This window comes from Brevundimonas sp. CEF1 (assembly GCF_051353055.1).
Taxonomy (GTDB): Bacteria; Pseudomonadota; Alphaproteobacteria; order Caulobacterales; family Caulobacteraceae; genus Brevundimonas.
Map to the genome: position 1 here is coordinate 129722 of NZ_CP195593.1, position 55008 is coordinate 184729.

At 68.3% G+C, this 55008-nt stretch carries 54 protein-coding genes, 2 tRNA genes, 1 pseudogene and 1 riboswitch (2 of these 58 only partly in view); of the genes and pseudogenes, 37 read left to right on the forward strand and 20 right to left on the reverse strand.

Annotated features, from left to right (window positions below; all coding sequences use genetic code 11):
• Positions 1-511: the 3' portion of a TIGR02186 family protein gene (locus ACR9FL_RS00635; RefSeq protein WP_436356724.1), read on the forward strand. It extends 314 nt beyond the left edge of the window; 511 of the gene's 825 nt are visible here — the last part of the coding sequence; its start codon lies beyond the left edge, outside the window; the stop codon is at positions 509-511.
• A gap of 245 nt (positions 512-756) precedes the next feature.
• On the opposite strand, the gene ACR9FL_RS00640 is transcribed toward ACR9FL_RS00635, so the two are convergent.
• The 3 genes from ACR9FL_RS00640 to ACR9FL_RS00650 all read right to left on the reverse strand — a co-directional run bounded on the left by ACR9FL_RS00640 (position 757) and on the right by ACR9FL_RS00650 (position 5567).
• Positions 757-2928: a 3-hydroxyacyl-CoA dehydrogenase NAD-binding domain-containing protein gene (locus ACR9FL_RS00640; protein ID WP_436356725.1), complete on the reverse strand. Its 2172-nt coding sequence runs from the start codon at positions 2926-2928 to the stop codon at positions 757-759.
• A gap of 16 nt (positions 2929-2944) precedes the next feature.
• Entirely contained in the window at positions 2945-4150 is a 1206-nt protein-coding gene (locus tag ACR9FL_RS00645) for an acetyl-CoA C-acetyltransferase (protein WP_436356726.1), read from the reverse strand.
• A gap of 190 nt (positions 4151-4340) precedes the next feature.
• Positions 4341-5567 (reverse strand): PQQ-dependent sugar dehydrogenase, encoded by a 1227-nt coding sequence (locus ACR9FL_RS00650; RefSeq protein ID WP_436356727.1) that lies wholly within the window; start codon positions 5565-5567, stop codon positions 4341-4343.
• 195 nt (positions 5568-5762) lie between these two features.
• On the opposite strand from ACR9FL_RS00650, the gene ACR9FL_RS00655 reads away from it, so the two are divergent.
• Together ACR9FL_RS00655 and ACR9FL_RS00660 are read left to right on the forward strand one after the other, a co-directional pair.
• Positions 5763-5839, forward strand: a tRNA-Met gene (locus ACR9FL_RS00655).
• 137 nt (positions 5840-5976) lie between these two features.
• Complete coding sequence (locus tag ACR9FL_RS00660; RefSeq protein ID WP_296178435.1) at positions 5977-6282, forward strand: hypothetical protein; 306 nt, start codon at positions 5977-5979, stop codon at positions 6280-6282.
• 43 nt (positions 6283-6325) lie between these two features.
• Here ACR9FL_RS00660 and ACR9FL_RS00665 read toward each other — a convergent pair whose 3' ends face one another.
• Together ACR9FL_RS00665 and ACR9FL_RS00670 are read right to left on the reverse strand one after the other, a co-directional pair.
• On the reverse strand, positions 6326-6547 hold the full coding sequence (locus ACR9FL_RS00665; RefSeq protein WP_436356728.1) for a hypothetical protein: 222 nt from the start codon (positions 6545-6547) through the stop codon (positions 6326-6328).
• Positions 6548-6632: 85 nt separating this feature from the next.
• Positions 6633-7235: a manganese efflux pump MntP gene (locus tag ACR9FL_RS00670; protein ID WP_436356729.1), complete on the reverse strand. Its 603-nt coding sequence runs from the start codon at positions 7233-7235 to the stop codon at positions 6633-6635.
• 80 nt (positions 7236-7315) lie between these two features.
• A riboswitch (yybP-ykoY riboswitch) is annotated at positions 7316-7413 on the reverse strand.
• Between the two features lie 114 nt (positions 7414-7527).
• Between ACR9FL_RS00670 and rlmN the strand changes: the two genes are divergently transcribed.
• The 3 genes from rlmN (at position 7528) to ACR9FL_RS00685 (ending at position 10123) form a co-directional block, all read left to right on the forward strand.
• Positions 7528-8706, forward strand: a complete 1179-nt coding sequence (rlmN, locus tag ACR9FL_RS00675; protein ID WP_436356730.1) for a 23S rRNA (adenine(2503)-C(2))-methyltransferase RlmN — start codon at positions 7528-7530, stop codon at positions 8704-8706.
• 135 nt (positions 8707-8841) lie between these two features.
• Positions 8842-9285 (forward strand): DUF350 domain-containing protein, encoded by a 444-nt coding sequence (locus ACR9FL_RS00680; RefSeq protein WP_436356731.1) that lies wholly within the window; start codon positions 8842-8844, stop codon positions 9283-9285.
• 10 nt (positions 9286-9295) lie between these two features.
• Positions 9296-10123, forward strand: a complete 828-nt coding sequence (locus ACR9FL_RS00685) for a S1 family peptidase (RefSeq protein WP_436356732.1) — start codon at positions 9296-9298, stop codon at positions 10121-10123.
• 255 nt (positions 10124-10378) lie between these two features.
• Here ACR9FL_RS00685 and ACR9FL_RS00690 read toward each other — a convergent pair whose 3' ends face one another.
• Positions 10379-13234: a M16 family metallopeptidase gene (locus ACR9FL_RS00690; protein WP_436356733.1), complete on the reverse strand. Its 2856-nt coding sequence runs from the start codon at positions 13232-13234 to the stop codon at positions 10379-10381.
• Between the two features lie 281 nt (positions 13235-13515).
• Positions 13516-14391: an isoaspartyl peptidase/L-asparaginase family protein gene (locus ACR9FL_RS00695; RefSeq protein ID WP_297932876.1), complete on the reverse strand. Its 876-nt coding sequence runs from the start codon at positions 14389-14391 to the stop codon at positions 13516-13518.
• 109 nt (positions 14392-14500) lie between these two features.
• On the opposite strand from ACR9FL_RS00695, the gene ACR9FL_RS00700 reads away from it, so the two are divergent.
• Complete coding sequence (locus ACR9FL_RS00700; protein WP_436356734.1) at positions 14501-15502, forward strand: NADPH:quinone oxidoreductase family protein; 1002 nt, start codon at positions 14501-14503, stop codon at positions 15500-15502.
• The gene (locus ACR9FL_RS00705; RefSeq protein ID WP_296173292.1) at positions 15499-16245 is read left to right on the forward strand and encodes a 2OG-Fe(II) oxygenase; all 747 of its coding nucleotides are present in this window, start codon (positions 15499-15501) and stop codon (positions 16243-16245) included. The genes ACR9FL_RS00700 and ACR9FL_RS00705 overlap by 4 nt, the downstream gene beginning before the upstream one ends.
• A gap of 124 nt (positions 16246-16369) precedes the next feature.
• On the opposite strand, the gene ACR9FL_RS00710 is transcribed toward ACR9FL_RS00705, so the two are convergent.
• Positions 16370-16777: a YkvA family protein gene (locus ACR9FL_RS00710; protein ID WP_296173294.1), complete on the reverse strand. Its 408-nt coding sequence runs from the start codon at positions 16775-16777 to the stop codon at positions 16370-16372.
• A gap of 55 nt (positions 16778-16832) precedes the next feature.
• Between ACR9FL_RS00710 and ACR9FL_RS00715 the strand changes: the two genes are divergently transcribed.
• The 8 genes from ACR9FL_RS00715 to ACR9FL_RS00750 all read left to right on the forward strand — a co-directional run bounded on the left by ACR9FL_RS00715 (position 16833) and on the right by ACR9FL_RS00750 (position 24856).
• A complete protein-coding gene (locus ACR9FL_RS00715) occupies positions 16833-17615 on the forward strand; it encodes an SDR family oxidoreductase (protein ID WP_296173297.1) in 783 nt (260 codons plus the stop codon).
• Positions 17616-17890: 275 nt separating this feature from the next.
• Positions 17891-17965: transfer RNA gene (locus tag ACR9FL_RS00720), tRNA-Gly, on the forward strand.
• A 227-nt stretch (positions 17966-18192) separates the two neighbouring features.
• Positions 18193-20289 carry a TonB-dependent receptor plug domain-containing protein gene (locus ACR9FL_RS00725; RefSeq protein WP_436356735.1) on the forward strand — a complete coding sequence of 699 codons (2097 nt, stop codon included), beginning with the start codon at positions 18193-18195 and terminating at the stop codon, positions 20287-20289.
• Between the two features lie 48 nt (positions 20290-20337).
• A complete protein-coding gene (locus tag ACR9FL_RS00730; protein WP_436356736.1) occupies positions 20338-20502 on the forward strand; it encodes a hypothetical protein in 165 nt (54 codons plus the stop codon).
• A 188-nt stretch (positions 20503-20690) separates the two neighbouring features.
• Positions 20691-22112, forward strand: coding sequence for a dihydrolipoyl dehydrogenase (gene lpdA / locus ACR9FL_RS00735; RefSeq protein WP_436356737.1), 1422 nt, complete (start codon positions 20691-20693; stop codon positions 22110-22112).
• Positions 22113-22248: 136 nt separating this feature from the next.
• Positions 22249-23435, forward strand: a protein-coding gene (locus ACR9FL_RS00740) for an IS3 family transposase (RefSeq protein ID WP_138141362.1) whose coding sequence is annotated in 2 segments (ribosomal slippage) — positions 22249-22510 and positions 22510-23435 — 1188 coding nt in all. Because the reading frame shifts where the segments join, the coding sequence is not laid out codon by codon here.
• A 103-nt stretch (positions 23436-23538) separates the two neighbouring features.
• Positions 23539-23922 carry a hypothetical protein gene (locus tag ACR9FL_RS00745; protein WP_436356738.1) on the forward strand — a complete coding sequence of 128 codons (384 nt, stop codon included), beginning with the start codon at positions 23539-23541 and terminating at the stop codon, positions 23920-23922.
• 142 nt (positions 23923-24064) lie between these two features.
• Positions 24065-24856, forward strand: coding sequence for an SDR family oxidoreductase (locus tag ACR9FL_RS00750; RefSeq protein WP_296176259.1), 792 nt, complete (start codon positions 24065-24067; stop codon positions 24854-24856).
• Here ACR9FL_RS00750 and ACR9FL_RS00755 read toward each other — a convergent pair.
• The 4 genes from ACR9FL_RS00755 to fsa form a co-directional block, all read right to left on the reverse strand.
• Complete coding sequence (locus ACR9FL_RS00755; RefSeq protein ID WP_436356739.1) at positions 24853-25734, reverse strand: aspartyl protease family protein; 882 nt, start codon at positions 25732-25734, stop codon at positions 24853-24855. The two genes, ACR9FL_RS00750 and ACR9FL_RS00755, sit on opposite strands and share 4 nt — an antisense overlap.
• Positions 25735-25857: 123 nt before the next feature.
• Complete coding sequence (locus ACR9FL_RS00760) at positions 25858-26793, reverse strand: tyrosine recombinase XerC (protein ID WP_436356740.1); 936 nt, start codon at positions 26791-26793, stop codon at positions 25858-25860.
• The gene (locus ACR9FL_RS00765) at positions 26775-27476 is read right to left on the reverse strand and encodes a DUF484 family protein (RefSeq protein WP_296176253.1); all 702 of its coding nucleotides are present in this window, start codon (positions 27474-27476) and stop codon (positions 26775-26777) included. The genes ACR9FL_RS00760 and ACR9FL_RS00765 overlap by 19 nt, the downstream gene beginning before the upstream one ends.
• Positions 27477-27500: 24 nt before the next feature.
• Positions 27501-28154, reverse strand: a complete 654-nt coding sequence (gene fsa, locus ACR9FL_RS00770) for a fructose-6-phosphate aldolase (protein ID WP_105563152.1) — start codon at positions 28152-28154, stop codon at positions 27501-27503.
• 61 nt (positions 28155-28215) lie between these two features.
• On the opposite strand from fsa, the pseudogene ACR9FL_RS00775 reads away from it, so the two are divergent.
• Positions 28216-28338, forward strand: a pseudogene (locus tag ACR9FL_RS00775) (hypothetical protein); the annotation flags it as partial.
• Positions 28317-30497 carry a primosomal protein N' gene (locus ACR9FL_RS00780; RefSeq protein ID WP_436356741.1) on the forward strand — a complete coding sequence of 727 codons (2181 nt, stop codon included), beginning with the start codon at positions 28317-28319 and terminating at the stop codon, positions 30495-30497. The pseudogene ACR9FL_RS00775 and the gene ACR9FL_RS00780, both read left to right, overlap by 22 nt.
• Positions 30498-30682: 185 nt before the next feature.
• Here ACR9FL_RS00780 and ACR9FL_RS00785 read toward each other — a convergent pair whose 3' ends face one another.
• Together ACR9FL_RS00785 and ACR9FL_RS00790 are read right to left on the reverse strand one after the other, a co-directional pair.
• Positions 30683-31492 (reverse strand): glutaminyl-peptide cyclotransferase, encoded by an 810-nt coding sequence (locus tag ACR9FL_RS00785; RefSeq protein WP_436356742.1) that lies wholly within the window; start codon positions 31490-31492, stop codon positions 30683-30685.
• Positions 31492-32319 (reverse strand): TerC family protein, encoded by an 828-nt coding sequence (locus tag ACR9FL_RS00790; RefSeq protein WP_297932917.1) that lies wholly within the window; start codon positions 32317-32319, stop codon positions 31492-31494. The genes ACR9FL_RS00785 and ACR9FL_RS00790 overlap by 1 nt, the downstream gene beginning before the upstream one ends.
• 322 nt (positions 32320-32641) lie before the next feature.
• On the opposite strand from ACR9FL_RS00790, the gene ACR9FL_RS00795 reads away from it, so the two are divergent.
• The 5 genes from ACR9FL_RS00795 (at position 32642) to ACR9FL_RS00815 (ending at position 37552) form a co-directional block, all read left to right on the forward strand.
• Positions 32642-33196 carry a F0F1 ATP synthase subunit delta gene (locus ACR9FL_RS00795; RefSeq protein ID WP_436356743.1) on the forward strand — a complete coding sequence of 185 codons (555 nt, stop codon included), beginning with the start codon at positions 32642-32644 and terminating at the stop codon, positions 33194-33196.
• 68 nt (positions 33197-33264) lie between these two features.
• Positions 33265-34797 carry a F0F1 ATP synthase subunit alpha gene (atpA, locus tag ACR9FL_RS00800; protein ID WP_436356744.1) on the forward strand — a complete coding sequence of 511 codons (1533 nt, stop codon included), beginning with the start codon at positions 33265-33267 and terminating at the stop codon, positions 34795-34797.
• 30 nt (positions 34798-34827) lie between these two features.
• Positions 34828-35706, forward strand: a complete 879-nt coding sequence (locus ACR9FL_RS00805; protein WP_312781212.1) for a F0F1 ATP synthase subunit gamma — start codon at positions 34828-34830, stop codon at positions 35704-35706.
• A 37-nt stretch (positions 35707-35743) separates the two neighbouring features.
• Positions 35744-37279 carry a F0F1 ATP synthase subunit beta gene (gene atpD / locus ACR9FL_RS00810; protein WP_354088850.1) on the forward strand — a complete coding sequence of 512 codons (1536 nt, stop codon included), beginning with the start codon at positions 35744-35746 and terminating at the stop codon, positions 37277-37279.
• A 3-nt stretch (positions 37280-37282) separates the two neighbouring features.
• Positions 37283-37552 carry an ATP synthase F1 subunit epsilon gene (locus tag ACR9FL_RS00815; protein ID WP_296178635.1) on the forward strand — a complete coding sequence of 90 codons (270 nt, stop codon included), beginning with the start codon at positions 37283-37285 and terminating at the stop codon, positions 37550-37552.
• A gap of 276 nt (positions 37553-37828) precedes the next feature.
• On the opposite strand, the gene ACR9FL_RS00820 is transcribed toward ACR9FL_RS00815, so the two are convergent.
• The gene (locus tag ACR9FL_RS00820) at positions 37829-38311 is read right to left on the reverse strand and encodes an RNA pyrophosphohydrolase (RefSeq protein ID WP_296172433.1); all 483 of its coding nucleotides are present in this window, start codon (positions 38309-38311) and stop codon (positions 37829-37831) included.
• Between the two features lie 76 nt (positions 38312-38387).
• Between ACR9FL_RS00820 and ACR9FL_RS00825 the strand changes: the two genes are divergently transcribed.
• Positions 38388-38792 (forward strand): Tat pathway signal protein, encoded by a 405-nt coding sequence (locus ACR9FL_RS00825; RefSeq protein ID WP_436356745.1) that lies wholly within the window; start codon positions 38388-38390, stop codon positions 38790-38792.
• Between the two features lie 191 nt (positions 38793-38983).
• Here ACR9FL_RS00825 and ACR9FL_RS00830 read toward each other — a convergent pair whose 3' ends face one another.
• A complete protein-coding gene (locus tag ACR9FL_RS00830) occupies positions 38984-39958 on the reverse strand; it encodes an ABC transporter ATP-binding protein (RefSeq protein WP_296172437.1) in 975 nt (324 codons plus the stop codon).
• Positions 39959-40144: 186 nt separating this feature from the next.
• Here ACR9FL_RS00830 and ACR9FL_RS00835 point away from each other — a divergent pair, with 186 nt between their 5' ends.
• The 11 genes from ACR9FL_RS00835 (at position 40145) to ACR9FL_RS00885 (ending at position 48181) form a co-directional block, all read left to right on the forward strand.
• A complete protein-coding gene (locus ACR9FL_RS00835; RefSeq protein WP_436356746.1) occupies positions 40145-40438 on the forward strand; it encodes a hypothetical protein in 294 nt (97 codons plus the stop codon).
• A 57-nt stretch (positions 40439-40495) separates the two neighbouring features.
• A complete protein-coding gene (locus ACR9FL_RS00840; protein ID WP_436356747.1) occupies positions 40496-40732 on the forward strand; it encodes a zinc-finger domain-containing protein in 237 nt (78 codons plus the stop codon).
• A gap of 3 nt (positions 40733-40735) precedes the next feature.
• A complete protein-coding gene (locus ACR9FL_RS00845) occupies positions 40736-41176 on the forward strand; it encodes a VOC family protein (RefSeq protein WP_436356748.1) in 441 nt (146 codons plus the stop codon).
• Between the two features lies 1 nt (position 41177).
• Positions 41178-41795, forward strand: coding sequence for a DUF6655 family protein (locus ACR9FL_RS00850; RefSeq protein WP_436356749.1), 618 nt, complete (start codon positions 41178-41180; stop codon positions 41793-41795).
• Positions 41796-41984: 189 nt separating this feature from the next.
• Positions 41985-42572, forward strand: coding sequence for a nicotinate-nucleotide adenylyltransferase (locus tag ACR9FL_RS00855; protein ID WP_436358103.1), 588 nt, complete (start codon positions 41985-41987; stop codon positions 42570-42572).
• A gap of 116 nt (positions 42573-42688) precedes the next feature.
• On the forward strand, positions 42689-43117 hold the full coding sequence (gene rsfS / locus ACR9FL_RS00860) for a ribosome silencing factor (protein ID WP_296172452.1): 429 nt from the start codon (positions 42689-42691) through the stop codon (positions 43115-43117).
• A gap of 21 nt (positions 43118-43138) precedes the next feature.
• Entirely contained in the window at positions 43139-43603 is a 465-nt protein-coding gene (rlmH, locus tag ACR9FL_RS00865; protein ID WP_296172454.1) for a 23S rRNA (pseudouridine(1915)-N(3))-methyltransferase RlmH, read from the forward strand.
• A complete protein-coding gene (locus ACR9FL_RS00870) occupies positions 43603-44697 on the forward strand; it encodes a murein hydrolase activator EnvC family protein (protein ID WP_436356750.1) in 1095 nt (364 codons plus the stop codon). Before rlmH ends, ACR9FL_RS00870 begins: the two co-directional genes overlap by 1 nt.
• 135 nt (positions 44698-44832) lie before the next feature.
• A complete protein-coding gene (locus ACR9FL_RS00875; RefSeq protein ID WP_296172458.1) occupies positions 44833-46218 on the forward strand; it encodes a S41 family peptidase in 1386 nt (461 codons plus the stop codon).
• Between the two features lie 97 nt (positions 46219-46315).
• Positions 46316-47569, forward strand: coding sequence for a divergent polysaccharide deacetylase family protein (locus tag ACR9FL_RS00880; protein WP_436356751.1), 1254 nt, complete (start codon positions 46316-46318; stop codon positions 47567-47569).
• A 99-nt stretch (positions 47570-47668) separates the two neighbouring features.
• A complete protein-coding gene (locus tag ACR9FL_RS00885) occupies positions 47669-48181 on the forward strand; it encodes a hypothetical protein (protein ID WP_436356752.1) in 513 nt (170 codons plus the stop codon).
• 52 nt (positions 48182-48233) lie between these two features.
• Here ACR9FL_RS00885 and ACR9FL_RS00890 read toward each other — a convergent pair whose 3' ends face one another.
• A complete protein-coding gene (locus tag ACR9FL_RS00890) occupies positions 48234-49574 on the reverse strand; it encodes a metal-dependent hydrolase family protein (protein WP_296172461.1) in 1341 nt (446 codons plus the stop codon).
• A gap of 73 nt (positions 49575-49647) precedes the next feature.
• Positions 49648-51129, reverse strand: coding sequence for a globin-coupled sensor protein (locus ACR9FL_RS00895; RefSeq protein ID WP_296172464.1), 1482 nt, complete (start codon positions 51127-51129; stop codon positions 49648-49650).
• Positions 51130-51353: 224 nt separating this feature from the next.
• On the opposite strand from ACR9FL_RS00895, the gene ahcY reads away from it, so the two are divergent.
• Positions 51354-52745 carry an adenosylhomocysteinase gene (gene ahcY / locus ACR9FL_RS00900; RefSeq protein ID WP_296172466.1) on the forward strand — a complete coding sequence of 464 codons (1392 nt, stop codon included), beginning with the start codon at positions 51354-51356 and terminating at the stop codon, positions 52743-52745.
• Between the two features lie 82 nt (positions 52746-52827).
• Here the strand turns inward: ahcY and ACR9FL_RS00905 are convergent, their stop codons facing one another.
• Both ACR9FL_RS00905 and ACR9FL_RS00910 read right to left on the reverse strand, forming a co-directional pair.
• Complete coding sequence (locus tag ACR9FL_RS00905) at positions 52828-53400, reverse strand: cob(I)yrinic acid a,c-diamide adenosyltransferase (protein WP_296172468.1); 573 nt, start codon at positions 53398-53400, stop codon at positions 52828-52830.
• Positions 53401-53423: 23 nt separating this feature from the next.
• Entirely contained in the window at positions 53424-53627 is a 204-nt protein-coding gene (locus ACR9FL_RS00910) for a twin transmembrane helix small protein (RefSeq protein WP_105563129.1), read from the reverse strand.
• Positions 53628-53765: 138 nt separating this feature from the next.
• Between ACR9FL_RS00910 and ACR9FL_RS00915 the strand changes: the two genes are divergently transcribed.
• On the forward strand, positions 53766-55008 hold the 5' portion of the coding sequence (locus ACR9FL_RS00915) for a TonB-dependent receptor domain-containing protein (protein ID WP_436356753.1). The gene runs 950 nt beyond the window's last position; the window shows 1243 of its 2193 coding nt (coding positions 1-1243); the start codon lies at positions 53766-53768; the stop codon falls past the right edge of the window.

Here is a 55008-nt window from a genome sequence, read left to right on the forward strand (position 1 = left end):
CGGCTTCTACATGACCGCCTCGACCCGGCCGCTGAGCGACATCGCCGACTTCGGCCAGCTGCGCCGCCTCGGCGTCGGCGTCGATCACCTGCGCATCGACGCCCCGCAGGAAAGCCGCACCGTCACTCGTTATGGCGTGCGCGACGTGGTGATCAGCCGTCTCGGCGAGAACTACCTCGACTGGCGCCGCGCCGTGATCCGGCTGAAGGAGGCGGCGGCCCTCTACAACACCGATCCTGACGGGGTTCAGTTCGTCGACAAGGGCCTGTTCCGCGCCGAGGTCGAGTTGCCGACCGTGGCCCCGACCGGCAAATACTATGCCGAGGTCTGGCTGTTTCAGGAAGGGGCGCCGGTCTCGGTGTCCAACCTGACCCTGACGGTCGAGAAGGTCGGGCTGGAGCGCGACATCTATGAGTTCGCCCACCGGCGGCCGTGGTCCTACGGCGTGCTGTGCGTCATCCTGGCGGCGCTGACGGGCTATGCGGCGTCGCGGGTGTTCAGGAGCAGGTAGAACTCGCTCACCGGCTTGCTGTTCGAGCGCGGTCCTATCTGCCGTCATCCCGGCCGCAGCGTAGCGGAGAGCCGGGACCCAGGCGGCGGCTTCATGTGCGGCGACGCTTCTCGCATTTCCAACGTCTGGGTCCCGGATAAGCGCTTCGCGCTTTCCGGGATGACGGCAAGGAGGGAGCGTGGCACCCAAAGAAAAGGGCGGCCCGCGAAGGCCGCCCTTTCCATTTCAGTGCGAAGTCAGGCCGATCAGGCCGCCTTCTTCTCCGGGGCGAAGCGGCCGTAGAAGGTCTCGCCCTTGGCGGCCATCTCGCGCAGCAGGTCCGGCACCTTGAAGCGATCGCCGTAGGTCGCGGTCAGCCGGTCGGCGGTCTCGACGAAGGCTTTCAGGCCGGTCTGGTCGATCAGGGTGATCGGGCCGCCCGACCAGGGGGCGAAGCCCCAGCCCAGGATGGCGCCCAGGTCGGCTTCGCGCGGGTCGTCGATGACGCCCTCGGCCCAGCAGCGGGCGACCTCGACGGCCTGGCGATAGAGCAGGCGCGTCTTCAGCTCGTCGACCAGTTCCGGGGTCGAGTCGTCGAACTTGACCGGGGCCAGTTCCGACAGGCCCGCCCACAGGGTCTTGGGCTTGGCAGCGTAGTCGTAGAAGCCCTTGCCGTTCTTGCGACCGTAACGACCGCCCTCGACCATCTTGGCGACGATGTCGGCGCCTTCCGACGGGACATAGGCGTCGCCCAGGTCGATCGCCGTCTGCTTGGCGATCTTGTAGGATAGGTCCAGGGCCACGTCGTCGTGCATCTCCAGCGGGCCGCGCGGCATGCCGGTCATGCGACCGACGTTGTCGATCAGGGCCGGGGCATAGCCCTCCTCCAGCATGGCCATGCCCTCCATCAGGAAGGTGGAGAAGCAGCGCGAGGTGTAGAAGCCGCGGCTGTCGTTGACGACGATCGGGGTCTTCTTGATCTTCAGGACGTAGTCGATGGCCTTGGCGATGGCGGCGGGGCCGGTCTTCTCGCCGAGGATGATCTCGACCAGCATCATCTTGTCGACGGGCGAGAAGAAGTGGATGCCGATGAAGTCCTCGGGGCGGACCGAAGCTTCGGCCAGGCCGGTGATCGGCAGGGTCGAGGTGTTGGAGCCGAAGATCGCGCCTTCGACCAGTTGCGCCTCGGCGCGCTTGGTCACGTCGGCCTTGATCTCGCGGTTTTCGAACACGGCCTCGATGACCAGGTCCGAACCCTTGATGTGATCATAGTCAGTGGTGGCGGTGACCAGGGCCAGGGTGGCGTCGAACTTCTCCTGGGTCATCTGGCCGCGCGACAGACGCTTCTTCAGCAGTTCCTCGACGTGGGCCTTGCCCTTGTCGGCGGCTTCCTGGGTTTGGTCGATCAGCACGGTCTCGATGCCGGCCATGACCTGCACATAGGCCACGCCCGCGCCCATCATGCCGGCGCCCAGAACCGTGACCTTCTTGGCGTCGGACTTGGGCACGCCCGCCGGGCGCACGGCGCCCTTGTCCAGTTCCTGCTTGGACAGGAAGAGGCTGCGGATCATGGCCTGGGCCTGCGGCGTCATCAGGGTCTTGATGAAGTAGCGGGTCTCGATGCGCAGGGCGGCGTCCATCGGCACCTGAACGCCCTCATAGACGGCCTTCATCAGGTTGGTGGCGGCGGGATAGTTGCCGTAGGTCTGCTTGCGGATCATCGCATTGCCGACCAGGAAGTTCTGGATGCCGGCGGGGTGATAGGGGCCGCCGCCGGGCAGTTTGAACGACTTGTCGTCCCACGGCTGGACGGCCTTGCCGCCGTTCTTGATCCAGGTCTTGGCGGCCTCGACCGACTGACCCTTTTCAACGATCTCGTGGACGATGCCGGCGCCCTTGGCGTCATTGGGGCGGAAGGACTTGCCCTCGGTCATGGCCATCATGGCCGGCTGGACGCCGATCAGGCGCGTCAGGCGCTGGGTGCCGCCGCCGCCGGGGAAGAGGCCGACCTTGATCTCGGGCAGGCCTAGCTGGATCTTGTTGTCGTTCTCGACCACGCGATAGTGGCAGGCCAGCGTCAGTTCCAGACCGCCGCCGAGCGCCAGGCCGTTGATGGCCGCGGCCACCGGCTTGCCGCAGGTTTCCAGGGCACGCAGGGCGCCGTTCATCTTCCAGCCCGCGTCATAGGCGTCCTGCAGGCTGGCGCCGCCGATCATGCCGCCGGCGATGTCGCCGAGGTCCGCGCCGGCGCAGAAGCCCGAGGCTTTGCCCGAGGTGATGACCGCGCCCTTGATGGCGTCGTCGGTCTTGATGCGTTCCACCAGCTGCGGAATCTCGGCCATAACGGACGAGGTCAGGGTGTTCATCGAGCGTCCGGGGACGTCGAAGGTGATCAGGGCGACGCCGTCGGCGTCCACGTCGATCTTGAAGTTTTCCATGGTCAGTTGCTCCCGATCAGACGCGTTCGATGACGGTGGCGGTGCCCATGCCGCCGCCGATGCACAGGGTGATGAGGGCGGTTTCCTTGTCCGAGCGTTCCAGCTCGTCCAGCACCACGCCGGTGATCATGGCGCCGGTGGCGCCCAGCGGGTGGCCCATGGCGATGGCGCCGCCGCAGACGTTGATCTTGTCGTGCGGAATGTCGAGCGCCTGCATGTAGCGCAGGACCACAGCGGCGAAGGCCTCGTTCAGCTCATAGAGGTCGATGTCGGTCGACTTCATGCCCAGACGGCCCAGCAGCTTGTGAGTCACGAACTCGGGGCCGGTCAGCATGATCGACGGCTCCGAGCCGATCGAGGCGGCGCCGCGGATCTTGGCGCGGGGCTTCAGACCCAGGGCCTTGCCGGCTTCCAGCGAACCGATCAGGACGCCGGCCGAACCATCGACGATGCCCGAGGAGTTGCCCGGGGTGTGGACGTGGTTGACGCGCTCGACCTCGGGGTAGCGCTGGTTGATGACGCTGTCGAAGGCCATCTCGCCCATCATGGCGAAGGAGGGGTTCAGGGCGCCGAGCGTCTGCATGTCCGTGGTCGGACGAATGGTTTCGTCGCGGTCGAGGCGGACCAGACCCAGCTGGTCCAGCACCGGGATGACCGACTTGTTGAAGCGGCCCTCGGCCCAGCTCTGGGCCGAACGCTTGTGGCTCTCGACCGAATAGGCGTCCACGTCGGCGCGGCTGAAGCCCCACTTGGTGGCGATCATGTCGGCCGAGACGCCCTGCGGCACGAAATAGGTCGAGAAGGCCGAGGAGGGGTCCACCGGCCAGGCGCCGCCGTCCGAGCCCATCGGCACGCGGCTCATGGCCTCGACGCCGCCGCCGACGGCGAAGTCGGCCTCGCCGGACTTCACCTTGGCGGCGGCCATGTTCACGGCTTCCAGGCCCGAGGCGCAGAAGCGGTTGATCTGGACGCCCGCCGTGGCCTGGGACCAGCCGGCGTTCAGCACGGCGGTGCGGGCGATGTCGGCGCCCTGCTCGCCCACCGGCGAGACGCAGCCCAGGATGACGTCGTCGACCTTGGAGGTGTCCAGGCCGTTGCGGTCGCGGATCGCCTCCAGCACCTGCGTCGCCAGCGACAGGGCGGTGATCTCGTGAAGGGAACCGTCCTTCTTGCCCTTGCCGCGCGGGGTGCGCACGGCGTCGTAGATGTAGGCGTCGGCCATGAATGTCTCTTTCTTTGGGTCCCTACCGCTCGGCGCGCGGCGCCTCGCTGCTTGAGGGACGTGCGTGGGCGGGACGGGTCTGGAATTGAAACTTGGTGCGTAGAAACCCGACGTTTACGTCAACGTCAAGTAACAAGGCGCGTGAGGGCGTTGGCGGACGGAGGAAGCGTCTCCGTCCGCCGCAGGTTCCCTATTCGCTGGCCAACCGCACCAGCTTGCCGTCTTCCTCGTCGGTGATGACCCAGACGGCGCCGTCGGCGGCCACGGCCACGTCGCGGATGCGTTCATTCAGGCCGGTCAGCAGGCGCTCCTCGCCGACGACGCGGTTGTTCTGCAGCACCAGTCGGGCCAGCTGCTTGCCGCCCAGGCCGGTGACCAGCAGGTTCCCCTGCCAGCCGGGGAACATGGCGCCGCTGTAGAAGGTCATGCCGCCCGGCGCGATGACCGGGTCCCAGTAATAGACCGGCTGCTCCGTGCCTTCCCTGGCCGTGACGGCCTCAGGAATGGCCTGACCGTTGTACTCAATGCCGTAGGCGACACCCGGCCAGCCGTAGTTCTTGCCAGCCTGATCCAGATTGATCTCGTCGCCGCCGCGCGTGCCGTGCTCGACGGTCCAGATGGCGCCCGTGCCGGGCTGGACGGCGATCCCCTGCATGTTGCGGTGGCCCAGCGACCAGATTTCGGGCCGGGCGCCCTCGCGACCGACGAAGGGGTTGTCGGCCGGCACGCTGCCGTCGGCGTTGATGCGGATGGTCTTGCCCATGTGCGAGCCCAGGTCCTGGGCCTGGGGCCGCATCGGCTTGTCGGAGCGCTCGCCCAGGGTGATGAACAGCTTGCCGTCGGGGGCGAAGGCCAGGGACGAGCCGAAATGCTTGTCGCCGTCATAGGTGGGCTGGGCCTGGAAGATGACCTGGACGTCTTCGATCTTCGACAGATCGTCCGACAGACGGCCGCGCGCGACCGCCGTGCCGTTGCCGCCTTCACGAGGTTGGGCGTAGGACCAGTAAATCAGTCGGTCCTGGGCGAAGGTCGGGCTGAGGATGACGTCCAGCAGGCCGCCCTGGCCGCGCGCGGAGACGGCGGGCAGGCCGGCGATCGGGGCGCCGACCTGGCCCTGGGCGCTGACCACCCGCATCCGGCCCGGTTTCTCGCTCACCAGCCACTGGCCGTCCGGCAGCAGGGCCAGGCCCCAGGGATGGACCAGGCCCGAGGCTATGGTTTCGTGGCGCAGGGTTCCGGCGGTCTGGACGCCCGGCGCGCGGGTCTGACCCGCGAAGGCCGGCTGCTGATCGGGATTGTTGGCGGGGCGGGTCTCGACGGGCGCGCCGGGGGCGGTCGGCGCATCCTGGCCGTTGGCGCCGCAGGCGGCGGTGAGGACGAGAAGCGAAGCGGACGCGGCGAGGACGATCGGACGCATGAGGCTCTCCAGAACAGCTATATGTCGTCGTCCAGAATGAAGCCTCGCTGCGCCGTGCGCGAGCCGAAACCGCCCGCGACCGATCGCCTCGCGCGATTTCCGTGTTGAAGCGACTTGAACCCGACCGAAGGCGGCGATATACGCACGCCTCTCGCGCTGGCCGGTCGTCATGACCTTTCGCGAGATCCCGTAAGGGGTTGGGTAGCTCAGATGGTTAGAGCGGTGGATTCATAACCCACAGGTCGGCGGTTCGATCCCGCCTCCAACCACCACGGATCTTCTCCTCAAATACATGGGAAGGCCCCGGTCGATCAGGGCGCTCGACCTCGCGTCACGCTTACGGGAGTTTAACTGGCGCCCGGCGCCGTGAACGGGGCAACAAGGCTGAAACGAAGCTTTGGGGGCGTTCATGTCGAAACCTGTCTGGATCGCTATTGCGGCGGGGTGCGTGTTCTTGTCGGGGTGCAGTGTGACCCGCTATCCGGTCCTGCCGGCATGGTCGAGCGACACGGCGCAGGCGATGGACTGCGCGGGCCTGCGCCAGGAGCAGGACGCGGCGCGTCGCACCGAGAGGCAGATCGCGGACATCGCCGCTGGCGGGCGCGCCGAACGCCCGCAACTCTATTCAACGGCCAAGCCGGATGCTGACCGCGCCGTTCAGGCGCGGCTCGCCAGTGTCGAAGCCGCGCTGAAATCGAAGAACTGCCCGGCGTGAAGGGCGTTCCGCCATACGGATCGTCACTGCCTGGGCGGGCGCTCTATCGGGGAATGCGCGTTGCGCCGCCGTTGATTCTGCAGACATTATCGGTTTGAGGGCGGCCCGTGCTTGCGCCCGTGGGCATCAAGATGCCGTCGCGCGCCTTGCAGTCTGCTTCAAGCTTGTCGAGGTCCGTCTGATAGGTCGACGTACCGGCGCCGGCGGCGCAGGCGCCGAGAGCGAGGGGGGCGGCGAAGGCGGCGAGGACGAGAGCGGCGCGCATGACGATGTCTCCTTGCGACTGGCGGCTTAACGGTTAGCCGAGGGCGGACGTTCCGCCAGCCGCGCCCTCGATGCAAGGCCAGGCTTTAGAAGGTCATCACGCCCAGATGCTCCAGCAGGATCTTGAGGCCCAGTGCGATCAGGGCGACGCCGCCGACCAGTTCCACGATCTTGCCCAGCCGCCTTCCCGCCGCCTTGCCGATCAGCAGGCCCAGCGTCGCCAGGGCGAAGGTGGTGAAGCCGATGCAGGCGGCGATCAGCCAGATATTGGCCCCCAGCAGGGCCAGGCCGACCCCGACGGCGCCCGCATCGATCGAGGTGCCGACGGCGGTGGCGATCAGGGCGACCAGGCCGCGCGAGGCGGCTCGGCCCGTCGCCGTCTCGTCCTCGTTGGCCTCGTCCTCGTTGGCCTCGTCGTCGGGCTTCAGCGCCTCCCAGATCATCTTGCCGCCGACCGCGCCCAGCAGGCCGAAAGCGATCCAGTGGTCGATGGCGGCGACGAAGCCGGCGGCGGCGACGCCCAGGGCGAAGCCGATCAGGGGGGTGATGGCCTCGATCACGCCGAACACCAGGCCCGAGCGCAGGGCCTGGGGCAGGGTGGGGCGGTGCTGGGCGCCCCGGCCGATGGCGGCCGCGAAGGCGTCGGCGGACATGCTGAGCGACAGCACGGCGATGGCGAGGGGGGTCATGGACAGAACACTCAAGCCGGGCGCGTGACAGCACGTCCGGGCGCAGGCCGGCTCGGCCCCCGGATCGTGCTGGTCTCGCTAGGCGGACGAAATCCGCTGATCGCGCCATGCTCTGAGCCAGAGCAAGTGTGTTGACGCGATCCCGACTGAAGACGTCGGAAGCTACTCCCCAACGCGGCCCCTCTAGCGGCTGGGGGGCGAGGGTTCAACCCCGCCGGACTGGCCGAAGGCGACAACGGCTCCCATCTGTGCTAGACGCCGCGCCTTCACCCCCGCCGCAGGATATTCAGCCTTGAGCATCACGCTCGACCTTTCGCGTGCTTCCGCAGCAGTCAAAGCCCCCGTCAACCTGTCCGGTCTGACGCGCGAGGGCCTGCGCAATGCCTTGATCGAAGCGAAGATCTGCCCGCCCGAGAAGGCCAAGATGCGCGCCACCCAGGTCTGGCGCTGGATCCACCACTACGGCGTCACCGACTTCGCCCTGATGAGCGACATCGGCAAGGAGACCCGCGCGGCTCTGGCCGAGGCCTTCACCCTGGCACGCCCCGAGATCGTCGAGCGTCAGATCTCCAAGGACGGCACGCGCAAATACCTGATCCGCACCGCGCCGGGCATCGAGGTCGAGGCCGTCTATATTCCCGACGTGGGCCGGGCCGGCGCCCTGTGCGTCTCGTCCCAGGTCGGCTGCACCCTGAACTGCACCTTCTGCCATACCGGCACGCAGAAGCTGGTGCGCAACCTGACCACGGCCGAGATCGTGGCCCAGGTCCAGGTGGCCCGCGACGACCTGGAGGAATGGCCGTCGCCCAAGGAAGACCGCCGCCTGTCCAACATCGTCTTCATGGGCATGGGCGAGCCGCTCTACAATCTGGACAGCGTCTCCGACGCCATCGACATCATCTCGGACAACGAGGGGATCGCCCTGTCGCGCCGCCGGATCACCGTCTCGACCTCGGGCGTGGTGCCGCAGCTTCAGGCCCTGGGCGACCGCACGGCGGCCATGCTGGCCATCAGCCTGCACGCCACCAACGACGCCCTGCGCGACGTCCTGGTGCCGCTGAACAAGAAGTATCCGCTGGAACAGCTGATGGCCGCCATCCGCGCCTATCCGGGTCTGGCCAATACCCGCCGGGTGACGTTCGAATACGTCATGCTGAAGGGCGTCAACGACAGCCCCGACGAGGCCCGCGCTTTGGTCAAGCTGATCGAGGGCATCCCCTCCAAGGTCAACCTGATCCCGTTCAACCCCTGGCCCGGCACCGACTACGAGTGCTCGGACTGGAAGACCATCGAACGCTTCGCCGCCATCCTGAACAAGGCCGGCTACGCCTCGCCCATCCGCACCCCGCGCGGCCGCGACATCCTGGCCGCCTGCGGCCAGTTGAAGTCCGAGAGCGAGAAGCAGCGGGCCAGCGCTCGGATCAAGGCCGAGCGTGAGGAAGCGGGATCGGATGACGCCGCGGCGGCATGATGTCGCTGACGACGAGGTAACGCCGTTTTCCCGATCGGGTGTGGCTCCGGCGCCCTTGCGGAAGGGGCGGGGGATCGGGCAAGGCTTGTTTTGCTTTCGTTCCGTTTTCCGCTGGAGGCTGCGGGCTCGCACATCATGGACTCGTCGTCTCTGCCCAGCGTCCTGTCGAGCCCTGAGGTCCAGGCCTTCGCCACCGGCTTTCCGATTCTGGTCCTGCACCTGATCGTCACCTTCGGCCTGCTGGCCATGGGGGCGACCGTCTATGCCCTGCTGACGCCGTGGCGCGAGGTGGCGTTGATCCGACAGGGCAATCCGGCCGCCGCCGTGGCCTTTGTCGGGGTGTTGATCGGCTTGGCCGTTCCGCTGGCCGTGTCCCTGTCGATCTCGACCTCGATCCGCGACATCGCCATCTGGGGCGTGGCGACAGTGGTGCTGCAACTGCTGGCCTTCCGCGTCGTCGACATGCTGCTGACCGGCCTGCCGCAACGTATCGAAAAGGGCGAGGTCGCCGCCGCCGTGGTGCTGGCGGGCGCCAAGCTGGCTACGGCCCTGATCCTGGCCGCCGCCCTGACGGGCTGAGGGCGGCGCCATGCGCTTCCCGCACCTTCCGGACTGGACCATCTATGCGGCGGTGATCGGCGCCCTGCTGATCGTTTCACTGGGCCGGCGTGAAAAGGCCGACGCCCCGCATCTGCCCGAGGACGACGAGGCGCATGGCCCCCTGCTGGGCCCGGTGACGCCCTTTGATCCTTCGGTCACCGTCATCGCTCCCGATATTCCCTTCCAGCCCTCGTCGGGCACCGCCTTCTCCATCGCCGGGGACGGGCGCTGGGTCACGGCGCGCCATGTGGTCGAGGGCTGTCCGCGTCCGGCCTTGGTGATCGGCGGCGGGCGGGCCCTTGCGGCTGACGTGCGGTTGGCGGCGCGGGCCGACGTGGCCCTGCTGCTGACCGAGGGCGGGCCGCCGGCCCTGCCGGTCGCCACCCGGACGCCATTGCGCAAGGGCCAGCGCGCCTTCCATCCGGGCTTCCCCCAGGGCCATCCCGGCGAGGTGGCCTCGCGTCTGCTGGGCCGCGAGACGCTGAAGATCAGAGGGCGCGGCGAGCGTGACGAACCGGTCCTGGCCTGGGCCGAGGCCGGGCGCACCAAGGGTCTGAAGGGCACGCTGTCGGGTCTGTCGGGAGCGCCGGTGCTGGATCGGCGCGGCCGGGTTCTGGGCGTCACCATCGCCGAGGCCCCGCGACGCGGCCTGATCTACACCACGGCGCCCGACACCTTTGTTCCCGCAATCCGGGGCGAGCAGCGCGCCGACGAAAAGGCTCTGGGCGAGCCGGTCAACACCGACAACTACGGCAAGGTCGCCGATCGGTTGCGGCGCGACCTGCGCGTGGCCCAGGTGGTCTGCCTGACGGCGTAATCCCCCCCGTCATCCCGGAAACGGCGTAGCCGCTATCCGGGACCACAGGATGCGCGCCTCTCACTCCGTCATCCTCCGGCTTGACCGGAGGACCCAGCGGCGCCCGTAGGGCGACAGAACCATGCGCTGTGCTTGAGGTGAAGATCGCCTTCGGCGCCGCTGGGTCCCCCGGTCTCCGCTGCGCTGCGCCGGAGGATGACGAAGGGATGTGCGGTGCTCCCCCGTCGCGAGGCGACAGGGGAGGATAGAAGCGCCCTACCTCAGTGTCGCGCTGTCCAGGTTCAGCTCGGTCAGGGAGATGACCTCGACATTGGGGTATTTGGCCCGCAGGGCGTCGATGAACTTGGACGCGTCGCCGACGATGACCAGGCTGGCCTGATCGGTCGGCAGGTGTCCGGCGAAGGCGCCTTCGACCTGTTGCGGCGTGACCGCGCGCACGCGGCCGGCGTAGTCGGCCAGGTCGCTCATCGGCAGGTCATAGAGGGCCAGGTTGGCGACCAGGCCGCCCAGACCGTCCACCGTCTCCAGCGAGCGGCCGAAGCCGCCGATCAGCGCCGCGCGGCGCGGAGCCAGTTCAGCCTCGGTCGCGGGGTTGGCCCCCAGCTTGCCGACCTCGGCCAGGATCAGGTCGGCCACCTCGGTCGCCGTCTCGTTCTTGGTCTGGGTTGAGGCGGTGAAGACGCCGACGTCCTGCTGGGCGCCGACCGAGGAGCGGGCGCCATAGGACAGGCCGCGCTTGATGCGGATTTCCTGATTGAGGCGCGACGAGAAGCCCCCGCCCAGCAGGGTGTTGCCCAGGGTCAGCGGGAAGTAGTCGGCGTCGGTGCGCTTGACGCCACGGATGGCGGCGATGACGGCGGCCTGGCCGGCGCCCGGCTGGTCGATGACGACGACACGGGGCGTCAGGGCCTGGCCCGCCTTGTCGACGGCGGCCGGGGCGGGACCGGCGTCGCGCCAGTCGCCGAAGGCCTCGTCCGCCAGGGCGCGGGCCTCGGCCGGGGTCACGTCGCCCGAGAAGACCAGAGTGGCCTGCGACGGACGGAAGCGGTCGGAGTGGAAGACCGCCATGTCTTCGCGCGTCAGGGCGGGGATGCTGGTCAGGGTGCCGCTTCCCGGCGCGCCGTAAGGGGCGGCGCCGTAGATGACGCGGCCGACCGACTGGGCGGCGATGGAGCCGGGCTGGCTGAGGGCGACGCGCAGGCCGTCCAGGGTTTGCGACTGCTGGCGCTCCAACTCCTCGGCGGCGAAGGTCGGGTTGCGCACCAGATCGGCCATCAGGGTCAGGGTCTGGCCGAACACGTCCTTGGGCGCATTGGCGTAGACATTGGTGAAGTCGGCGCCGGAGCCCGCGCCGATGCTGGCGCCCAGTTGTTCGATGGCGGTGGCGATCTCGGGCGCCGATTTCGTCGTCGTGCCCTGGGTCAGCAGGGCGGCGGTCATGGAGGCGACGCCCGGTTTGCCCGCCGGGTCGTTGGCCGAGCCGGCGTTGAGGTTGAGGCGGGCCGAAACCAGGGGCAGGCCCTGGGTCGGGGCGACCAGAACCCGCAGGCCGTTGTCGAGACGGAAGTCGGCCACGGCGGGGGTGGCGGGGGCCACCTCGGCGCCGGGCTGGGGCAGGCGGGCGCGCTCGGCTTCGGGCAGCAGGACGGCGACCGGACCGGCGGGGGCCAGTTCGGCCACGGTGACGGGGGCGTCGACGTTCATCTTCTGCACGCTGGCCGGGTGCTCGTCGTCGGCGGGCAGGTAGTTGATGGTGATCTGGCGCTGCGGCGTCAGATAGCGACGCGCCACGCGTTGCACGTCGGCGGCGGTGACGGCCTGGATCTCGGCGATCTCGCGGTCGGCGGCGGTCGCGTCGCCGGTCATGATCAGGGCCATGCCGAGGGTGGTGGCGCGGTCGTCGATGCTTTCGCGGCCGCGCAGGGCGTTGGCGACCAGTTCGTTCTTGGCCTCGCTCAGTTCGGCGGCGGTGATGGGGGCGTCGCGCAGGCGGGCGATTTCCGCTTCAAGCGCGCTCTTGCCGGCGTCGACCGTCTGGCCGTCGGCCATGATGGCGTAGGCGGTCAGGTTGCCGGCCTGTTGGGCGAAATCGGGGTTGGAGCCGATGGAGGCCGCGATCTGCTTGTCATAGACCAGCGAGCGATAGAGGCGGCTCGACTCGCCGGTGGACAGGACCCCGTCCAGCACGGTCAGGGCTGCGCGATCGGCGTCACGATAGGCCACGGTGTTCCAGGCCAGGACCACGGCGGGCAGGGGCACGTTGGGGGCGTAGTAGGTGGCGGTGCGCGGGCCGGTCGGCTCAGGCTCCTTGACGTCATTGACCGGCATGGGCGTCGCCGGGCGCTTCAGCGGGGCGAAGTATTCGTTCACCCAGGCGTCCAACTGGGCCTGATCAAAGTTGCCGGCCACGATCAGCATGGCGTTGTCGGGCCGGTAGTAGGTGGCGTGGAAGCGCAGCACGTCGTCCAGGGTCGAGGCGTTCAGTTCCTCGATCGAGCCGATGCCGGGGCGGCGATAGGGGTGGTCCTGATAGATGGTCTCGGGCGTGAACAGGCCGAACAGTCGGCCGTAGGGGCTGGCCAGAATCCGCTGGCGGTATTCCTCCTTCACCACGTCGCGCTCGGAGACGAAGGTCGCCTCATCGACCACCAGAGAGCCCATGCGGTCGGCCTCGGCGAAGAGGATGCGCTGCAGGTGGTTGGCCGGGACGACCTCGTAATAGGCGGTGACGTCGTCGGCGGTGAAGGCGTTGTTCATGCCGCCGACGTCCTCGGTCAGACGGTCGAAGGTCTCGGACGGCATGTTCTTCGTCGCTTTGAACAGCAGGTGTTCGAACAGGTGGGCGAAGCCCGAACGGCCCGCCGGATCATCCTTGGAGCCGACGCGATACCAGACCTGGACCGTGACGTTCGAGGTCGAGGCGTCGCGGGCGGTATATATCTCCATGCCATTGGCCAGCACGCGCTTGGTGAAGCCCAGCGGCGGCACGGCGACGCCGCCCTGGGCCGCAGCGGCGGCGGTCGCGGGCGGCGCGCTGTCGGCGAAGGCGGCGGCGGGCAGGCCCAGCAGCAGGGCCGAGGCGCAGGCGGTCAGGATCAGGCGGGTCTTCATGGGCGTCAGGTTCCGGTCGCCCGCCGGCCGCGCCGGGGGCAGGTCGGCCGGACCCTATCAGGGCCGAAACCCGCCGCGCACCTTACGGCTCTGTAATGAAGCGCGGGGGTGCAAGCCCTCCCCCTCGATGGGGGAGGGTTGGGTGGGGGTGTCGGCAGTTGGTTTTTGAGAGAGGGGGGGCAGAGACGCCGACGCGCTTCGTGGGCTTCACCTTCAGCGTCGCGACCTCACCCCCAACCCCGGCCCTTCCCCCATCGAGGGGGAAGGGAGGGCGGAGCGCATTAGCGCCCGAACACCTCGACCCCGACCTCGCCGTCGGTGGTCAGCCAAGCGCGCTTCATGCCCTGGCTGTTGAAGGGGGCGACGATATTGCCCTCGCGATCCAGGGCGATCAGGCCGCCGTCGCCGCCCAGGCCGCCGATGCGATCGATGGTCGCTTGGGCCGCGTCCGCCAGCGACTGGCCGGCGGCGACGCCGAAGGCGGTGCGGGCGGCGGCGGCGACGCGGATGAAATACTCGCCCTGACCGGTGCAGGAGACGGCGGCGTGGTCGTCGGCCCAGGTGCCGGCGGCGGGAATGGGGGTGTCGCCGACGCGGCCCGGCATCTTGCCGAAGACGCCCGCGGTCGAGGTGGCGGCAGCCAGACGGCCCTGGCTGTCCAGCACGCAGCAACCGACAGTGCCGTGGCTGAGCGTGCCCGGCGGGTGGTTGTCCTCGCCCTGGCCGGCCTGGGTGAACCAGGCCTCCTCGTCGCCGATGGGCTCAAGCCCCTGATCATGGGCGAACAGGGCGGCGCCTTCGCCGGCCAGCATGACGTGGGGGGTGCGGTCCATGACGGCGCGGGCGGCGACGACCGGGTTGCGGAAACCCTGCAGGGCGGCCACGGCGCCGGCCTTGCCGGAAGCCCCGTCCATCAGACTGGCGTCCAGCTCATAGGCCCCGGCCAGGTTGGGCGAGGCGCCGCGACCGGCGACATAGAGGCCGGAGTCTTCCAGCATGACCACGGCCTCGACGGCCACGTCCACGGCCGAGGCCCCAGCGTCCAGTCGCGCCTTCATGGCCTCGACCACTTCGCGCATGTGCACGACCTCGGCGTCGTAGTTGCGCTCGCGCCGGGCGCCGGCGCCGCCGTGGAGGATGAGGGCGGTTCGCGCCATGGTCGTCTCCTGAAAGTCCGTTCGGCCTCTTTGCATCGGGCCGCGCGCTGATTAGCGTCGCAATCGTGTCGGCGCCATGGCCCGACGGGGGATTACGGAAGAAACCAGTATGCGCGCAGTCCTGTCCAAGGCCGTCGGTGGCCCTGATAGCCTTGTCGTCGAGGAGGTCATGGACCCCACGCCCAAGCCGGGCGAGGTGGTGATCGAGGTCAAGGCCGTGGGCATCAACTATCCCGACACCCTGATCATCGAGGACAAATACCAGTTCAAACCCGAGCGGCCTTTCGCGCCGGGCGCCGAGGTGGCGGGCGTGGTCGACGCCGTGGGCGAGGGCGTCAAGGGCGTGTTCAAGGGCGACCGGGTGATCGCCGTGCCGGGCTGGGGCGGTCTGGTCGAGCGTCTGGCGGTTCCGGCCTCCAGCCTGATCCCCATGCCCGACGGTATGAGCTTCGAGGAAGCCGCCGCCCTGACCATGACCTATGGCACCAGCTATTACGCGCTGAAGGACCGAGCCAACCTGCAGCCGGGCGAGACCCTGCTGGTGCTGGGCGCGGCCGGGGGCGTGGGCGCTGCTGCGGTGGAACTGGGCAAGGCCATGGGGGCGCGCGTGGTCGCCGCCGCCTCGACCAATGACAAGGTGGAGTTCGCCCTGGAGCTGGGGGCCGACAACGGCCTGATCTATCCGTCCGGGCCGATGGACAAGGCGGCGCAGAAGTCGCTGTCGGGCGAGCTGAAGCTGGCCACGGGCCGCGACGGCGCCGACGTGGTCTATGACGCGGTCGGCGGCGACTACGCCGAGCCGGCCCTGCGGGCGATGGACTGGAGCGGGCGCTATCTGGTGGTGGGCTTCCCGGCGGGGATTCCGTCCCTGCCGCTGAACCTGACCCTGCTGAAGTCGGTGTCGGTGATCGGGGTCTTCTGGGGCGCGGCGGTGGCGCGCGATCCCAAGGCCCACGCCGCCAACATGGCCGAGCTGATGCAGCTGTGGAAGGACGGCAAGATCAAGCCGCGCGTCAGCCGCACCTATCCGCTGGAGGACGCCCACGACGCCATCAAGGCCCTGGGCGACCGGACGGCCATGGGCAAGATCGTCGTGACGACCGACGAATGACCCGTCTTCTCGATCCGGCTCTGAAACTGGCGGTGGGCGAGGCGGACTTCGCCGCCGCCGCCGAGCGTCTGGCCCGCACCGGCCGCACCCGTGTCCCCCGCCTGTTCGGCGACGGGGCCGAGGCCCTGCATGCGGCGGTCCTGGCGCCCGAGCAGCCCTGGGTCCGCACCTTCCTCAATCCTCTGGGGGCCGACATTCCGGTGGCGACGCTGGACGCCGCCTCGCCTGAAGATCAGGCCCATGTGACGCAGCAGGCCTATGCCGGGGCGACCGAGGGCTTGCAGTTCCTGTTCGACCGCCTGCGGTTGGGGCCGGCGCGGGAGGCGGGGGCGGCCACGCCGCAGATCCTGTTCGACCTGCTGGACCTGTTCAACACCGAGGCCTTCCTGGACTTCGCCCGACGTCTGACCGGCGACGACCGCATCGCCTTTTCCGACGGCCAGGTGACGCGCTATCTGCCAGGGCATTTCCTCAACCGCCACAGCGACGCCAATCCGAAGACCGAGCGCCTCTACGCCTATGTGCTGAATCTCTCGCCGGGCTGGCGGGCGGAGTGGGGCGGTCTGCTGCAGTTTCTCGACGAGGGCGGCGACATCACCGAGACCTTCGTGCCCAGCTTCGGCGCCCTGAACGTCTTTGCGGTGCCGCAGATGCACGCGGTTTCGACGGTCGCGCCCTTCGCGGGCGGGCCGCGCTATTCGGTCACCGGCTGGTGGCGGGCCAAGCCGCTGGAGCGCGGCTGAATATTCCACCCCTGTCATCCCGGCCGAAGCCGCAGGCGAAGAGCCGGGACCGCCACACACTCGACGTCGGCGTCTTGGGCGGTCCCGGATAACGGCTGCGCCGTTTCCGGGATGACGGATGCTCTCAGCTCTCGGCGTCGTCGCGGACGCGCTTCAGCGCCGCCTCGGCCTGTTCGTGGTGCTTGCGTTTCACATGGGCGCCCAGCGTGGCCAGGACGGCGGCGATGACCGCCGCGTCGTCGGTGAAGCCGATGCCGGCGAAGATGTCGGGGATGGCGTCCACCGGCATGACGAAATAGGCCAGGGCCCCCAGCATGACCCCCTTGGCCGCCATGGGGGTCTTGGGGTCCTGGGTGGCGTACCAGGCGGCCAGGGCCTGGCCGGCGAAGGGGATGCGCGAGGCGGTGCTGCGCAGCTTGGGCCAGAAGCCCTTTCTGACGCGCATTTCGTTGACCCTCTGCACCGTGGGGACCAGCGCCTTTTCAGGATCGATGGCCTCGGTGGGGGAAGCAGGTTTGGCTTTGGCGGTCATGGCCGCTAAATCCTCGCGCAGACACTCGGTTCACCAGAATATAGGGACGATCTTCATGAAACTCGACGGTTCGATTGCGGCGGTGGTGACGGGCGGGGCCTCGGGCCTGGGCGAGGGCACGGCGCGCGCCCTGGCGGCTAAGGGCGTCAAGGTCGCCCTGTTCGACCTGAACGAGGAACGCGGCGAGGTCATCGCCAAGGACATCGGCGGCGTCTTCTGCAAGGTGGACGTGACCTCGGACGAGAGCGTCGCCGCCGGCTTCGCCAAGGCCCGCGCCGCCCACGGCCAGGAGCGCCTGACCGTCAACTGCGCCGGCATCGCCACCGGCCAGAAGACCGTGTCGCGCAATCGCGAGACCCAGGAACCGCGCGCCCACGACATGGCCCAGTTCGAGCGCACCGTCTCGATCAACCTGTTCGGCACTTTCCGCGTCCTGTCGCAGTCGGCGGCGGGCATGGTGACGCTGGAGCCCGGCGAGGACGGCGAGCGCGGCCTGATCGTCAACACGGCCAGCGTCGCGGCCCAGGACGGCCAGATCGGCCAGGCCGCCTATTCGGCGTCCAAGGGCGGCGTCTACGCCATGACTCTGCCGGTGGCGCGCGACCTGATGAACGAGGGCGTGCGGGTCAACACCATCCTGCCCGGCATCATGTGGACGCCGATGATGGCCGGGATGGACCAGAAGGTGCAGGACGCCCTGGCCGCCATGATCCCCTTCCCCAAGCGTCTGGGCACGCCGGCCGACTACGCCGCCCTGGCCCTGCACCTGGCCGAGAACACCTACATCAACGGCGAATGCATCCGTCTGGACGGCGCCATCCGTCTGGCGCCGCGCTGATATTCAGCGCGGCTGAGGCCGCTACGCTCGGCTCGCGGAGCCTCGCTGCTTGAGCGGGGCCGTGCGCGGGATTGATCCGTAGAGCCTGTTTCCGGCGGCCCTCGCGGCCTTCCTGTCGGGGAGGTTGCGGGGGTCGTTTGCGTTTGAAATTTCAGGGCTATTCGAAAAAATGCAGCGGAAAACGGGAAAATGAAAAAAGGGGGTTGCGCCTTCTGAGAAGGGTCGGCTAAAAGCCCCTCCTCGACGGGGCGCAGCACACTGTTCCCTTACGGAGTGCGGGCGTAGCTCAGTGGTAGAGCACAACCTTGCCAAGGTTGGGGTCGGGCGTTCGAATCGCCTCGCCCGCTCCATGTCGAGACTGGAACACGGGGTCCGATCGCAAGATCGGGCCCCGTTTCGCGTTTCAGGCCGTCTTTTCCAGAATGATCAGTTTTCAGACGATTTGTCGTCTGACGGTCCGCAAACTGGCGAATCCTCTTCGCGAAATCGTCGCGTCTGCGTCGCCGCATCCCGTTAGCGAGCGCCCTCGACAAACCGCGACCTGATCACAGGCCGGTTTCATCGGGGAACAAGACAAATGAAGCTGGGTCTTCTGCTGGGCGCCGCCGTCGCCCCTCTCGCCATCGCCGGCGCTGTCAGCGCCGAAGAAGTCGTCCGGGCGCCGGACTATAACGACGGCCCGGTCACGGCCCTGTCCGAGGTCATCGTCACGGGCGAGCCGGCGATGCGCAACCGCACCGACGCCGTTGTGCCGACCCTGTCCTACGATCTCGACTATTTCCAGCGCTTTGAACCGCTGACCGCCGGCGACGCCTTGAAGCGCGTGCCTTCGGTGACCTTCCTGTCCGATGTTCTGGAATCCGACGGCGTGCGAATGCGCGGCCTGGATTCCGCCTACACCCAGATCCTGATCAACGGCGAGCGCGTGCCCGGCGCCAATCTGGACCGGTCCTTCTTCGTCGACCGTATCCCCGCCGAACTGATCGAACGGGTCGAGGTGGTGCGTTCGTCGTCGGCCAACCGTTCTGGCGACGCGGTGGCCGGCGCCATCAACATCGTGCTGCGCGACGCTCTGGCGCTGGACGGCGGCTATGTGCGCCTGGGCGCCCTGAACTGGGACGACAGCGAGTACGGCCAGTGGGGCGGGACCTATGGCGCCGTCTGGGGCGGCCAGGTCGGCCCCGGTCGTCTGCTGATCGGCGGCAATATCCAGGATCGCCGCAATCCCAAGCAGAAGTTCAGCGAGCGGTTCAAGGAGCCGAACGGCGAACTGACCGACACCGAAGCCCAGAGCGACGTCCGCGACGGCACGGACTACTCGGCCAACCTGTCGTATGACATGCCGCTGGCCGGCGGCGAGCTGAAGCTGGACGGCCTGTTCGTCCGCACCGACCGGGTCCAGGACGAGAACTCGATCGAATATGATGAAGGCAATGTCGACGACATCGCCAAGATGAGCCGCAACCCGCTCGACATCCTGACCGACAACTGGGCGGTGAACGGCCGTTATCGTCGCGACATGCTGGGCGGGCAGACGACCTTCAAGCTGGGCTACGCGGCCATCGACGACGCCCAGGACGAGCTGGAAGAAGAGATCGACATCGGCGACGAGGTCATCGAAGGAACCAAGGTCCGCAGCCGCATTCAGGACAATGAGTGGCAGGCGGCGCTGGAGCACAAGATCCAACTGTCGGCCGCCCAGTTGGAGTTCGGCCTGCAGTATGCGCGCAAGGACCGTGACACCTCCATCCTTGAGTCCGAGGCCGAGGTCGAGAACGAGACCGCCTTGCGCCCGCTGGCTGACAGCGATTACGGCGACTTCGAAGCCGTGGCCGGCGGCCTCAGCACCATCGAGGAAACGCGCCTCGACCCCTATGTCATGCTGTCGGGCGAGAACGGCGCGTTGAAGTGGGAGGCGGGCCTCCGTTACGAGACCACGGACGTCACGATCACGGACGAGACCGTCGCCGCCGCCGATCGCGTGCAGAGCAAGGACTACGGCGTCCTGCTGCCGTCGGCGAGCGTTCGCTGGGCGCTCAGCGATGCGGACCGGATCACGGCCTCGGTCGCCCGCACCGTGCGTCGTCCGAACTTCGACTTCATCTCGCCGGCCGTGCTGGAAGGCGAATATGGCGACAACGACTTCCTGGGCAACCCGAACCTGGAGCCCGAAAAGGCCTGGGGGCTGGATCTCGGCTACGAGCGTCGTCTGGGTCGTCGCGGCGTGGTGGGGATCAACTTCTTCTACCGTGACGTCACCGACCTGATCGAGATCACCAATACCGGGGTCTATTCGGAGCAGGCCCAGGACGACTACGAAGACGCCATCGACGACGGCGCGACCGAGGAGGAAGCCGCCGAGGAGTTGGTCTCCTATGTCCTGACCGCCAGCAATGTCGGCGACGGCCAGGTCTGGGGCGCCGAGTTCGACCTCTCCACGCCGCTGGACTTCATCGGCATGGAAAACACCGGGGTCTTCCTGAACTACTCCTGGCTGGACAGCTCGGTGGACGACTTCATGGGCAAGCGTCGCTTCAACGCCCAGTCGGATTACGTCTTCAACGTCGGCTTCACCCACGACATCCCGACCTGGGGCGCGGCCTTCGGCGCGACCTACCGCAAGCAGGGCGACGCCAAGAGCCGCATGGTCGGCGAGGAGGTCGTCACCACCTAAGGCGGCGACCTGGAAGTCTTCGTCGAGAAGCAGATCGGCGAACGCGTCGTGGTCCGTCTGACCGGCTCGAACCTGCTCGACTCGTCGAAGGACGAGATCTTCGACAAGTTCAACACCATCGAGGATCAGATCGGTCGCGACTACGACGAGTATGAACTGGAGACCGAGACCGCCGGCCCCTGGTTCCAACTGGTCGCCCGCATGGCCTTCTGAGGCGGCTGACATCGACAAGGGAGGGCCGGGCGGCGACGCCCGGCCCTTTGCGTTTCGGCTTCGGCCTTGGTCGGCATGGCCCCCGGCGCAATCCGGGCCTATATGGAGCCTGGCGGTTGACCCCGCCGGGGTCGGCGCTAGTGTCCGCGCCGCTTCCTTCCCAGCGCCAGACCGATCAGAGGACTTCCATGGCCGACGCCCCCCAGACCTACGACGTGGTGATCATCGGGGGCGGGCCGGGCGGCTACAACGCCGCCATTCGCGCCGGCCAGCTGGGCCTCAAGGTCGCCTGCGTCGAGATGCGCTCGACCCTGGGCGGCACCTGCCTGAACGTGGGCTGCATGCCCTCCAAGGCGCTGCTGCACGCTTCGGAACTGTATGAGGCCGCCGGCAAGGACTTCGCCGGCATCGGCATCGAGGTGAAGCCCAAGCTGAACCTGGGCCAGATGCACAAGGCCAAGGACGACAGCGTCGAGGCCCTGACCAAGGGCATCGAATTCCTGTTCAAGAAGAACAAGGTCGACTGGCTGAAGGGCCGCGGCCGCATCGCCGGCCATGACGGGACTTTGGGCAAGGTCGAGGTCGAGGCCGCCGACGGCTCGAAGACGACCTATGACGCCAAGAACATCATCATCGCCACCGGCTCCGAGCCGACCCCGCTGCCGGGCGTCGCCTTCGAAGAGGGCAAGGTCATCGACTCGACCGGCGCCCTGTTCCTGCCCAAGGTGCCCAAGCACATGATCGTCATCGGCGCGGGCGTGATCGGCCTGGAGCTGGGCTCGGTCTGGCGCCGCCTGGGCGCCGAAGTCACCGTCGTCGAATACCTGGACAAGGTCGGCGCCGGCATGGACAGCGAAGTCGCCGTCGCCTTCCAGCGCGGCCTGGCCAAGCAGGGCATGACCTTCCGCATGGGCACCAAGGTCACGGGCGCCAAGTCGGTCAAGGACGGCGTTGAACTGACGGTCGAACCGGCCGCCGGCGGCGCCGCTGAAACCCTCAAGGGCGATGTGGTCCTGGTCGCCATCGGCCGTCGCCCCTACACCGAGGGCCTGGGCCTGGAGACGGTCGGCGTCACGCCGGACCAGCGCGGCTTCGTCGGCCACGACCACTTCAAGACCTCGGCGCCCGGCGTCTGGGTCATCGGCGACGTGACCCACGGCCCGATGCTGGCCCACAAGGCCGAGGAAGACGCCGTCGCCGCCGTCGAGTTGATCGCCGGCAAGCCGGGCCACGTCGACTATGACCTGGTCCCGTCGGTCATCTACACCACGCCGGAAGTGGCCTGGGTCGGCAAGACCGAGGAGCAGCTGAAGGCCGCGGGCGTCGCCTACAAGAAGGGCAAGTTCCCCTTCGCCGCCAACAGCCGCGCCAAGATCAACCACGAGACCGACGGCTTCGTGAAGGTCCTGGCCGACGCCGCGACCGACAAGCTGCTGGGCGTCCACATCTATGGCCCGCAAGCCGGCGAACTGATCAGCGAAGCCTCGATGACCATGGCCTTCGGCGGCTCGTCGGAAGACATCGCCCGCACCTGCCACCCGCACCCGACCCGCTCGGAAGCCGTCCGCCAGGCGGCCATGGGCGTCGAAGGCTGGACCATGCAGGCCTAAGGCTTTTCGGCTTCTCGCTGGAAACCAGAACGGCGCGCTCCGCACGGGGCGCGCCGTTTCGTTTGGGGGCGGTGACGTGCCCCTGAGAATTTCCTCCACGCGGAGCTAGAGTCCGGCCCTTGAAAGGACGGACGGAATGAAACGAGCGAGATTCACGGAAGAGCAGATCATCGGGATCCTGCGGGAGAACGAGGCCGGCGCCAAAGCGGGCGAGCTGGCGCGCAAGCACGGCGTGTCGGAGGGCACGATCTACGCCTGGAAGGCCAAGTTCGGCGGGATGAGCGTGTCGGACGCCCAGCGCCTGCGCGCCCTGGAAGACGAGAACGGCCGGCTGAAACGTCTGCTGGCCGACGCCATGCTCGACAAGGCGGCGCTGAATGATCTGCTCTCAAAAAAGTGGTAAGGCCCGCGGCGATGCGCCAGGCCGTCGCCCATCTGAAGGCGGCGTTCGGCGTCAGCGAGCGGCGGGCCTGCTCCATCATCAAGGCCGATCGCAAATCGGTGCGCTATCGCTCCTGCCGTCAGCCGGACACGGCGCTGCGGGAGCGGCTACGCGCGCTGGCTGTGGAGCGGCGACGGTTCGGCTATCGGCGGCTGTTCGTGCTGCTGCGACGTGAGGGTGAGGCCTCGGGCAAGAACCGGATCTACCGGCTCTATCGCGAGGAAGGCCTGACGGTGCGCAAGCGCCGCTCACGTCGTCGCGCCATAGGCACGCGGGCGCCGATCCTGGTCGAGGCCAGGCCGAACGCCCGCTGGTCGCTGGACTTTGTGCACGACCAGTTCGCCACGGGCCGCCGCTTCCGCATTCTCAACGTGGTCGACGACGTCACCCGCGAGTGCCTGGCGGCGATCCCCGACACCTCGATCTCGGGACGCCGCGTCGCGCGAGAGCTGACAGCGCTGATCTCTCGGCGGGGCCGTCCTGCCATGATCGTCAGCGACAACGGCACGGAGTTTACGTCCACGGCCATCCTGGCCTGGGCGCAGGATCAAGGCGTCGACTGGCACTACATCGCGCCGGGCAAGCCGACCCAGAACGGGTTTGTGGAATCCTTCAACGGGCGGATGCGCGACGAACTGTTGAACGAAAGCCTGTTCTTCGGCCTCGACCACGCCCGCCAGAAGGTCGCCGCCTGGGCGCTGGACTACAACACCCGCCGGCCGCATTCATCGATCGGCTACCTCACCCCGGAGGCTTTTGCCGCCAGTCTGACCGCAACAGGCCGACCCGCTGCGCAGGATGAAAGCTGCGCGGTCCGGCCTGTTGCTCATCCCACGCTGCGAGGCGTAACTAACCCAAGGACTCTGGTCGCCGCTGGATGAAAATTCAGGGGCACGTCAGCGGCGCCAAGCGGTCGCAGCGAATACCCGCTAAGGGTGGAAAGCGGACATTGGCTGACAGCCGCCTGGGGACTAGGCTCGCGCTATGAAACAGCTATCCGCGCTCGAAATGGCCGCCGCTGTCGTTCTGGCGAAGCAAGTCAGCCCCGATGGTGGCCATGCTCTCATCGAGCAGCTGAAGACGGCTGAGGTTTCTGGCCGTGGATTCACAGGTTTCGGTTTTTACACTGAGTTCAGCGTGGACAGGGCGTTGCCGCCCGCCGTGGTCACCGTCAGCCCAGGGGGATGGGCTCGCTCTGAAGTAGGGCCGGATGCCTACCCTCTAGAGTTCATGCTCTACGTCAAAGACGGCTACGCGGAGATGATCGAAGCCTACAGCTATTTCGACGGCTACGGTGACATCGACCTTTTGACCGCATCATTTACCGCGCCCAGCGCCTTTGAACCTCCGGCTATCGAGGTCAGCTAAGGGTCGAAGCGTTCATCGGTTCCGCGCTGAGAACGGACCTAGCTTCAAACGCATTGCTCGAGTTTTCTCGACATGGTCTCGCAATCGACGGTGCGCGTGACCATGTGCGGCTTCGACCCTTCTCGTGACATTGGACATCGGCATGGACCTTCAACTCACCGGCAAGCGCGCCTTGATCTGCGGCGGCTCCAGCGGCCTGGGGCGGGCGGTGGCGACGGCCCTGGTGGCCGAGGGGGCGCACGTGGCCCTGCTGTCGCGCGATGCGGTCAAGCTGCAGGCCGTGGCCGACGAGTTGAACGCCATGGGGCCGGGCAGGGCCGTGATCGCGCCTGCCGATCTGGCCGACCATGAGGGCCTGCTGCAGGCGGTGGACGCGGCCGAGGCTGCACTGGGCGGGCCGATCCAGATTTTGCTGAACAACACCGGCGGGCCGCCGCCCTCGGGCGTCAACGGGCTCGACCCGTCCATCTGGCGTGATCATTTCGAGTCCATGGTGCTGTCGGTCTTCCGCCTGACGGACCGGGTGCTGCCGGGGATGCGGGCCATGGGCTGGGGGCGCATCCTGAACGTCGCCTCCATCACCGTGATCGAGCCGGTCGGGACCCTGGGCGTGTCCAACACCCTGCGCGCCTCGGTGGCGGCCTGGGCCAAGACCCTGGCCGGCGAGGTCGCGGCCAATGGCGTGACGGTCAACACACTGTTGCCGGGGCGGATCGACACCCCGCGCATCGAACGCCTGGACGCCGCCCGCGCCGCCGCCACCGGCGTCGAACCCGCCGAGGCCCGCGCCGAGTCGGTGAAATCCATCCCCGCCGGCCGCATCGGCGCGACCGAGGAGTTCGGGGCCGTGGCGGCCTTCCTGGCCAGTCCTTTGGCCGGCTATGTCACCGGTTCGCTGATCCGCGTGGACGGCGGGGCGGTCAAGGCGATCTAGCCCTCGAAGGCGACCCGACTTGCGCCGTAGTCGAGGGTGATGCGGCGAAACCGGGTCAGCAGATCCGCGCCCAGCAAGAGGGCGGGTCGGTCGCTCAGATCCAGAACGCGAAAGGCGTGCAGGTCGGCGAACAACAGGGGCGTGGGGCCAAAGTCGCGGCGGGCGATCTTCAGATCGGGCAAGGTGCGCTGCTGGGCCGTCAGCGACTGGCCGACCACGCCGAACAATTGAAGCTCGCCAGTGGAAGGCCCGGCCAGGTCGGCGAGGCGAAGATTGCCGACCGAATACTGGGCGCCGCTGTCGATAAAGGCGTCAATCACGGCGTCGCCGATACGGACGCTGGACAGGAGCAACTGGCCGCCTCTAGCGCTGCGCGCGCCGCCACGATCCGGCCCGATGCGACGCGCGGTCGCCGTGCCGACCCCGCTGAAGAAGCGTGTCTGCCCGGAGGGCGCCAGGGTTGCGCGGCGTCTTTGAAAATCCAGTCCCAGCCGGAATTGCGACAGGACGTCGAGGCCGAGAAAGCCGTCGGCGCCCAGAAGGCTATGCTGGAAAACCGGCGGGACCAGCTCAGTGAACGGCCGTTGCAGGACCTCCAGCCGGGGCAGGAGGACGGTCGGCGTGCGCTGGGCGGCGGTGATGCCGTGCACGATGACGTCGGGACCGGGGGGCAGGTCGAGGCGGCGCGCCAGACTATCCGAGATGGAGGTTCGCTCCGCGCCGGTGTCGATGACGAAGACCGGGTGGTCCTGGCCGATTTCGACCTCGACGCCGACCCGCGTCAGTAGATTGTCGAGAATTCGGGCGTCTGGCGGCGCCGTTGTCGGCGTCGTCTGGGCGCGCGCCTGGGGCGCGGTCGCGGACGCCGCCGCGGCCATGAGCAGAAATAGGCCGTGTCGACGAGAAAGAGGAGCGGCGGGTCCAGGCGTCGGCAAGCGCGTCACTCCCCATCACGACCATCCCCGCACGGAGAATAGGCGCCGTTCGCGACCTCTGGATAGTCAGCTTCTGGGGTGGGCCTCCGCGTAGGCGGCCAGCAGGCGGGCGGCGTCGACCTGGGTGTATTTCTGGGTGGTGGAGAGGCTGGCGTGGCCCAGAAGTTCCTGGATGGAGCGCAGGTCGGCCCCGGCCCCCAGCAGGTGGGTGGCGAAGCTGTGGCGCAGGGCGTGGGGCGTGGCCGAGGCGGGCAGGCCGAGGCGGCCGCGCAGGCGCTGGACCGTGGCCTGGACGTGACGCGGGCTGAGCGCCCCGCCCCGCTTGGCGCGGAACAGGGGCGCGTCGGCCTCGAGGATGAAAGGCTGCTGGGCCAGATAGGCCTCCACCGCCTCGCGCACCTGCGGCAGGACCGGGGCTAGCCGCATCTTGCCGCCCTTGCCGGTGATTCTCAGGGCCTCGGGCAGGGGGGCGTCGGATCGTTTCAGCGACAGGGCCTCGGAAATGCGAAGCCCGCAGCCGTAGAGCAGGGTCAGGACGGCGCGGTCGCGCGCGGCCTCCCACGGCTCCATGTCGGGATCGGCCTCGGGTTCGTGAAGCAGGCCCTTTGCCTGATCCTCGGTCACCGGGCGGGGCAGGGACGGCTTGACGCGCGGGCCGCGCACCAGGGCCAGCTGCGGGGCGGGCGTTCCGCAACGTCGGTCGAGGAAGGCGTGAAAGCCCCGGATGGCGGCGAGCGTCTGGCTCAGCGAGCGGGCGTTCAGGGGGCGCTCGCCCGTTCGGCGCTCGGCCAGATGGGCGCGGACCTCGGCGGCGGTGACGGCGCCGAGATCAGGCAGGGCCTGCGGTCCGCCGCGATGGCGTTCGAGGAAGGCGATGTACAGGCGGCCTATGTGGCCATAAGCCTCCAGCGTGCGCGGCGACAGGCGCCGCTCATGCGCCAGATGCTCGAGCCAGGCGAGGAGGGCCTCTGACGCGGAGGTGGTTAGCCCTGCGTCGGCCATCGCTCGGCCATGCGTTCGACCACGCGGGTGATGAAGGCCACCAGTTCGCAGCCCATGGCCGGGGTGAAGCCGTCGTCCTCATGCGAGCCGAAGGCGCACAGGGCCGGGCGGGCGCCGTCCGTGCCGGGCAGATGCAGGCTCATGCGCACCAGGGCCACCGACTTCACCTCGCCCTCGGCGGGGCCGAACAGGTCCAGGCCGGTGAAGTTGGGACCCAGCCATTCCAGGCCGTCATCGCCGAGCAGGGCGTCGACGCGGCCCGGCTCCAGCGCCTTCCAGCCGAAGGGCACGGCGCCGGGTTTCTCAAGGGCGATGGCGCCGCCCGCCAGACCGAAGCGGGCCTGGGACGTGGCGTCCAGCTGGCGCGACAACTCCGCGTGGGTGGTCGCCTCCATCAGGTCGAGCGCAGAGACGTGGGTCTGGGTCTGGGCGGCGAAGTTGGCGCGGGCGATCTCTTCGATCTGCTTGCGGGCGCCGGCTTCGCGCTGGACCACGGCCTCCAGCCGGGTCAGGGCCGCGCGGCCGAAATCGACCACGTTGCGCCCGGTGGCGCGCAGGCCCAGTTCTTCCAGAAGGGTGCGGTCGTCCAGCAGACGATCGGGATGGGCGTTCAGCCAGGCCCGCACCTCGGGCCAGTGAAGGCCCTCGGCGGCGTCAGAAGAGAGGTCCAGGGAAGTGCTCAAGCGGACCTCTTTCCGGGTCGAGATTTACAGGATCGACTGACCGGTCTTGCCCCAGTCGGCCAAAAACGCATCAAGCCCCTTGTCGGTTAACGGGTGCTTGACCAGGGCCTTGAAAGTGTCGGCCGGCAGGGTGGCGGCGTCGGCGCCGGCGATGGCGGCGGCGGTGACGTGGTCGGGATTGCGCAGGGATGCGGCCAGGATTTCGGTGTCGAAATCGTGGATGTCATAGAGGGCGCGGATTTCCTCCAGCAGGCCCACGCCGTCGGCGCCGACGTCTTCCAGACGACCGACGAAGGGCGAGATGAAGGTGGCGCCGGCCTTGGCGGCCAGCATGGCCTGGGCAGCCGAGAAGCACAGGGTGACGTTGGTCTTGATCCCTTTGTCGGCGAAGGCCCGGGTGGCGCGCAGACCGTCCCAGGTCAGGGGCAGCTTGACGACCACGTTCGGGGCGATGGCGGCCAGCTTGTCGCCCTCCTTCACCATGGTCTCGAAATCGGTCGCGACGGCCTCGGCGGAAATCGGCCCCTCGACGAGGGCGCAAATCTCAGCGATGACCTCGGCGATGTTCCGACCCGACTTGGCGATCAGCGACGGATTGGTGGTGACGCCGTCCACCATCCCGGTGGGCAGCATGTCCTTGATGACGGCGACGTCGGCGGTGTCGAGAAAGAGTTTCATGGGACAAGGTTTTAGCGCCGACGAAGGCGAAGGGCGAGCCTCCTTTTCCTCCCCATTCTATGGGGAGGGGGACCGCGAAGCGGTGGAGGGGGCGACGCAACCGTCAGCCGTCGAGACGCCCCCTCCGTCACGGCGCGATGCGCCGCGCCACCTCCCCATGAAATGGGGAGGAAAGGCAGCGTGAAAGTCGCCTCCGTCCTCATCCCCCTGCCTGTGCCGGAAGCCTTCGACTATGCCGTTCCCGAGGAACTGGCGGTCGCGCGCGGCGATCAGGTCGCCGTGCCGCTGGGGCCGCGTCTGATCCGGGGCGTGGTGGCCGAGGTCTTCGAGACCACGGGCTCCAACCGGCGGCTGAAGGCGATCGATCAGGTCCTGACCGATCCGCGCCTGCCGGCGCGGACGCTGGACTTCGTCGAATGGGCGGCGCGCTGGACGCTCAGCCCGCCGGGCGAGATGGCGGCCACCGCCCTGAAGGGCCTGCGCGCGCCCCGGCCCCGGCCCGAGCGGCGGGTCAAACGGGTCGAGGGGCGCAGCCCCGCCCGCCCCACGGCGACGCGGATGGCGGTGCTGGAGGCCCTGGGCCAGAAGTCGATGACAGCCGCCGACCTGGCCCGCGCGGCCAATGTCTCGGCGGGCGTGGTCAAGGGACTGGTCGACGAGGGCGTGCTGACGGTCATCGAGATCGAGGCGGTCGCCGCCTTCGACGCCCCCGATCCCGACCATGCCCCGGCGACCTTGAACCCGGATCAGGCGGCCTCGGCTGCGGCCATTGCGGACGCCGTGGCCAAGGGCGGTTTCGCCCCCTTCCTGCTGGACGGGGTGACCGGCTCGGGCAAGACCGAGGCCTATCTGGAGGCGGCGGCGCGGGCGCTGCGGCATGATCCGAGCGCGCAGATTCTGATCCTATTGCCGGAAATCGCCCTGACCCAGGCGGTGATCGAGCGCATCGCCGCCCGCTTTGGCGTCACCCCCGCCGAATGGCATTCGGGCGTGGCCCCGCCGAAACGTCGCCAGGTGTGGGAGGCGGTGGTCGCCGGGCGCTGCAACATCGTGGTCGGCGCGCGCTCGGCCCTGTTCCTGCCCTACGCCAACCTGAAGCTGGTGGTGGTGGATGAGGAGCACGACGGCTCGTTCAAGCAGGAAGAGGGTCTGGTCTACCACGGCCGCGACCTGGCTGTGGCCCGCAGCCGGATCGAGGGCGCGACCGTGGTCCTGGCCTCGGCCACCCCGTCGCTGGAGACCCTGTGGAACGCGCGTCAGGGCCGCTACGGCTGGCTGAAGCTGGCGGCGCGGCACGGGGCGGCGGTCCTGCCCGACATTGATCTGGTGGACCTGCGCACCTGTCCGCCGGACCCGCAGACCTGGCTGTCCGCACCCTTACGCGACGCCATCGGCGAGACCTTCGCCAAGGGGGAGCAGAGCCTGCTGTTCCTGAACCGGCGCGGCTACGCCCCGGTCGTCCTGTGTCGCGCCTGCGGCCATCGGCTGACGGCGCCGGATACGGATTCATGGCTGGTGGAGCATCGCTACACCGGGCGGCTGGTCTGCCATCTGACCGGCTTCTCCATGGCCAAGCCCAAGCTCTGTCCCTCCTGCGGGGCCGAGGATTCCCTGGTCCCGGTGGGGCCGGGCGTCGAGCGGGTCGAGGAGGAGGTGCGTCGTCTCTTCCCCGAGGCCCGCACCGCCATCTTCAGCTCCGACACCGTGCCGGACGGCCAGTCGGCCCGCGCCCTGATCCAGTCGATGGCCGAGGGCGAGATCGACATCCTGGTGGCCACGCAAGCGGCCGCCAAGGGCCACAACTTCCCGCGCCTGACCCTGGTGGGCGTGGTGGACGCCGACCTCGGACTGCGCGGCGGCGACCTGCGCGCGGCGGAACGGACCTATCAGCTTCTGGCCCAGGCCACGGGCCGGGCGGGGCGGGCGGACAAGCCGGGTCGCGCCCTGTTGCAGACCTGGACGCCGGAACACCCGGTGCTGATGGCCCTGGCGGCGGGCGACCGCGACGCCTTCGTCGAGGCCGAGATGGGCGAGCGCGAGGCGGCCTCCCTGCCGCCACACGGGCGTCTGGCGGCGATCATCCTGTCCAGCGAGAACGCCATGGCGGTGGAAAAGGTCGCTCGCGATCTGGCCGAGGCCATTCCCAACGCCGAGCGGCTGGAGGTTTATGGACCCGCCGACGCGCCTCTGGCCCTGGTGCGGGGGCGGCGTCGCAAGCGGCTGCTGGTGCGGGCCGACCGGGATGTGAACCTGCAGGCCTTCCTGCGCGCCTGGCTGGGGCGGGTGAAGGTTCCAGCCTCGGTGCGACTGACGGTGGACGTGGACCCCTACAGTTTCCTGTAGGGCGCTACCGCTCGCGACGCGGTCGCTCGCTGCTTGAGCGCAGACCCGTTCCCTATCCGCCGTCATCCTCGGGCTTGACCCGAGGATCGGAGGGGCCGCCTGCGCGACATTGGTGAGGATGAGTGCGCCGCTGGTTCGATCCTCGGGTCAAGCCCGAGGATGACGGCTGTGGGGGGGGCTGGCGCTCAGCGCGGTCCGGTCAGCTTGATCTCGAACAGGCTGGGCCAGTTCTTGCCGGTGACGAACAGGCGGCGGTTCGCCGCGTCCCAGGCGATGCCGTTGAGGACGTCGTCGTTCGGGTCCTTCACCTGATCCGCCGGCAGCAGGCCGCCGAGGTCGATGACGCCGACCACCTGGCCCGAGGCCGGATCGATGCGAACGATGAAGCGGGTCTGCCAGACATTGGCCCAGACCTCGCCGTCGATCCATTCCAGCTCGTTCAACTGAGGCAGCAGCCGGCCGTTCAGGGTGACGGCGACGCGACCCGTCTCGGCGAAGGTGTCGGGATCGAGGAAGCGTAGATTGGGCGAGCCGTCCGACAGGATCAGCCGCGTCCCGTCATGGGTCAGGCCCCAGCCTTCGCCCTCATAGGTGAAGCGTCCGGTCTGGCTCAGGTCGTCGGCGTCCCAGACGAAGCCGACGCGGTTGTTCCAGGTCAGGGTGATGACGCGGCCGCCGATCTCGGTCAGGCCCTCGCCGAAATATTCCGGATCAAGCTCGCGCTTTTGCAGCACGACGCCGTCTTCCAGCCGCACGCGGCGAACGCTGGACGGGGCGCGGCCCGTGCTCTCGATCAGCAGGCCGTCGCGATAGACCAGCCCCTGTGTGAAGGCGGTCGGGTCGTGGGGGAAGGTCCGCACCACCTCATAGCCATAGACCGGCGTGCGCGGCGCGGCGGGGGCGGGAGAAGAGGGGGCGGCCGGCCCCGACGACTGCGCCGCGGCCGACGCGGGAAACGCCAGCAGCAGCATCGTCAGGACCGGCCAGAGACGCATCAGACGCCGGGCTCGGCCGTCTCGGCCTTGTTCAGGGCCGCCTGGGCGGCTTCCTTGGCCTGGTCCTTTTTGATCTGCGCATTGCGCGACCACATGTTCAGCCCCTCGACCAGGGCCGAGAAGGCCATGGCGGCGTAGATGTAGCCCTTGGGCACATGGACGCCGAAGCCGTCGGCGATCAGGACGGCGCCGATCATCAGCAGGAAGCCGAGGGCCAGCATGACCACGGTCGGGTTCTTGTCGATGAAGTTGGCCAGAGGGTCCGAGGCCAGCAGCATGACCAGGACGGCGATGACCACGGCGACCATCATGATCGGCACGTGATCGGTCATGCCGACGGCGGTCAGGATGGAGTCGACCGAGAAGACCAGGTCCAGCAGGATGATCTGAACGATGGCCGAGCCGACGTTGTTGATGACGACGTCCTTCTTGTCCTTCTCCAGCATGTCGTTCGACGGGGTGACGTCGACGGCGTGGTGGATCTCCTTGGTGGCCTTCCACACCAGGAAGAGACCGCCGGCGATCAGGATCAGGTCGCGCCAGCTGAAGGCGGTGTCGAAGGTCTCGCCGTGGAAGCCCAGGTCGAAGACGGGGGCGGTCAGGCCGACGATCCAGCCGATGGCGGCCAGCAGGGCCAGGCGCATGACCAGGGCCAGACCGATGCCGATCCGGCGCGTGCGCTGACGATGCTCGGGCGGCAGCTTGTTCGACAGGATCGAGATGAAGATCAGGTTGTCGATGCCGAGGACGACTTCCATGACCACGAGGGTCACGAGGGCCGCCCAGGCGGCCGGATCGCTCAGCAGGGGAGTTATGCTTTCAAGCATCGGGGTTCCAGAATGTGATGATAGCCATAAGCGGTAACGGGACCGTGAGGTTGCATCAAGCGTTCGCGCGCGGCGTTGTCGTCGCACCCGCCGCCGTCGCGAGGCGTGGAACCGGGAAAAGAGCGCGGGTGCGACCTTATCGTTCCGTTCCCGTCGGTTGCGACCCGGGACCTTGCATGCTATCAGCCGCGCGGCTTTAGCGAAGGATGCATCGAAAGATGTGTCCCAAGCGTGCTTTCCATAAGCAAATCAAGCCCTTGTCTGGCGCGGGAGATCGCGGCCGGATTCGACCCAAACGCTTCAAATCGCGGACCTTTATTACGTGGCGGACGATTTCAGAACGACGGAAGTCGGCGAACGGTATGCTCAGGCGCTGTTCGACCTCTCGCAAGAGACGGGGGCGCTCGACGCCGTGCGCGGCGATCTCGCCGCGTTGAAGGCCGCCTGGCTGGACAGCGCGGACCTGCGCCGCCTGGCTCAGTCGCCGGTCATTTCGGCCGACGACCAGGCCAAGGGCCTGTCGGCCATCGCCGACAAGGCGAAGTTCAACGCCACCACCAAGAAGTTTCTCGGCCTGCTGGCCCAGAACGGCCGCGCTCGCGACCTGCCCGGCGTGATCGCCGGTTTCCAGGTCCTGCACGCCAAGCTGACGGGCGTCGTGGCCGCCGAGGTCGTCTCGGCCCTGCCGCTGTCGGCGGCCCAGACCAAGAGCATTCAGTCGGCCCTGCGCGCGTCGCTCGGCCGCGATCCCGAACTGACCGCCCGCGTCGATCCGTCGATCCTGGGTGGGCTGAAGGTCAAGGTGGGCTCGAAGCTGTTCGACGCCTCGCTGAAGACCAAGCTCGACCAGATGAAGTTTGCCCTCAAGCGCGCGTAAGCGCGCACCGAACAAGAATGCAGCGCGCCTGACGGCCCGCACCGAAGACGAAAGCCAGAGAGCCCACCATGGACATCCGCGCCGCCGAAATCTCGGCCATCCTCAAGTCGCAGATCGCCAACTTCGGCGTTGAAGCCGACGTTTCCGACGTCGGCCAAGTGCTGTCCGTCGGCGACGGCATCGCCCGCATCCACGGTCTGGACAATGTCCAGGCCGGCGAAATGGTCGAATTCCCCAAGGCCGGCGTGAAGGGCATGGCCCTGAACCTGGAACGCGACAACGTCGGCGCCGTGATCTTCGGCGCGGACGCCGCCATCGCCGAGGGCGATGAAGTCCGCCGCCTGGGCGAAATCGTGGACGTGCCGGTCGGCAAGGGCCTGCTGGGCCGTGTCGTCAACCCGCTGGGCGAGCCGATCGACGGCAAGGGCCCGATCCAGTTCACCGAGCGTCGCCGCGTCGACGTCAAGGCTCCGGGCATCATCCCGCGCAAGTCGGTGCACGAGCCGATGCAGACCGGCCAGAAGGCGATCGACACCCTGATCCCCGTCGGCCGCGGCCAGCGCGAGCTGATCATCGGCGACCGTCAGGTCGGCAAGACCGCCATCGCCATCGACACCATCCTGAACCAGAAGAACGTCAACAAGTCGGAAGACGAGTCGGCGAAGCTGTACTGCATCTACGTCGCCATCGGCCAGAAGCGCTCGACGGTGGCCCAGATCGTGAAGACGCTCGAAGAGTCGGGCGCTCTGGAATACACCATCGTCGTCGCCGCCACGGCTTCGGAACCGGCCCCGCTGCAGTTCCTGGCCCCGTTCGCCGGCACCGCCATGGGCGAGTTCTTCCGCGACAACGGCATGCACGCCCTGATCGTCTATGACGACCTGTCCAAGCAGGCCGTGGCCTATCGTCAGATGTCGCTGCTGCTGCGCCGTCCGCCCGGCCGTGAAGCCTATCCGGGCGATGTCTTCTACCTGCACAGCCGCCTGCTGGAGCGTTCGGCCAAGCTGAACGAAGACAATGGTTCGGGCTCCATGACGGCCCTGCCGATCATCGAAACCCAGGCCAACGACGTCTCGGCCTACATCCCGACCAACGTGATCTCGATCACCGACGGCCAGATCTTCCTGGAATCGGACCTCTTCTACCAGGGCATCCGCCCGGCCGTGAACGTCGGCATCTCGGTGTCGCGCGTCGGCTCCTCGGCCCAGATCAAGGCCATGAAGCAGGTCGCCGGTTCGATTAAGGGCGAGCTCGCCCAATATCGTGAAATGGCCGCCTTCGCGAAGTTCGGCTCGGACCTGGACGTCTCGACCCAGAAGCTGCTGGCGCGCGGCGCCCGCCTGACCGAGCTGCTGAAGCAGCCGCAGTACTCGCCGCTGGCCGTCGAAGAGCAGGTCGTGTCGATCTACGCTGGCACGCGCGGCTACCTGGACAACGTGGCTGTGGCCGACATCGGCCGCTTCGAGAGCGAGCTGCTGGCCCGCGTCCACTCGAACCACGCTTCGCTGCTGGAAGGCATCCGCACCAAGAAGGCTCTGACGCCGGCACTGGAAGCCGAGCTCAAGGACGTCCTGGCCGCCTTCGCCAAGACCTTCGCCTAAGATCTGACCAGAGAGCGAGAGTAGCGCCGGATGGCCAGCCTTAAGGAAATGCGCAATCGGATCGGAAGCGTCAAAGCGACGCAGAAGATCACGAAAGCCATGCAGATGGTCGCCGCGGCCAAGCTGAAGCGCGCCCAGGAGCAGGCCGAGAACGCCCGCCCCTATGCGACGCGGATGGCCTCGGTCATCGCCAACCTGGCCGCCGGCGTCTCGGGCGACGGCGCGCCGAAACTGCTGGCCGGCACGGGCGCCGACCAGCGTCACCTGATCGTGGTCGCCACGGCGGACAAGGGTCTGGCGGGGGGCTTCTCGTCCAACGTCGTCCGCGCCGCCCGCGACCGGATCAACAGCCTGATCGCCCAGGGCAAGGACGTTCGCGTCATCGCCGTCGGCAAGAAGTCGCGTGATCCCCTGACCCGCCTGTTCGGCGACAAGGTGGTCAAGTCCTTCGAGCTGAGCGAGCACAAGGTCCTGGGTCTGCCGGCCGCGCAGCCGATCGCCGAACTGATCGCCGAGAGCTTCGAAGGCGGTCAGGCCGACGTGGTCACCCTCTTCTACAGCCAGTTCAAGTCGGTGATCTCGCAGGTGCCGACCGCCAGCCAGCTGATCCCCGCCGTCGTCGAAGGCGACGCGGAACCGATCGACCTGAACGGCGCGGTCTATGAGTATGAGCCCTCGGAAGAGGAAATCCTCGAGACCCTGCTGCCGCGCAACCTGACGACGCAGATCCTGGCCGCTCTTTACGAGAACCAGGCCGGCTTCTTCGGTGCGCAGATGGCCGCGATGGACAACGCCACGCGCAACGCGGGCGACCTCATCAACAGCCTGACCCTGCAGTACAACCGTAAACGCCAGGCCCAGATCACCACCGAGCTGATCGAGATCATCGCCGGCGCTGAAGCGCTCTGATCCCGACCGACACGACATTCCGAACCGGACGCACCCCATGACCGACGCCACCGCCACCAAGAAACCCGCCGCCAAGAAGCCGGCCGCTCCCAAGAAGGCCGCCGCTCCGAAGGCCGCCGCCGTCGCTGGCTCGGGCCGTATCGCCCAGGTCATCGGCGCCGTCGTCGACGTTGAGTTCGACGGCGCCCTGCCGGCCATCCTGAGCGCCCTGGAAACCCAGAACGTCGACCAAAAGACGGGCGAGCCCTTCACCCTGGTTCTGGAAGTCGCCCAGCACCTCGGCGAGAACATGGTCCGCGCCATCTCGATGGACACGACCGAAGGTCTGACGCGCGGCCAGCCCGTCGTCGACACCGGCAAGTCGATCATGGCGCCGGTCGGTCCGGGCACCCTGGGCCGCATCATGAACGTCGTCGGTCAGCCGATCGACGAAGCCGGCCCGATCAAGACCACCGAATACCGCCCGATCCACAAGGAAGCTCCGACCTTCGACGAACAGTCGACCTCGGCGGAAATCCTGGTCACGGGCATCAAGGTCATCGACCTGATCTGCCCCTACACCAAGGGCGGCAAGACCGGCCTGTTCGGCGGCGCCGGCGTGGGCAAGACCGTGACCATGCAGGAACTGATCAACAACATCGCCAAGGCTTACGGCGGTTATTCGGTTCTGGCCGGCGTGGGTGAGCGCACCCGCGAAGGCAACGACCTGTATCACGAGATGATCGAGTCCAACGTGAACGTGGACCCGGCCAAGAACAACGGCTCGACCGAAGGCTCCAAGTGCGCCCTGGTTTACGGCCAGATGAACGAGCCCCCCGGCGCCCGCGCCCGCGTCGCCCTGACCGGCCTGTCGATCGCTGAGTACTTCCGCGACGAAGAAGGCAAGGACGTGCTGCTGTTCGTCGACAACATCTTCCGCTTCACCCAAGCCGGTTCGGAAGTGTCGGCTCTGCTGGGCCGCATCCCCTCGGCCGTGGGCTATCAGCCGACGCTGGCCACCGAGATGGGCAACCTGCAAGAGCGCATCACCTCGACCAAGAAGGGCTCGATCACCTCGGTTCAGGCCATCTACGTTCCCGCCGACGACCTGACCGACCCGGCGCCCGCCGCCTCGTTCGCTCACTTGGACGCGACGACCGTTCTGAACCGCGACATCGCCGCCCAGGCCATCTTCCCGGCCGTGGACCCGCTGGACTCGACCTCGCGCATCATGGACCCGCTGGTCATCGGTGAAGAGCACTACACCGTCGCCCGCCGCGTTCAGGAAATCCTGCAGCAGTACAAGGCGCTGAAGGACATCATCGCCATCCTGGGCATGGACGAGCTGTCGGAAGACGACAAGCTGGTCGTGTCGCGCGCTCGCAAGATCCAGCGCTTCCTGTCGCAGCCCTTCTTTGTGGCCGAGCAGTTCACCAACTCGCCCGGCAAGTTCGTCGAGCTGAAGGACACCATCCGCTCGTTCAAGGCCATCTGCGACGGCGAATACGACCACCTGCCGGAAGCCGCCTTCTACATGGTCGGCGCCATCGAGGAAGTCGTCGAGAAGGCCGCCAAGATGGCCTCGGAAGCCTAAGTCATGGCCGGTAAGCTGAACTTCTCCCTCGTCGCCCCGGAACGCGAAATCTTCGCCGGTTCGGTCGATCAGGTCGATGCGCCGGGCGTCGAGGGCGACTTCGGCGTCCTGCCGGGGCACGCGCCCTTCATGACCACCCTGCGCGAGGGCGTGGTGACCGTCTATGAAGGCGCGGCGCGTCGTCAGTTCTCGGTCAAGGGCGGCTTCGCCGACGTCAACGCCCAAGGGCTCAGCATCCTGGCCGAAGAAGCCTCGGAGATCGTCGAAGCCTGAGGCTTCCGCGATACGAAAAAGATCAGGGCCCTTCGCTTCGGCGAGGGGCCTTTTTTGTTGGGGCGGGCATTGGCGCGCCATCACGCGTGTTGTCTCCCTTCCCCCTCGAGGGGGGAAGGGTCGGGGATGGGGGTGTGGAACGCGACATGGCCGATGGCGCGCATGAGGCGACGCCCCAGTCTCCAGCACTCCACAGGATACGATCTGGCCTCCACCCCCACCCAACCCTCCCCCCTCGAGGGGGAGGGCTATTGGGGCGCTGATCGCAGCCTAAGCTCAGCTCCTCGGCAGGTCCTCGAAGGCCGCTACCACCTGTAGATAGACCTCGCGCTTGAAGGGCACGATCAGGTCGGGCGTTTCCTCCAGCGCGCCCCAGCGCCAGGCGTCGAACTCCGGCTCGCCGTGGGCCTCCAGGTCGAACTCAGAGTCCTCGCCGGTGAAGCGGAAGGCGAACCAGACCTGCTTCTGGCCCTTGAAGCCCTTCCACGCCTTCGGCCCGCCCATACCCTCGGGGAAGTCGTAGACGATCCAGCCGCCGGTTCGGCCCAGCAGCTCGACCGAGCGGACGCCCGTCTCCTCCTGCAGTTCGCGAAGGGCGGCGGCTTCCAGGTCCTCGCCCTCGTCGACGCCGCCCTGAGGGAACTGCCAGTTCCACGGCTCGGGCGTCTTGGCGCGGCGGCCCAGCCAGACCTGACCGGCGGGGTTGAACAGCACCACCCCGACATTGGGACGATAGGCGGAAAGATCAGTCTGGCTCATCCGTCCCGATTACGCTCCGCCGCGACGGCCCGCCAGCCGTAACCGGGCCTTAAGCGGGGAGGGGTAGGGGAAAGGCATGGATCGTCGCGCACTGATCGGCCTCGCCGCCCTGAGCACCGCCCTTGTGGCCGAGGCCGCCGAGGCCTCCGGCAAGAGCGAGGGCGGGGGCGCGCCCGCCAACGCCTACATCCCCCTGCCCACGGCCACGGCCACCATCCTGCGCCGCGACGGGCGTCGGGGCGTGATGACGGTCGAGGTCGGGGTGGACGTGGCCGACACCGCCCTGCGCACGCGCGCCGACCAGTCCAAGCCGCGCCTCAGCGCCGCCTTCAACGAGGTCGTGCGCCTGGCGGGCGAACGCCTGCTGCCCGGCGCTCCGCCGGACGTGGAATGGCTGAGCCGCGTCCTGCAGGCGGCGACCGATCGCGTGCTGGGCCGGGCCGGAGCCAAGCTGCTGCTCGGCACGGTGATGGTGGTTTGATTCCACCGCCTAACCTTCGTCATCCTCCGGCGTAGCGAAGCGGAGACCGGGGGGACCCAGCGGCGCCCGGAGGGCGAAACCTCGCCGTTGTGCCTGCCGTCAAGATCGCCTTCGGCGCCGCTGGGTCCCCGGTCGCGCCGCTGGCGGCTTGCCGGAGGATGACGGAGGAGGGTGTGCAGCCCGGAGGCGGCTCAGTCCTGCGTCGGGCTCGGCCGGCTGGCGTCGCCGTAGGTCATGGCCAGGAAGACGTCTTCCAGATCCGGGTCCTCGGTGGCGATGTCCTTGATGGTCACGCCCGCCGCGCGCACCGCCGCCAGCACCTGTTCGACGCTGGACTCGCCCGTGCGATAGGTGACGACGAAGGCCCCATGCGGGCGCGGCGCCACGGAGAATCCGTTCAGCGCGGGCAGGACCTCTTGCGGCGTTTCCGGCGTCACCACGACGTTGCGGGTGTCCAGGCGCTTCAGCAGGGTCTGGGTCGGCTCGCAGGCCACGACTTCGCCCCGGTTGATGATGGCGATGGTGTCGCACAGCTCCTGGGCTTCTTCGAGGTAGTGGGTGGTCAGGATGACGGTGACGCCCTCCTCGTTGATCTTGCGCACATAGTCCCACAGCTGGCGGCGCAGCTCGACGTCCACGCCCGCCGTCGGCTCGTCCAGGATCAGGACGGGCGGATTGTGCACCAGGGCCTTGGCCACCATCAGACGGCGCTTCATGCCGCCGGACAGAGCCCGGACATAGGCGTTGGCCTTGTCCGACAGGCCGAGCGCCGCCAGCAGTTCGTCGGAGCGGCGCTCGTCGGCCGGCACGCCGTAGAAGCCGGCCTGGACCTCCAGCGCCTCGCGCGGGGTGAAGAAGACGTCGGCGACGATCTCTTGCGGCACGACGCCGAGCGCGGCGCGGGCGTCGCGCGCCTCATGGTCGATGTCGCGGTCCCAGATGCGGACGGTCCCCTCGGACTTGTTGACCACCCCGGCGATGATGTTGATCAGGGTCGACTTGCCCGCGCCGTTGGGGCCCAGAAGCCCGAACATGGAGCCGCGCGGCACCGTCAGATCGACGCCGCGAAGAGCCGTCTTGGCCGGCGACTTCTTGTTGCCCGCATAGGTCTTCTTCAGGCCCCGCACCTCGATGGCGTTGACGGGCAGGGCAGGGGTCTCGGTCATGCGGGCGTTCACTCAGGCGACGAAGGCGTGCGGCATAGGTAGGGGGCGAAGGGGCGTTCGCCAAGGCGCTGTCGCGTCCGCTTTCGACAAGCGTGCGCGTCTTTGTGTAAATGATGCTTGACGTCACGCCGAGACGTGTCTAGGTTACTTGTCATAAAGACAACCTGCCTTGATGGAGAGACGCTCATGACCGCCCTGCACGCCCAGATGAAGAAGCCTCTGACCAAGACCCGCCTGATCGGCTTCGCCGCCCTGGGCGTCTGCGCCATCGGCTACACCGGCATGGGTCTGGCCCTGCTGGCGGGCAAGCTGGACTATCTGGACATGACTCATGCGGCCCTGCTGGCCGCCGTCGCCGCCCTGATCGGCGAGATCGGCCTGTGGGTCGGCGCCGGCTGCCTGGGCCTGACCCTGTTCAAGAAACGCAAGGCCATGCTGGACAAGCTGTTCGGGCGCAAAGCGCAACCTTCGGAAGTTTGACCTAGAGGGCCGGTCCTTCTAGGAACGGCGCGAGCCTTCCAGACCCGGACCGGACCCATGCCTCCCCGCCATACCGACGCCGTCATCCCCGCCCCCGAAGAGATCGTCGTGCCGACGAAGCGCGTCGCCTGCGACGGCGGCGGCGTCCTCGGCCATCCGCTGGTCTATCTGGAGATGGGCGAGGAGAGCTCCATCGAGTGCGGCTACTGCGACCGCCGCTTCGTCCTGTCGGACCATCCGCACCCCGAGAGCGAATACCTGGACCCGGCGGCCCGTCCGCCCGAGGCCCACTGAGGCATGCGCTACCTGCACACCATGGTCCGCGTGAAGGACCTGGAGGCGTCGCTGCACTTCTATCGTGACCTGCTGGGTCTGGTGCAGACGCGCCGGATGGACAGCGAAGCCGGTCGCTTCAGCCTGATCTATCTGGCCGCGCCGCAGGATGTCGGCCGCGCCGAGTCCGAGAAGTCGCCCGAGGTCGAGCTGACCTTCAACTGGGACCCCGAGGACTATCAGGGCGGCCGCAACTTCGGCCACCTGGCCTTCGAGGTCGAGGACATCTACGCCGCCTGCCAGCGTCTGGCCGACGGCGGGGTGACGATCAGCCGCCCGCCGCGCGATGGCCACATGGCCTTCATCCGCTCGCCCGACGGCATTTCGGTCGAACTGCTGCAGGCCGGCGAGCGTCTGGCCCCGGCCGAACCCTGGGCCTCCATGCCCAACGTCGGAGCCTGGTGATTTGACGACCGCGCGCCTGATCTCGCTGTTCACGGCGACCGCCGTCCTGGCCGGTTGCGCCTCGGTGACCGAGACCAATCCGGCGCGGACCGCCACCGACATGCTGCTGGTCAACCGCGCCGCCGACCGCGCGGTTGAGGGTCTGACCCTGCCGATTCCGCAAGGCGCGCGCGTCTTCATCGACGAGACCTATTTCCAGGCCGAGAACGCCCGCTATGCGCTGAGCGCCATCCGCGCCGCCCTGTCGGACGCGGGCTACGCCATCAGCCGCGACCGCGACAGCGCCGACGCCATCTTCGAGGTCCGGGCCGGCGCCCTGTCGCTGGAACAGATGCGCCGGGTCTTCGGCATTCCCGACATGCGGGTGCCGATCAACGAGACGCTGAACGTCGTCTCCATTCCCGAGCTGTCCATCTATTCCAACCGCGACCGCATGGGCGTGGCCGAGTTTTCGGGCTTCCTCTACGATGGTCGCACCGGCCTGCCGCTGGGCGCGGTGGCCCCCATGATCGGCCAGTACAAGATCCGCAGCCACAAGGCCTTCATGGTCGTGACCTGGGGCCAGCAACTGGCCCAGCCCGGCGAGCGCGATCCGGGTTCGAGCTGGAAAGAGTTCTGAGACTTTCGTCCGTCCGCTGACGCGAGACAGGGCCGCCACGGCGTGTTAGGGCGCGGGTGAGCATAAGTCCGTCCTCTCGTCGTCGCCGCCAAAGAGCCGCCCTTGTCCTTCTTCCACGCCGGTCCCGCGCCGAAAGGCCTCGGTCCTCGCCCCGGCGCCCTGCGCGACGGTCTGGGCCTGCAGGCGGGCATGAAGGTCGGCCTGTTCGGCGGCTCCTTCAATCCGGCCCACGACGGCCACGCCCACGTGGCCGAGACGGCGATGCGGCGTCTGGACCTGGACCGAGTGGTCTGGCTGGTCTCGCCGCAGAACCCGCTGAAGTCCGACCAGGAAACGGCGCCGCTGGAGGCCCGCATGACCTCGGCCCGGGCCGTCGCCGCCACGGTCGGTCCGGCCATGATCGTTTCGGACTTCGAGACCCGCGCCGGGACCCAATGGACCGTGGACACCCTGCGGATGCTCAAGGCTCGCTATCCCGGCGTTCAGTTCGTCTGGCTGATGGGGTCGGACAACCTGGCCAGCTTCCATCGCTGGCGGGGCTGGACCGACATCATGCATCTGATGCCGGTGGCGGTGATCGCCCGGCCGGGCAGCCAACTAGACAGTCGCACGGCGCCGGCCGCCTCGCGCTATGCCCGGTTCCGTATTCCGGCGCCGCGCGCGGGTCTGCTGCCCAGCTTGCAGGCGCCCGCCTGGACCTATCTGACGGCGCCGCTGAATCCACGCTCGTCCTCGGCGATTCGGCGGGGCGAGGGGCTGATTCCCGGCGGTGGGTGACCTTTCGGCGGGAACGTGCTAGTTTGCCCCTTTAGTAATCTCCCCGGAGCCCTCCGCTGACCCCCTCGCCCGCGCACGATGCGCAAGACGCCGCCGTTTCCAACGCGGCCCACGAAATGGACCCGATGGATTCCGTCCATTCCGAAGACGGTCAAGCCGAAGGCCCCAGTACCGGCGATCAAGCCCCGCTTCCGGTCGGCCTGACCGAGCTGGAACGCGCCGTCATCGCCAAGCTTGACGACGACAAGGCCCTCGACATGGTCCTCATCGACCTGCGCGGCAAAAGCCCGATGTCCGACGCCATGATCGTGGCTTCGGGGCGGTCGAACCGTCACGTCGGCGCCCTGGCCGACCACCTGCTGCGCCTGTTCAAGGAAATGGGCCTCGGCAAGGTCAAGGTCGAGGGTCTGCCTCACTGTGACTGGGTGCTGCTGGATGCGGGCGACGTCATCGTCCACCTGTTCCGTCCCGAAGTGCGCACCTTCTACAACATTGAGAAGATCTGGGCCGTCGACAGCGCCCACCGCGGCGCCGGCGCCGCCTGATCTTCGGACTGAGCTGACCCCATGAAGCTGGCGATCGCGGCCATCGGCAAGCCGGGCCGCGGTCCCGAGGCCGCCCTGGCCGACGACTACGCCCGACGGGCGACCCTGGCGGGTCGTCCGTTGGGGCTGGGGCCGCTCGAACTGCTGGATCTCGAACCCCGCAAATCCGGCAAGGCCCCCGAGGCCGAGCTGATCCTGGCCGCCGCCGAGGGCGCGCACCTGATCGCCTGTGACGAGCGCGGCAAGACCTATTCCTCGCGCGCCTTCGCCGACCACGTGGCCGCCCTGCGCGATCAGGGCGAGCGGCGGCTGGTCTTCGCCATCGGCGGGGCCGACGGTCTGGACCCCAGCGTGCGCGCCGCCGCCCGCTCGACCCTGGCCTTCGGACCTCAGACCTGGCCTCACGCCCTGGCCCGCGCTATGCTGGCCGAACAGCTTTACCGCGCCGTGACCATCCTGTCCGGCTCCCCCTATCACCGCGACTGATGCGCCGGGGGGCGGGGGTTATCCTGATCTCGACGGGGCTGGCCTTGATGCTGGCGGGTCCCGCGTCGAGCCAGCGCGCCGCCGCGCCCAATCCTGAACTGACCCGGCTCCAGGCCGAATACCGCGACGAGACCGCCCGCGCCCGGCGCCTGCGCGCCGAAGCCGCCGCCGCCGGAGACGAGGTGGTTGATCTGGACCGGCAACTGGCCGAACTGCGCCGGGCCGAAGCCGCGGACGACGTCCAGCTGGATTCCCAGCGCGCCCGCCTCAGGGAACTGAGCGACCGGGAAGCCGCTCTGGTCGCCTCGCTGTCGCGCGAGCGGGCCGGGCAGGGGCGTCTGCTGTCGGCCCTGCAAATGATGAGCCGCAAGCCGCCGCCGCCCCTGCTGATCCCGGCGGACAAGGCGGTGGACACGGTGCGCGCCTCCATCCTGATCCGGGCCATGACGCCCGAGCTTCAGGCGCGGGCCAAGACCCTGGTCGAGCGTCAGGCCGAGGTCACCCGCATTCGCCGCCTGGCGGCCCTGTCCAGCGAGCGTCTGTTCACCGTCGAGAGCGCCCAAGGCGACCGCCGCGCCGAGATCGAAAGCCTGTCGGCCCGCAAGGTGGCCCTGCGCGCCGTCCTGCGCGCCGAAGCCTCTCGTGCGGAGCGGGCGACGCGGTCTCTGGAGGCCCGCATCCGCGAGTTGGGCGGCCAGGCGCCGGTCGTCGCCGAGGCCGTGGTCGAGGCCCCCGCCGCCCGCCTGCCGGCCGGACGCAGCCGCCTGACCGCCCCGGTCCAGGGCGCGCCGTCGCAGCGCTTCGGCGGCGGCTCCAGTGGCTGGCGCTGGCGCTCCAGCCACGAGGTCATCGCTGCGCCTGCCCCCGCTCGCGTCGCCTACGCCGGGCCGCTGAAGGAGTGGGGCGAGGTGGTCATCCTGGACCTCGGCCCCGGCTGGCGCGTCGTCGTGGCCGGTCTGGATCAACTGTCGGTGGACACCGGTCAGCGCGTCGCCGACGGCCAGGCCCTGGGCCGCACCGGCGAGGACGGCGAGGCCTATTTCGAGTTGCGCCGCGACGAACGCCCTATCGACCCGGCGCCCTGGCTGCAGTAGCGGCCGCAAACGCGCGAAAGTCCTTTCAAATCCGCGCCGAGGCTGATTGTATCGGCATATCTGACGTCGGCGTTGCGAACGCCTGCGCCTCCCTGGACGACCGGAGCCCGCGCGGGTCCGATGGAAAGACACCGAATGCGTAAACTGCTTCTCATCGGTTGCGCCGCCCTGGCTCTGGGCGGATCGGCGGCGGCTGTCGCCAGCCAGACCCCGCGCAACGAGACCTTCCGCATGTTGCAGATGTTCGGCGACGTCCTGGGCATCGTCGAGCAGGCCTATGTGGTCCCGGTCGACAACAAGAAGCTGATCGAGGCGGCGCTGTCGGGCATGATGACGGCGCTGGACCCCCACTCCAACTATCTGCCGCCCAAGTCCTATGGCGACCTGCGCGAGCGGACCACGGGCGAATATTCGGGCGTCGGCCTGACCATTACCTCCGAGGGCGGTCTGGTGAAGGTCATCTCGCCGATGGACGACAGCCCGGCCGGTCGCGCCGGGGTCCAGGCGGGCGACGTCATCAGCGCCATCGACGGTCAGAACGCCGCCGGCCTGACGGTGTCCGAGGTGTCCGAAAAGCTGCGCGGGGCCATCGGCGCCAGCGTCACCGTCACCTTCCTGCGCGACGGCGAGGAGCCGCGCGAAGTGGTCCTGGTGCGCGAGGTTATCAAGGTCGAATCCGTGACCGGGCGTCTGGAAGGCGATTTCGGCTATCTGCGCATCTCGACCTTCAACGAGAACACCGGCCGCGAACTGACCGAGACCATCGAACGGCTGAAGCGCGAGAAGCCGGGCCTCAAGGGCTTCGTCCTGGACCTGCGCAACAACGGCGGCGGCCTGCTGAACGCCGCCATCGACGTGTCGGACGCCTTCATGGAGCGCGGCGAGATCGTCAGCCAGCGCGGCCGCAAGCCCGACGACATCGAGCGCTACGCCGCCAAGCCGGGCGACCTGACCGGCGGCCTGCCGCTGGTGGTCCTGATCAACTACGGCTCGGCCTCGGCGTCGGAAATCGTCGCCGGCGCCCTGAAGGATCAGGAACGGGCGACGGTCGTGGGCCTGACCAGCTTCGGCAAGGGCTCGGTGCAGACGGTCATCCCGTTGCGCGGGGGCCAGGACGGCGCCCTGTCGATCACCACGGCGCGCTACTACACGCCGTCGGGTCGCTCGATCCAGAAGATCGGCATCGAGCCGGATCTGGAAGTGGCGCGTTCCGAGGCCGAGGCCCGCATCGTCTCGCGCTCCAGCTTCATCTATTCCGAGGCCGCTTACGCCACGGCGCTGGACTCCTCCATCGGCGCCGAGCGCAAGGGGCCGCACACCCCGCACGAAGCGCCGGGCAAGGACTTCGACAAGACCAAGGACTATCAGCTGCAACGCGCGTTGGACGTGCTGCGCGCCGGCGGAGACCTGACGAAACTGGCCGCCGCGCCCGACACTATCGTCGTCACCGCGCCGGGCACGAAGCCGGTCGAAACGGCCGAGGTCGATACTGATGCGCCGGACGACGCGACGCCGGACTGATCCCAACCGGCCCGATCCGGGGCAGGGCGTCAACGTGGTGAACGGGCCGTTAGGGTTTCTTAACCGGCGCTGGGGATAAGTGAAGGCGAGGGGAACCGTGTCGTGCGGTTCTCCGCCCCGTCACCGTCGTTCGAGCGCCGCCCTGTCCATGTTCGCCAAGCGCCAGTCCGCTCTCGCCGCCGCCGCCGGCCTGCCGCCGGTGGCGCGCTCGCGCGTGACGCTGGACACCCTTGTCGCCGCGCTGAAGAAGCCGCCGGTCGCGGTCGCCGCCGCGGGCGTCTTCGTTCTGGCCGCCGGGGTGCTGTTCGTGGCTGTCCTGGGCGATCCGCGCGCGGGGGCGCCCTCGGCCCGTGTGGCCCTGCAGCGCCCGACCGTGACCGAGACCGCGCCGACCGGCGCCGACGCCTTCGCCATGAGCGGCCTGGACCTCTATCAGGACATGGCCGGCGGCGATCCCGCCCTGCTGGACCCCAATGGCGCCGCCGGCGGCGAGGCCCTGATCACCCTGCCGGACGGCGCCAGCGTGGCGGGCGGTTCGGCCATCGCCGCCCCGGTGCGCGCGCCCTCGAACCCCCTGCCCAAGGCCCCGATCGCGGGCCTGTTCTCGCCAGGCCCCAACGGTCCCCTGCCGCGCATCGCGCCCGACGGTCGCGTCCCGGCCCAGGCCTATGCCCGGCCCTTCCGCTCGAACGGCAAGCCCATGGTGGCCCTGGTCGTCGGCGGCCTGGGCCTGAACGCCGTCACCACCCGCGCCGCCATCGAGCGCCTGCCCGCCGAGGTGACGCTCAGCTTCGTGCCCTACGCCGAGGGGCTTCAGGCCTGGATCGACATGGCCCGCGCCCAGGGTCACGAGGTGATGATCGAGCTGCCGATGGAGCCGACCGGCTATCCCGACAACGACCCCGGTCCCTATACCCTGCTGTCCAGCGGCGGCGCCGACGACGTCGAGGCCAAGCTGGACTGGCTGCTGGGCCGCGCCACGGGCTACTTCGGCGTGACCAACTATCTGGGCGACCGTTTCGCGACCTCGGACGAGGGCATGGGCGCCATGCTGGGCGTGCTGCGCCAGCGCGGGGTGGCCTTCCTCGACGACGGCTCCATGCGCAGGAAGCCCGGCGCCTTCGCCCGCGCCAGCGCCGACCGCATCATCGACGAGCAGCAGAGCCCCGCCGCCATCATGGGCCAGTTGAACGCCCTGGAGGCCGCCGCCAAGACGCGTGGCGCGGCGCTTGGAACCGGCTTCTCCTATCCCGTCACCGTCGAAGCCGCCGCCCGCTGGACGGCCGGCCTCGAAGCACGCGGCCTGCAACTGGCCCCAGCCTCGGCCATGACCCGGCGACCGGGACGGTAGCATCGGCCCATCGAAGGGCGGATGCCAATGAACCGGTCAGCCGCCATAGTGGTTGGCGGACATGACATCCTTTCAACCATGAAACGTCGGAGCTTCTCGATGCTGAAACTGATCCCGTCCTCCGTGTTCGGTCTGACTGGACTGGCTCTGCTGGCCGCGTGCGGTTCTGGCGAACCGGAAAAGGCCGAGACGCCCCCCGCGCCGCCTGCCGCTGCTCCAGCCCCTGCCGCCCTGCCGCCCGTGGACATGGCCAACGCCCAACAGTTCACAGCGAACGGGGGCGCACTGACGCCCCTGACGTTCGACCGCAGCGGCTCAACCACCGTCACGGGGGCGGTCGTCGGCTACAAGGCGCCGGTCTATGCCGTGCCGGTCGCCGCCGGACAGACCCTGACCGTGACCTTCCAGTCCGACAGCGCCAACCTCTACGTCAATGTCAGCGACGCCGCCGACCACAGCGGCGCGGCCCTGCACCGAGGCGAAATCGACGGCGGAACGGCCAGGCTGAAGGCGGATCGCGACATGACCTTCGTCATTCTTCCCTTCCAGCCGCGCGCCATGGCGCGCCGAAATGAGACCGGGACCTTTCACCTGACCGTGTCTCGCGAATGACCGTCCGGTCGGCGGCAGCCAGGCCGGGGCCACACGCCGTGGCGCGTCGGCCCTAGCGCTCGTCCTTGTAGATCCGGCCGTCGCGCATGACGAAGGCCACGGTTTTCAGCGTGGTGACGTCGGTCAGCGGATCGCCCGCCACGGCGATGACGTCGGCGCGCTTGCCGGGCTCCAGCACGCCCACCTCTTCGGACAGGCCCAGCAGGTCGGCGGCGTTGACGGTGGCGGCCTCGATAGCGGTCGCGGGGGTCATGCCGTTCTTGACCATCAGTTCGAACTCGTCGGCGTTGCGGCCGTGCTTGGATACGCCCGCGTCGGTGCCGAAGGCGATGCGGACGCCGGCGGGCACGGCGCGTTGCAGCGACTGGCCGGTGATCTCGATGCGCCAACGGATCTTGGGCAGGACCTCGGGCGGATAGGCCTCGGGATCGGCGGCCAGCCGCTCGGTGTAGCCGTTCACCACCGACAGGGTCGGGACGTAATAGGCGCGGGTACGACGCAGCAGTTGCAGGGTCTCGTCGTCGAAGATGGTGCCGTGCTCTATCGAGTCGGCGCCCATGCGCAGGGCAAGGTTGATGCCGTCGACGCCGTGGGCGTGGACGGCGACCTTTTTGCCATAGAGGTGGGCCGTGTCGATCAGGGCCTTGGCCTCGTCGTCGAACATCTGGGCGCCCAGGCCGGCGCCGATGCGGCTGTTGACCCCGCCGGTGGTGGCGATCTTGATCAGATCGACGCCCCGCCCGACCTGCAGCCGCACGGCCTCGCGGCAGCTCTCGGCGCCGTTGCAGACGTTGTCGTGCGCAATGTGCTCGCGGAAGTCGTCGTTGAAGCCTAGCCGCCCGTCCATGTGGCCCGAGGTGGTTGAGATGCTGGCGCCGGCGTCGATGATGCGCGGACCGGGCAGGCGGTGCGCCGCCGTCTCCTCGCGCAGGGCCAGGGTGACGCCGCCGCTGTCGCCCAGGTTTCGGACGGTGGTGAAGCCCGCCATCAGCGTCTTGCGGGCGTTCATGGCGGCGCTGTAGGCGCGCGACGGCAGGTTGTCGGTGATCTCGGCCAGGAAGCCGGCCTGACCGGCGACGTCGGACACCAGGTGAACATGGCTGTCGATCAGGCCGGGCAGGACGAATCGGTCGCGCTGGTCCACCACGGTCGCGCCGGGGAAGGCGGCGGCGTCGACGAAGCCGTCGCGGATCTCGACCACCTTGCCGTCGCGCACCACCAGGGTCGACGGCCCGCGCGGCGCGCGGCCGGGATGGTCCAGCAGCCGCCCGGCCTGGATCAGGGTCACGGCGCCGGCCTCGGGCGCAGCGGTCTGGGCGGCGGCGGGCAAGGCGGTGGCCAGGGCTGCGGCAAGCGCAAGCGCGCAGACGGCGCCGGTCAGCATGGTCTTCATGGTCGAAACTCCCCCTTCGAACTGGGGGGAGTTAAGCCGCGTCCGGGGCTGGACGCCAGTGTCTAAAGCGGGCTCAGCCCACTGCACGCAGGTGCGGGGCGGCGGCGGCGCGATCCAGACGGAAGCGGCCGACCTGCTGGTTCAGGCTGACGGCCTCGTTGGCCAGTTGGCGGGCGGCGGCGGTGGCTTCTTCGGTCATGGCCGCGTTCTGCTGGGTGATGTCGTCCATCTCGCCCATGGTGCGGCGGACGCGGGCCAGGCCCTCGGCCTGTTCCTGGGCCGAGCCGGCGATGCCGCCGGCCAGGCCGTCGATGGCCACCACCCGGCCGCCGATGCGTTCCAGCGCCTCGCCGGTGCGTTCCACAAGGTCGACGCCGCGCGCCACCTGGGCCGAGGAGGTCGAGATCAGGCTGCGGATCTCGCCAGACGCCTCCGACGAGCGCTGGGCCAGGGCGCGGACTTCCTGGGCCACGACGGCGAAGCCGCGACCGGCGTCGCCGGCGCGCGCGGCCTCGACCCCGGCGTTCAGAGCCAGCAGATTGGTCTGGAAGGCGATCTCGTCGATCAGGCTGGTGAAGCGGGCGATGCCGGTCGAGGATTCGGCGATGGCGTGGATGGCGTTGACCGCCTCGCCGACCACCTGGCTGCTTTCCTCGACGTCGACGCGGGCGGCGGCCAGGGCCTCGGCGGTCTGGCGGGCGTTGTCGGCGGTCGAGGCCACGGCGCGGGCGATGGCGTCGGCCTCGTTGACCGTGCGCTCCAGATTGGCGGCCTGACGCTCGGTGCGGCTGGCCAGGTCTTCCGAGGCTGTGGCCAGCTGGTTCGAACCGGCGCTCAGGCTTTCGACGCTGTCGGCCACGGCGCGGACGGCGGTGCGCAGAGCGCGGGTGGCGGCGTGGAAGTCGTTCTGCAGGCTGCGGTACTGTTCCGGGAAGACGCCCGGAATGGTGGTCGACAGGTCGTTTTCGGCCAGGTCGTGCAGGGCGGCGCCCAGGGCGCGAACCACCTCGGTCTGACGCGCCTCGGCCTCGTCATGGGCGGCCTGGACCTTGTCGCGTTGCTCCTGCAGCACGTCGAGGTAGATGGAGATGGCCAGGTCCATATCCAGCATGACGCGCTGGGTCAGCTCGGCGATCGCCTCGGCGGTGACGCGGTCGTGCTCGCGCCTGTTGGCCCAGAACTTCCGGGGACGGGCGGCGATGGCGCGGGTCAGGTGGGCCAGGATGACGCTGTAGCCGCCGATGTACCAGCGCGGCTCCAGGCCGATGCGGGCGTGGACATGGCCGATGGTGCGCACGGACTTGGCGTAGTCCTCGTCGGCGCGGCCGTCGATGATGGCGTCCCAGTGGCGCTCCTGGGCCTTGCTGGCGGCGGCGATGTGGGCCTCTTCGCGGAAGAAACGGCGGGTCGTCGGCTCGGCCCGCACCCGGTCATAGAAGGCGGCGAGGGCGCGCGGCGTCTCGCGGCGCAGCAGGGGACCCATGGCGCGATAGCCGCTGGAGGCCTGTCCCAGACCCATGAAGCCCATGCGGTGGCCGATATTTTCGCCCGCCATGATGTCGTCTCGCTACCTACGCCGGCGCAGGGGAGCGCGCCTGCTTATCCCTTTGAAGCTTAGGGGTATTGCCCCTCTTAAGAGAGGGTTGCGTAGAATCCCTTAGTGCGTCGGCGCGGGGCGCTGCACCCTGTCATATAAAGGTATCCTTATGTGTTGATTGCTCCTGAGGGCCGGGCGCGCTATAGCGGCGCCTTGAAAATCCCCGCCGCGAGAACCCCTTCATGACCGACTACATCGTTCGCGACATTTCCCTGGCCGACTTCGGCAACAAGGAAATCGCCATCGCCGAAACCGAAATGCCGGGCCTGATGGCTCTGCGCGAAGAGTTCGGCGCCGCCAAGCCGCTGAAGGGCGCCCGCATCGCCGGCAGCCTGCACATGACCATCCAGACGGCGGTTCTGATCCAGACCCTGGAAGCCCTGGGCGCCGAAGTGCGCTGGGCCTCGTGCAACATCTTCTCGACCCAGGACCACGCCGCCGCCGCCATCGCCGCGAACGGCACGCCGGTCTTCGCCACCAAGGGCGAGACCCTGGTGGAATACTGGGACTACGCCCACAAGATCTTCGAATGGGCTGACGGCGGCTATCCGAACCTGATCCTCGACGACGGCGGCGACGCCACCCTGCTGTGCGTGCTCGGCCCGAAGGCCGAGAAGGACATCTCGGTCCTGTCGAACCCTCAGAACGAGGAAGAAGAAGCCCTGTTCGCGGTGATGAAGCGCTACATCGCCGAGAAGCCCGGCTTCTACTCGGCCATCCGCGACGCCATCGGCGGCGTGTCGGAAGAGACGACCACGGGCGTCCACCGCCTGTATCAGATGGCCGAGCGCGGCGAGCTGCCGTTCCCGGCGATCAACGTCAACGACAGCGTCACCAAGTCCAAGTTCGACAACCTCTACGGCTGCCGTGAGAGCCTGGTCGACGCCATCCGTCGCGGCACCGACGTCATGCTGTCGGGCAAGGTCGCCGTGGTCTGCGGCTACGGCGACGTGGGCAAGGGCTCGGCCGCCTCGCTGCGCAACGGCGGCGCCCGCGTGATCGTGACGGAAATCGACCCGATCTGCGCCCTGCAGGCCGCCATGGAAGGCTATGAGGTTCAGACCCTGGAAGACGTCGCCGACAAGGCCGACATCTTCGTCACCACGACGGGCAACAAGGACGTCATCCGCGTCGAGCACATGCGCGCCATGCGCAACAACGCCATCGTCTGCAACATCGGTCACTTCGACTCGGAAATTCAGGTCGCCGGCCTGAAGAACTTCAAGTGGGACAAGATCAAGGATCAGGTCCACCACGTGGAATTCCCGGACGGCAAGAAGATCATCCTGCTGTCGGAAGGCCGTCTGGTGAACCTGGGCAACGCGACCGGCCACCCGTCCTTCGTGATGTCGGCGTCCTTCACCAACCAGACCCTGGCCCAGATCGAACTGTGGACCAACGCCAAGTCCTACGAGAACTCGGTCTACACCCTGCCCAAGCACCTGGATGAGAAGGTCGCCTTCCTCCACCTGGCCAAGCTGGGCGCCAAGCTGACCACCCTGACCCAGGAACAGGCCGACTACATCTCGGTCCCGACCGAGGGTCCGTTCAAGCCGGAACACTACCGCTACTAAGGTCCGTCTAAGGCCTGACAGCAGAAACCCCGCGCCGTCGCCGGCGCGGGGTTTTTCTTTGGCCTGTCCTGGCTTCGGGGCCTCAGCGTGTCGCGCCGGGCTTCCACAGGATGTCGGCCGCGCCGTTGGCGTTGGCGCGGCGGGCGGCGACGAAGAGGTGGTCGGACAGGCGGTTCAGATAGCGGACGGCGTCCGGGTTCACCTGCTCTCCCGATTCCATCAGACGGATAGCGTCGCGCTCGGCCCGGCGACAGACGGTGCGCGCCAGGTGCAGATGGGCCGACAGGGGGGAGCCGCCCGACAGGATGAAGCTGTCCAGCGGCTTCAGGCTCTCGTTCATCCAGTCGATTTCGCTTTCGATGCGCTCGACCTGGGCGGCGATGATGCGCAGCGCCTCCCACTTGGGCGCCGGCTCCAGCGGGGTGGCCAGATCGGCGCCGAGGTCGAACAGCTCGTTCTGGATGCGGCCCAGCATGGCGTCGATGCGGTCGTTCTGGCCGCTGTTCAGGCGGGCCACGCCGAGGACGGCGTTCAGTTCGTCCACCGTCCCATAGGCCTCGACCCTCAGGTCGGTCTTGGATACGGGCGCGCCCGAGGCCAGGCGGGTCTTTCCGCCGTCGCCGGTGCGCGTGTAGATCTTGTTCAGCGTGACCATCGGCCTGTCCCCCTGGGTTTCAATCAGCCGCCGTGCGTGGACTTCCACCACAGCCCGCCCATCAGCAGCAGGACGGCCACGGCCTGAAGCACGACGCGCAGGCGCATCAGCTTGTTCGAGTTGGTGCGGGCGAAGTCGCCGCCGCGATACAGGGTATAGACCCCGAAACCGAGGGTGATGGTCACGGCCGCGATGGCGACGAGGATCAGGATGTCGAAGATTTCCATGTCCGCCTTCTAGGCCCGCCGTTCGAGCCGCGCCAGCGCCGTGACGCTGCGACGCAATTGCGACCTATTCGCACACCCCGGTTGTCACGCCTTCGTCATTGCTGTTGAGAGGCGCTCGCAAATCAACCGGGGCCATTTATGTCTTCCTTCACTGCTTCTCGTCGCTCGACCCTTCTGGCCGCCTCCGCGCTGGCCGTCCTCGCCACGGGTCAGGCCGCGACGGCGGAAGAGGTCGTCATCGACCAGACCCAGACCACGACCCAGGTCGCCGACGTCGTCGTCACGGCCGCGGGCTTCGAGCAGCGCATCACCCAGGCTCCGGCCTCGATCAGCGTCCTGACGCGCAAGCAGCTCGAAAGCGAACGCCACCAGAGCCTGGCTGAAGCCCTGGCCAACATCGAGGGCGTCGATGTCGGCGCCTCGGCGGGCAAGACGGGCGGCCTGAACATCTCCATCCGCGGCATGCCGTCGGACTACACCCTGATCCTGATTGACGGCCGTCGTCAGAACGCCGCCGGTTCGATCACCCCGAACGGCTTCGGCGAGACCACGACCAGCTTCATCCCGCCGATGTCGGCCATCGAGCGCATCGAGGTCGTGCGCGGCCCGGTTTCGACCCTTTATGGATCCGACGCCATGGGCGGCGTGGTCAACATCATCACCCGCAAGGTCGGCGACGTCTGGACCGGCGCCTTCAGCGCCAACGCCACCGTCCAGGAAGACTCCAGCTTCGGCGACATGCACGGCGGCGACTTCTACGCCACCGGTCCCCTGGTCAAGGACCTGCTCGGCATGGCCGTGCGCGGCCGCTATCAGACCCGCGATGCTTCTAACCTGACCTATGACAATGACGCCGGAACGGAAGTCGGCGTGTCCAAGCGCGGTCCTTCGCCGGTCGAGAACGAGATCTGGTCTCTGGGCGGCCGTCTGACCCTGACGCCGCACGCCGACCACGACCTGATGCTGGACTATGACGTTACGCGTCAGTGGTACGACAACTCGACCGCCCAACTCGGCACCCTGGGCACCTCGGGCTATGGCCCGGAGATGGAGTTCAACCAGGAAGAGCTGGTGCTGTCGCACAACTGGCGCCTGGGCTTCGGCGAGCTCCAGAGCAGCCTGTCGCGCAACGAGCGCGAGACCCTGGGCCGCATCCTGCCGTCCAACGTGCCGGGCGGCGGCAAGGCCGGCGATCCGCGCACCCTGACGGCGACCAACACCGTCTTCGACACCAAGCTGTTCTCGCGCTGGAATAACCACACCTTCACCATCGGCGGCCAGTACTGGGACGCCGAGATGGTCGACGGCGTCGCCCCCGCCCCCTACGAGCACCAGCAATGGGCCCTGTTCGCCGAGGACGAGTGGCGCTTCACCGATAGCC

Excerpts from the sequence above, each read along its gene's own strand:
- ACR9FL_RS00820 (WP_296172433.1), bottom strand. The coding sequence starts at position 38,311 with ATGAGCCAGACTGATCTTTCCGCCTATCGTCCCAATGTCGGGGTGGTG.
- ACR9FL_RS00870 (WP_436356750.1), top strand. The coding sequence starts at position 43,603 with ATGCGCCGGGGGGCGGGGGTTATCCTGATCTCGACGGGGCTGGCCTTG.
- atpA (WP_436356744.1), top strand. The coding sequence starts at position 33,265 with ATGGACATCCGCGCCGCCGAAATCTCGGCCATCCTCAAGTCGCAGATC.
- rsfS (WP_296172452.1), top strand. The coding sequence starts at position 42,689 with ATGGACCCGATGGATTCCGTCCATTCCGAAGACGGTCAAGCCGAAGGC.
- ACR9FL_RS00715 (WP_296173297.1), top strand. The coding sequence starts at position 16,833 with ATGAAACTCGACGGTTCGATTGCGGCGGTGGTGACGGGCGGGGCCTCG.
- fsa (WP_105563152.1), bottom strand. The coding sequence starts at position 28,154 with ATGAAACTCTTTCTCGACACCGCCGACGTCGCCGTCATCAAGGACATG.
- ACR9FL_RS00710 (WP_296173294.1), bottom strand. The coding sequence starts at position 16,777 with ATGACCGCCAAAGCCAAACCTGCTTCCCCCACCGAGGCCATCGATCCT.
- ACR9FL_RS00790 (WP_297932917.1), bottom strand. The coding sequence starts at position 32,319 with ATGCTTGAAAGCATAACTCCCCTGCTGAGCGATCCGGCCGCCTGGGCG.
- ACR9FL_RS00855 (WP_436358103.1), top strand. The coding sequence starts at position 41,985 with ATGAAGGTCGGCCTGTTCGGCGGCTCCTTCAATCCGGCCCACGACGGC.
- ACR9FL_RS00890 (WP_296172461.1), bottom strand. The coding sequence starts at position 49,574 with ATGAAGACCATGCTGACCGGCGCCGTCTGCGCGCTTGCGCTTGCCGCA.
- ACR9FL_RS00805 (WP_312781212.1), top strand. The coding sequence starts at position 34,828 with ATGGCCAGCCTTAAGGAAATGCGCAATCGGATCGGAAGCGTCAAAGCG.
- ACR9FL_RS00830 (WP_296172437.1), bottom strand. The coding sequence starts at position 39,958 with ATGACCGAGACCCCTGCCCTGCCCGTCAACGCCATCGAGGTGCGGGGC.
- rlmH (WP_296172454.1), top strand. The coding sequence starts at position 43,139 with ATGAAGCTGGCGATCGCGGCCATCGGCAAGCCGGGCCGCGGTCCCGAG.
- ACR9FL_RS00780 (WP_436356741.1), top strand. The coding sequence starts at position 28,317 with ATGGGGAGGAAAGGCAGCGTGAAAGTCGCCTCCGTCCTCATCCCCCTG.
- ACR9FL_RS00680 (WP_436356731.1), top strand. The coding sequence starts at position 8,842 with ATGGACTCGTCGTCTCTGCCCAGCGTCCTGTCGAGCCCTGAGGTCCAG.
- ACR9FL_RS00910 (WP_105563129.1), bottom strand. The coding sequence starts at position 53,627 with ATGGAAATCTTCGACATCCTGATCCTCGTCGCCATCGCGGCCGTGACC.
- ACR9FL_RS00760 (WP_436356740.1), bottom strand. The coding sequence starts at position 26,793 with ATGGCCGACGCAGGGCTAACCACCTCCGCGTCAGAGGCCCTCCTCGCC.
- ACR9FL_RS00670 (WP_436356729.1), bottom strand. The coding sequence starts at position 7,235 with ATGACCCCCCTCGCCATCGCCGTGCTGTCGCTCAGCATGTCCGCCGAC.
- lpdA (WP_436356737.1), top strand. The coding sequence starts at position 20,691 with ATGGCCGACGCCCCCCAGACCTACGACGTGGTGATCATCGGGGGCGGG.
- ACR9FL_RS00650 (WP_436356727.1), bottom strand. The coding sequence starts at position 5,567 with ATGCGTCCGATCGTCCTCGCCGCGTCCGCTTCGCTTCTCGTCCTCACC.
- ahcY (WP_296172466.1), top strand. The coding sequence starts at position 51,354 with ATGACCGACTACATCGTTCGCGACATTTCCCTGGCCGACTTCGGCAAC.
- ACR9FL_RS00745 (WP_436356738.1), top strand. The coding sequence starts at position 23,539 with ATGAAACAGCTATCCGCGCTCGAAATGGCCGCCGCTGTCGTTCTGGCG.
- ACR9FL_RS00645 (WP_436356726.1), bottom strand. The coding sequence starts at position 4,150 with ATGGCCGACGCCTACATCTACGACGCCGTGCGCACCCCGCGCGGCAAG.
- ACR9FL_RS00895 (WP_296172464.1), bottom strand. The coding sequence starts at position 51,129 with ATGGCGGGCGAAAATATCGGCCACCGCATGGGCTTCATGGGTCTGGGA.
- ACR9FL_RS00845 (WP_436356748.1), top strand. The coding sequence starts at position 40,736 with ATGCGCTACCTGCACACCATGGTCCGCGTGAAGGACCTGGAGGCGTCG.
- ACR9FL_RS00665 (WP_436356728.1), bottom strand. The coding sequence starts at position 6,547 with ATGCGCGCCGCTCTCGTCCTCGCCGCCTTCGCCGCCCCCCTCGCTCTC.
- ACR9FL_RS00840 (WP_436356747.1), top strand. The coding sequence starts at position 40,496 with ATGCCTCCCCGCCATACCGACGCCGTCATCCCCGCCCCCGAAGAGATC.
- ACR9FL_RS00815 (WP_296178635.1), top strand. The coding sequence starts at position 37,283 with ATGGCCGGTAAGCTGAACTTCTCCCTCGTCGCCCCGGAACGCGAAATC.
- ACR9FL_RS00905 (WP_296172468.1), bottom strand. The coding sequence starts at position 53,400 with ATGGTCACGCTGAACAAGATCTACACGCGCACCGGCGACGGCGGAAAG.
- ACR9FL_RS00660 (WP_296178435.1), top strand. The coding sequence starts at position 5,977 with ATGTCGAAACCTGTCTGGATCGCTATTGCGGCGGGGTGCGTGTTCTTG.
- atpD (WP_354088850.1), top strand. The coding sequence starts at position 35,744 with ATGACCGACGCCACCGCCACCAAGAAACCCGCCGCCAAGAAGCCGGCC.
- ACR9FL_RS00700 (WP_436356734.1), top strand. The coding sequence starts at position 14,501 with ATGCGCGCAGTCCTGTCCAAGGCCGTCGGTGGCCCTGATAGCCTTGTC.
- ACR9FL_RS00755 (WP_436356739.1), bottom strand. The coding sequence starts at position 25,734 with ATGGCCGCGGCGGCGTCCGCGACCGCGCCCCAGGCGCGCGCCCAGACG.
- ACR9FL_RS00685 (WP_436356732.1), top strand. The coding sequence starts at position 9,296 with ATGCGCTTCCCGCACCTTCCGGACTGGACCATCTATGCGGCGGTGATC.
- ACR9FL_RS00785 (WP_436356742.1), bottom strand. The coding sequence starts at position 31,492 with ATGCGTCTCTGGCCGGTCCTGACGATGCTGCTGCTGGCGTTTCCCGCG.
- ACR9FL_RS00695 (WP_297932876.1), bottom strand. The coding sequence starts at position 14,391 with ATGGCGCGAACCGCCCTCATCCTCCACGGCGGCGCCGGCGCCCGGCGC.
- ACR9FL_RS00705 (WP_296173292.1), top strand. The coding sequence starts at position 15,499 with ATGACCCGTCTTCTCGATCCGGCTCTGAAACTGGCGGTGGGCGAGGCG.
- ACR9FL_RS00725 (WP_436356735.1), top strand. The coding sequence starts at position 18,193 with ATGAAGCTGGGTCTTCTGCTGGGCGCCGCCGTCGCCCCTCTCGCCATC.
- ACR9FL_RS00640 (WP_436356725.1), bottom strand. The coding sequence starts at position 2,928 with ATGGAAAACTTCAAGATCGACGTGGACGCCGACGGCGTCGCCCTGATC.
- ACR9FL_RS00690 (WP_436356733.1), bottom strand. The coding sequence starts at position 13,234 with ATGAAGACCCGCCTGATCCTGACCGCCTGCGCCTCGGCCCTGCTGCTG.
- ACR9FL_RS00875 (WP_296172458.1), top strand. The coding sequence starts at position 44,833 with ATGCGTAAACTGCTTCTCATCGGTTGCGCCGCCCTGGCTCTGGGCGGA.
- ACR9FL_RS00750 (WP_296176259.1), top strand. The coding sequence starts at position 24,065 with ATGGACCTTCAACTCACCGGCAAGCGCGCCTTGATCTGCGGCGGCTCC.
- ACR9FL_RS00885 (WP_436356752.1), top strand. The coding sequence starts at position 47,669 with ATGCTGAAACTGATCCCGTCCTCCGTGTTCGGTCTGACTGGACTGGCT.
- ACR9FL_RS00835 (WP_436356746.1), top strand. The coding sequence starts at position 40,145 with ATGACCGCCCTGCACGCCCAGATGAAGAAGCCTCTGACCAAGACCCGC.
- ACR9FL_RS00825 (WP_436356745.1), top strand. The coding sequence starts at position 38,388 with ATGGATCGTCGCGCACTGATCGGCCTCGCCGCCCTGAGCACCGCCCTT.